The following is a 57671-nucleotide window of genomic DNA, read 5'->3' on the forward strand; positions in this document are numbered from 1 at the left end:
TGTTATTAGCATTCAACAAAAATACAACTTTATTCCCTGATTGTCAAATTTTTATACCATCATACTTTTTAAAACACGACCAAAAATGATATTATTCCCTTTGAACGTAATGTAACGAATCGTGTGGTTCGTTTTGGAGTTTGCTACTACATTAAATAACTAAATATAAGCTAATTATGAAAAATATATTCTGTGCATTATTTTTCTTTCCGTTTGTGCTAATTGCTCAACAAGATAACAGCACACTGCGTTGGGGAGTTGAAGGAGGTCTAAATTTATCCATTTTTCGTAGTCAGACAGAAAATTTCCACAGTAGCACTGGGGTCAAACCTGATATGTACATGGGTTTTTTCGCTATCAATCAATTTCTGGAGGAGACCGATCTAAAACTTAGTGCTTCTTATTCTCGACAGGGGAGTTATATTCAGGAACAAAATACTACTAAACACACTATAACAATTGATTATATATCTTTCGGGAACGTATGGAAAGTAGGAGTATGGCGTAGTATTTACTTAGATGTAGGCTTAGTTCTTGACGTAGTAATCAATAATCCGTCAGTTCCTTTTCTGAATAGTAGTAACCTAAAAGGAAAAATTGGAGGAACATTTTTCTTAACAGATAAAATAGCGTTAGAACTCAGCGTCAAAGAATCGTTTTCAGGTATCCATAACCATCTTATGAAACAAATTCCTCCTTTTGATGGTTATATGAGCAATAGAGTTTTTCAGTTTGGCTTGATCTATTTTTTCAAACCCTATGAGCAAAAAGCTATCTTTAAATAGGTTGTCTAGAAAGGAAATCTTAAAGAAAAAGTCTGGCTTAATAAGTTTTTAACCTCATAACAATAGGTATTTCAAATATTTTTATATCTTTGTAGTTTGTGTACAAATTAAGCATAGCGTATGGGACTTGTAAATGCGAAAGAGGTTGCCAAGGCACTCAACATTGATAAATATGGCTTTGTAGGTACTTTTGCAGGGTGGTTACTGATGAAAATCCTTCGGTTATCAAAACTGAATAGGATTTATGATCGTAATAAACATTTGCAAGGAATTGATTTTTTAAATCGGCTATTGGATGAATTTGAAGTTCAGTATGACATGCCAGATGAAGATTTGCAAAACATTCCTAAAGAAGGAGCTTTCATAACTATATCCAATCATCCGCTGGGAGCCATGGATGGAGTGTTGCTTTTGAAATTATTAGGAGAGAAACGCCCAGATTTTAAGGTAATGGCAAATTTTCTGTTGCAACGCATTGAACCTCTGTCAAACTATGTAATGCCTGTAAATCCGTTTGAAAATCGTAAAGATATAAAATCCAGTGTTTTAGGATTTAAACAATCGATTCAACATCTCAAAGAAGGAAAGCCTTTGGGTATATTTCCTGCTGGAGAAGTATCAACTCAAAAAGAAGGTAAATTTATCGTTGATAAACAGTGGGAAGAAGTAGCTATGCGTTTGGCAAAAAAAGCACAAGTACCTATCATACCGATTTATTTCCATGCAAAAAACAGTAAATTGTTTTATTCACTTGCCAAAATCAACGATTCGCTTCGTACGGCAAAACTTCCGTCTGAAATGTTGAGCCAACGAAAAAGACCTATTCACGTACGGATTGGGAAGCCTATATCGGTAAAGACTCAAAACGAGCATACTGATTTAGAATCTTATACTGATTTTTTGCGTAAAAAAACCTATCTATTGGCGAATACATTTGACAAAACTAAGAAAAAGAATCCGCTTACATCCGTATTAAATAAGTCCAATAAATCGGCAGAAGCCCCTGAAGAAATCATAGAGCCTATCGACATTCAATTAATTGAGAAAGAAATTTCTCTTATTACTGAAAAAGACCTACGACTTTTCAAGAGTAACAATTATGAGGTTTTTCTGGCTCCGTATGAAGATATTCCAAATATTATGACCGAAATTGGAAGGCTTCGCGAAGTTACCTTTCGAGAGGTTGGGGAAGGAACTAATGCATGTATTGACATCGACGATTTTGATGTTTACTATCACCATATGTTTTTATGGGATGCCGATGCTAAAAAAATTGCAGGAGCCTACCGAATGGGATTAGGTGCATACATATTCCCTAAATATGGCATTGATGGTTTTTACACTCATAATTTATTTCGTTTTGAACCTGAACTTTACGATATGATGAGTAAAACCATTGAAATGGGACGTGCTTTTGTCATTTCTGAATATCAACAGCGTCCGATGCCTTTGTTTTTACTGTGGAAAGGAATTGCTCACACAACACTCCGCTATCCTGAACACCACTATTTGTTAGGAGGAGTGAGTATCAGTAATCAGTTCTCAAATTTCTCAAAATCACTCATGATTGAGTTCATGAAATCGAATTACTACGACCCTTATATCGCTCAGTATGTACGACCTAAAAAAGAATTTAAGGTTAAACTCAAAGATGCTGATAAGGATTTTATTTTCGACGAAACCAAGGCAGACCTCAATAAGTTTGACAAAATTATTGATGAATTGGAGCCTGGAACATTGCGTTTGCCCGTACTTATCAAAAAATATATCAAACAAAATGCCCGTGTTGTAGCCTTCAACGTTGACCCAAAATTCAATAATGCCATAGACGGGCTAATGTATATCCGAATTGCAGATCTGCCTGAAAGCACCATGAAGCCTGTGATTGAAGAGTTTCAGATTGAAATTGAAGCAAAATTGAAAGAAAATATAACATAAAAAATTTAAAATGAGGGTTTTAAAGCACATTTTTACACTCTGTTTATCCTTTATCTCAATTGACAGTATCGCTCAATCTGAGAAGGAAATACTTGTCATTGAAAATAATATCTTAAAAAAATGTGATTGTGAAAAAATCCCTGCCAATGGACATGTAGTGATACCTTATTTCGTGAAAACCATTGCAAAAGAAGCTTTTAAAAGCTGTCACCGGTTAAAATCTATTGAAATTCCAAATACGGTTGAAATTGTTGAGGAAAGAGCTTTTTTTGATTGTTATAACCTAAATAAAATAGACTTATCTCGAGTTTTTGAAATCAAAAAAAGTGCTTTTGCATATTGCACCAATTTGACTGAAATTACCTTAGGGGATGGATTGAAGTCTATTGAAGATAATGCCTTTGAATCATGTTTCAAATTACAGAGTATCACACTTCCCAACTCATTGACCACTTTGGGAAACGAAGCTTTTTCGCAATGTAAGGAACTCGCAAATGTAACTCTTTCAGAAAATCTCATACACCTTCCTTTTAAGGTTTTTTACGAATGTAAAAGTCTAAAAATCATTGAAATACCTAAAAAAACACTCCACATTAGAGCCAGTGCATTTGCTTTTTGCGAATCGCTGACTTCAGTTTATTTTTTGGGGAATTTAGAAAGTATTGGTAATGATGCTTTTGAACATTGTGTGTCACTCAAAGAGATAGAACTCCCTGATTCTGTGGTACATCTCGGAGCAAGTGCTTTCTTCAATTGCTCGGCATTAGAGTGGATAGGATTACCTGCCTACCTTACTCAAATTAAAAATGACACTTTTTCAGGATGTAATAGCTTGAAAGAGATACATTTCCCTTCGGGTATAGAAAAAATAGGAATGCATGCTTTTCGGAATTGTAGTAATTTGATTTCCTTGGACTTGCCTATATCTCTAACAGATATTTTATTTGGTGCGTTTAATGAATGTACAAGTTTAAAAATTATAAAATTTGCTGAGAATGTGAATTATATAGGTATTTTTGCCTTTGCCAATTGTGTGAGTTTGGAAAAAGTAGAGCTACCCAAGTCTGTTGTAAAAATTGAAGATAGGGTTTTTTACGATTGTAAGAACTTAGCTTCCGTAAAACTATCGAGTCACACAAATAGCATCGGTGTTCAGGCGTTCAGTGGATGTGAAAAGCTAAAAAAAATAGATCTTCCTGCTACGTTAAACTACATAGGTGTGGAAGCTTTTCGCAATTGTAGTTCGTTGGAAGAAATTATCTGTCGAGCAAGTACGCCTCCACAGGTAAATCTATCGTTGGGATATAAGGGTGTAGTAATTGTTCCGAAAAAAAGTCAAGAAGCCTATCTACAAGATGATATTTGGAAGCAAATGATTATCAAATAGTTGGTCTTGATAAATCCCTTATACTTCATTATATGAATATGATTGGTGTGTAAAACCTATTTACAACGAAACAGAAATTCCCGCATAAGGCATAAATCCAGAAGCAAAAACACTTGAATCTTTATTGTAAAGTAAGTTATATCTCATCCCCAGTTCTGCATAGGCTTTTCCTCCTATCTGATGACGATATCCCACACTCACAAACAAGGCATTTTCACTCCTTTTAGCAATATTTTCTGTGATTTTCACTTTTGTCGAAGACATCAAATGTTGATAGGATGTTCCAAAAACAAATCCTTGATAAACATAACTTAAGTAAGGCCCCACACCAAGAGTCCGCATACTAACACTTTTAGTGTTACGAAACGTATAACTTACACTTGCGCCTAATTCTAAATTTTCGATAATTCTATAACCTACACGTGGGGCAATTTGAATATCTAATCTTTCAGAATCAATATTAGCTCCAATGTTTCCACCAATAATCCATTTTCCATCGGAATTGAAAGTTGATGAACTTGACTTTTGAGGAAGTAAAATATTCTGAGAATATCCCATTCCCATGATAAATATACCGAACAAGAAAAATATACTTCTCATAAAGCAAATGCTTTTAGGTTTAACAACACAAATGTATATATTTTTATTGAACAAAATATCATTTCAATAAATTTTTAACAATGGTATACAAAAATAAAAATTGCCTAAAAAATTGTTTTTAAGTTATAACAAATCTACATTCGTGATTTGTTGCTAAAATCAGCTGGTTGCAAAGCGACTATAAACCCTGAAGTTCATACTGATTATAGCGGATTTAATTCAAAACAATATCTTTTAGGCAATTTTACAGAAAACACTTATTGTTTACAAGTCAGAATAAGTATTTTTTCTTTTCAGCAAAAACTACTTTTTAGCTTTGAGATGTTTTTCTAAAAATTGATCTTGTTCCCAAAGGGTGTGCAATATGCTTTCTTTTGCTTGATATCCATGGCTTTCTAATGGCAGAAGTACCATACGTACTGGAGCTCCCAAGTTTTTAAGAGCTTGGAAATAACGTTCCGTTTGGAAAGTAAACGTTCCTGCATTGTTGTCTGCTGCACCATGAATTAACAAAAGAGGTTTTTTCATTTTGTGAGCGTTCATGAAGGGAGACATGGTGTTATAAACCTCAGGAGCATCCCAATAATTTCGTTGCTCTGATTGAAAACCAAAAGGAGTCAGCGTACGGTTATAGGCTCCGCTTCGAGCTATTCCACAAACGAACAAATCAGAGTGTGTGAGTAAATTAGCCGTCATAAACGCTCCGTAAGAGTGTCCTCCCACAGCGACTCTTTTTCTGTCGATATAACCTAATTTATCCAATGCATCAATAGCAGCTTCTCCATTGGCTACTAACTGCTCAATAAAGGTGTCATTAGGTTCTTGCTTATCTTCACCTACAATCGGGAAAGCAGCATCATCCAATACGGCATACCCCTTTGTGACCCAATATATAAAGGAACCATAGTAAGGATACGTAAACTCATTAGGGTTTGCCGTACTTTGCCCTGCCGTGTTTTTACTTTTGTATTCACGCGGATACGCCCAGATGAGTAAAGGCAATTTTTCTTTCTTTTTGAAATCATAATTTTTAGGAAGATACAATGTACCACTCAAAGCAACTCCGTCTTTGCGTGTGTAGTTAATAACTTCTTTATGAATTCCTTTCAAGGATTCAAACGGATTTTTGAAGAAAGTAAGCTGTGTAGTTTTCCCTTTTTTATAATTCTTTACGAAATAATTTGGGTAATCCGTTGCCGATTGTAAACTTACCAACATATCTCCTTTTTTGATGTCCAACACCTCAATAATATTCTCTTTTTGATTTTTTAGTTTCGAGGTATACAGTCGATTTTTTTTCAACGTTTTCAAATCTAATTCATCAAGGAAAGGAAATTGCCCCTCTTTGGTATGTCCTGCTCCTAACCAATAGGTTTTCCCATTTTGAATTTGAAGAACATATCTGTTCCATTGATTTTTAATAGTTTGAGGAGAACCCGGATCATTGTAAACATCCTGATAATTTCGATCAATAATAACCTTTTGTGTATTATTTTTTAAATTTAACAATATTGCTTTTTGGTTACGGGTATCGTACCAAAGTTCATACACTAAAGTATTTTCTTCATCGCCCCAAATAATGGAATTGAAACGCTGTTTTAGTTTTATCAAAGAAACAGGTGATTGATTGAAAGGAGCTTCCCACTGAAAAACTTCATCGCGGAACTCAGCCTTTTGGTTTTGGTCTCCTCCGTCCAGAGCCTCAACAAAAAACAGCGTGTGTGGCTTATCAGAACGCCAACTCATAGAACGTTTTCCTTTATGGGTCGACGAAAATCCTTTTGGCATATTTTCAATCAAAGGCAAACTATTTACCAGTGCAACTTCTTTTCCTTGAACATCATAAACTTTTGATTCTCTGGGGAAACGATTAAATGGCACAATGTATGAAAACGGTTTTTTAAGCTCGGTTATCATTAAATAGTTCCCATCGGGAGAGAAACTTTCTGAAAGATACATTCCTGCACCTTTAAAAAGGCTTTCTTTTCCATTTAAATCTATCTTTTTCAATTCCGAAGTAACCAAAACTTCAAAATTAAACTCATCAATTTTATTTTTCAACAAATCTTGATATGTTCTGTTTTGTGAAACTTGTCCGGTTCCCACTGATACAATAGGTCCTTTGGGAACGCTTTTAGCTTCGCTCTGTAATGCAGGACGGTTGGTTACCAAAGTTCTTACAAGTAAAAAAGAACCGTCGGACGACCATGTGTAAGGCATTCCGAAATTAGCATTTAGCAAGTTGCTACTCAATCGTTTTGCTGTAGCCGTTTCCAAGTCAAGTACCCACAACTCTAAACCTTTATCAGTTGTGTGTGTAAAGGACATTTTTTTCTCATCAGGAGAAAACCCTAAATAAGCGATTTTAGCGTTTTCAGGTAGATTTTTCACCTGTTGAGTTTGTTTGTTTCCTACTTTTTGTACTTTTAAATTATTGATGTAAGTCAGGCTACTTGAAGCATTTATATTTGGATTCATTCGTAGACCTCCTAAACGAATTTCCTCTTGATTAAGTTCCTCCAAGTTTCGGTAAGTAGACCGATAGCTAAAAACCATCCAAGTACGTTGGCTATTCATCATCACTGATGGAGCCCTTTCAAAATCAGCTAATTGCAAAATCTCCTCTGACGGTTTCTGATACGTCAGATTCTCTTGTGCTGTTAAATAACTCATTGATGAAACGAGTATAAGTGATAAAATTTTTCTCATATATTTAATTATTTTTCCAATTCTTTAAGATGTCCGCAGGAACGCCGTCTTTATGTAGCATAATAGCAGTAGTTTTGTAGGTTACAAATGCTTTGGTAACATACAAATATCCTTGATGGTCGTTGTTCACTCCCCATGAATTTTTTACGATGTAGTACTCCCTCCCGTTTTGATCTTTGGCAAGTCCAACGATGTGCATTGCGTGGTCGTCCGTAGTTTCGTAATTATCGAATGCTTTTTGACGCATTTCCGCAGTGATAGTTCTTTCCTGAGTTGGCGGAGCGTTAAACAACATTTTTTGTTCATCTAAAGTCATTTGATCCAAATCTTTTTCAGGAACAAAAGCTACACCATTTCTCCAACTGAAATAACGCTCACTCACATCCGATGCCCATGCTACAGTAAATCCTTTTTTTAAGGCGTTGTCTATAACTTTGACAAAATCAGTCATTTGAACGTTATAAGCCTGATCGAAGCTCCAGTTATCAGGCACAGCCATTAGCACATTTTTATATTTAGGTTGATCCTCATACGAAATCATCTCCACATAATGGTCAGGATTGATACCTACCACCTCTTTAGCAAAGGTCTGTGGGGTGTACTTCTTACCTGCATGTAAGAATGTTTCAGGAACCTGACCCAAATAAGCATCAATCGCTGCAGTAAAGGCTTTTTCCCAATTGGGTGTCAATTTTTTGATTTTTTCACGCTTAACGAGTCCCTCTAAAAATCCTTTGAGCACAGCCTGCATTTCGGAAAAGTCATTGCGTGAAGTTCCGTAGTTCAATCCTGAGTAAATATATTGAGGTACAGCTCCATATTTTGCATACATGTTGATGATGTCGTGCAATTCACCTCCGTCACCATAATCCAAATTACCATGAAAACGAACATATTGCTTTGCTTTTTCGATATACGTATTTCTTGCGGTATAAATTTCAGCCAAATCTACTGGCTTTTTACCCATACGACTCATTTCACTTTCTAAAAATGAAGCTCCAGCGTAGCTCCAACATGTACCGCTACTGCCTTGATCTTTCACTTCCATACGTTCTAAATTAATCACAGGTGTAAACTTAAATCCTGCATTTTCACTTTGATTCCCTGCCACGGCACGAATCAGATTGTCTTGTGCCGTTGCTCCAAAAAATGAACCCACAGCAAAAAATAACGCTATTTTTTTCATTTTGATTATATAATTTTAGATGATTATTTTTAACCCTACAAACGTAAGAGTTTATTTTGGAAAATCAAAGAATTTGAAAGAAATGATTACAAATAGTAATGGAATTTAAGCGTTTCGTTTCCATTGTATTGAAGGCTTAATAATCTCTCTTTACTATTGAGAATAGACACTTTAACACATCACATAGCGGACATTTTGTCAGTAATTTTGTTTTGGTATTTTTTTTGCCAAAGCAATTTTCGTAAGTCAAAAATCGTTTGATTTTTTGAGCTTTTTTAATCTTTTAATCATTAAATTATCTCATAAGAAATGAAAGGAAATATTAATGTTTCGGTGGAAAATATTTTTCCACTTATCAAGAAATTTTTATACAGCGACCACGAAATTTTTCTTCGGGAACTCATCTCTAACGCTACCGATGCTACGCTGAAATTAAAGCACTTAACCCAAATTGGCGAAGCAAAAGTGGAGTACGGAAATCCTATCATCGAAGTAAAGATTGATAAGGAAAATAAAACCTTACATATCATCGACCAAGGTATTGGGATGTCGGGCGAAGAGGTGGAAAAGTATATCAATCAGATTGCTTTTTCAGGAGCAGAAGAATTTTTAGAAAAATACAAAGATACTGCCAAAGATGCAGGTGTAATTGGGCATTTCGGGCTTGGGTTTTACTCTGCTTTTATGGTGGCAAACCAAGTGGAAATCATCACCAAATCGTACACTGACGCTCCTGCCGTTAAATGGACGTGTGATGGTTCTCCTGAATATACTCTTGAACCTGCCGAAAAGTCAGAAAGGGGTACGGAAATCATCTTACACATCTCCGAAGATTCTACCGAGTTTTTGGAAGAACATCGCATTGAGGAATTGCTACATAAGTACAACAAATTTATGCCAATTCCAATTAAATTCGGAACCAAACAAGAACCGCTTCCTCGTCCTGAAAATGCTGACGAAAATTACAAAACCGAATATCAAACGGTTGACAATATTGTAAATAACCCAAATCCGGCGTGGACAAAACAACCTGCTGATTTGCAAGACGAGGACTATAAAAACTTCTATCGTGAACTTTATCCGATGCAGTTTGACGACCCTTTGTTTCACATTCACCTCAACGTGGATTATCCGTTCAATTTAACGGGAATTTTGTATTTTCCAAAACTATCAATGGATATGCAAATCCAAAAAGACCGGATTCAGCTGTATCAAAATCAGGTTTTTGTAACGGATAATGTGGAGGGAATTGTTCCAGAATTTTTAACAATGCTTAAAGGGGTTATTGATTCGCCAGATATTCCGCTCAACGTCTCTCGTTCGTACTTACAAGCCGATGGCAACGTGAAAAAAATCGCAAATTATATTACCAGAAAGGTTTCCGACAAATTAAAATCGCTTTTCAATACAAATCGTGAGGATTTTCAATCAAAATGGAACGATATTAAGATAGTTTTGGAGTATGGAATGCTTTCCGAGCCGAAATTCTACGAAAAAGCAGGGGATTTTGTGCTTTATCCAACGGTAGATGACCAATATTATACGCTTTCGGAGCTTAAAGAAGCCTTAAAAGACCAACAAACCGACAAAGACGGAAAATTGGTGGTGCTTTACGCCCAAAATAAAGAGGTGCAACACGCAGCCATTGAGGAAGCTAAGGAAAAAGGATACCAAGTGTTGCTTTTGGATTCGCCTATTGTATCGCATTTAATTCAGAAGTTGGAACACGATAACGAAAACTTGACTTTTGCTCGAGTGGATTCGGCTCCGATTTCCAAACTGATTCAAAAAGAAGATACTACAATTTCCAAATTTTCGGAAGAAGAAAAAACATCGCTTAAAGAAAGTATCGAAAAAAGCATTCCGAGTGAAGGTTTTGTAGTGCAATTGGAAGATTTGGACAGCGATAGCACACCTTTTAGCATCAATCAGCCTGAATTTATGCGTCGTATGAAAGAAATGAGTGCTACGGGCGGTGGCGGAATGTTCGGAATGGGGAATTTCCCTGAAATGTATCATTTGGTGGTTAATACCAATTCGCCTTTAGCAACCTCGATACTAAATACAGCGGACGAAAACGAAAAACAAAGCCTCATCAAACAAGCTTTTGATTTAGCCCGACTTTCGCAAGGACTTTTGAAAGGAAAAGAACTTACCGATTTTATCAAACGCAATTTTCAGGAATTGAAATAATGTTGTTTTTTCCATAACTACTGAAAAGCGATGCACAAAAATAGTGTATCGCTTTTCTTTTTTTGCCCTACATAGGAGGCTCAAAAAAAATCTGTAAAAGAGCCAATTAGTATCAAAAGACACTTTCTATATTCATACTTTTACAAAGAAATTCACATATTTAAACAGAGAAAATCGTTTCCTCTACTTTCTAAGAAGAATATAGACTCAAGATAAGGAAGGGAAACTCTTTGTCTTTGAAAAACAAATTAGAAAACCACAAAAGTCTTTAAAATACTTTTCACATATCAATTTTAGGTATATTCCACCACATACTTTAGGTAGCACTTCATCTTATACAAAAAAGAATAACTTAGTTCCTAGAGGCATAACAACTGCAGCATTTTTGGTATAATATCTATTTTATATATGATAATCAATTAGATATAGCAACTTTACTTCATAAAAAAAGCGGATGCTAATCATCCGCCCATATCTCGTTCTACTTGCTTTATTTCTTTCAAAAATTCAATAATCTTATTTACTTCATCAATTTTATCAGCTTCAATCGGAATTTGAATTTTACTGTATTCCCACTTGATAACTAAGTTAATTTTAGTTTCACTAATTCCCTCAAAAGTAATTTCCAAAGATTCTTGTAGCTCTTTTAGTTTTTCTACAGGAACTTTAATTTCAATAGCATTCTCATTAGGATCGTAACTATAAGCTCCCCATGCATCTGCATCGTAGTTAAGCACTACTGTCCACTCTTTTTCCTCTGGAGTAATAAAAATGGCATATCGTCCCACCTTAGTGGCCTTTCCCCCAAAAAGTACATTCTGCTGAAAGGTAATATTGGTAGCCTCATTAGCTCCTACTCGCCATACTTTCCCGAACGGAACTAACTCCCCAAACACTTTACGCCCTCGAACGCTGGGGCGTCCATAATCCACAGAAATTTTGGTAACTGAAAATTGCTGGGAAACCACTTGACGCGGACTTGCCATGGGATACTTAAAATCTTGTGAGTATCCAAAAAAAACACTGAAAATCAGCGCTATTAACATCATTCTTTTCATCTCATTATGCATTAATTACTTTTTAACAAGCAAAATCTATTCCAAAGTAAGATTAATCAAGAAACCTCTTGACTTCAATCCATTTAAATTTTTCGTCCAAGGGCTGTCTGGTTTATGGTCAGGAACTAATTCGTTTCTAACTGAAAAAAGCCCTCTGATAGATGGGGATAGTCTGAAAAAAGGAGTATATATGTCCAATCCAAAACCAAGTTCATAGAAAAAAACGTTTGTTTTGGTTCGGAAAACCAAGTCATAATTATCAATCGTCAAATTTTGATTGCTACTCAGATTGATAGTCATAGACCCCCCTGCTGTGACATAAGGTTTAAAATTGTACCAACGTTCAGCACTAAATTTGACCAATAAAGGGATATAAATATACGTAGATTTTACATCTCGCAAATAGTCCCTCTTTTCGGTCATATTGTAAAAATAAATTTCTTTTCGGTTATAGACCAATCCTGGTTCAAGGCGCAGGTCAATATATTTCATCAATCGTGCAGAACCCGTTAGTCCTACGTTAAAACCGAACATTTTGTGGGTTTGAACTTCCAACAGCGAAGTGTTAGTGTACTGAAGATCTCTATAATCAAATTTTAAATCAAACATATTTCCCCCGAAATAATAGCCCCATTGCAAAGGTTTCTCATCAAAATTCTCCAAATTAGTCAACGGAGATTTGAGTTGTCCAAAGGCAATAAGAATATTAAAAAGGAAAAACAATAAGAAGATTCTCTTTTTCATATTATAAAATGCTATTTAGATTTATTCCCTACATAAATGGTAGCAACTCCACCGAGAGTTTTGGGGTAGTATTTTGTGTTAGCAAAACCGATTTTTTCCAAGATAGTTTTAAACTTTTTCCCATAAGGAAATGCAGAAGCGGATTTAGACAAATAGGTGTAGGCGGAACGATCTTTCGAGAAAACTTTTCCGATAAGAGGCATAACAAATTTAGTGTAAGCAAAATACCCTTGTCGGAACGGAAATTTCTCAGGAACAGAGGTTTCCAAAACAACCAAGCGTCCACCAGGACGAATTACGCGGAAAATTTCAGAAAGCCCTTTCTCTAAATTCTCAAAATTACGTACACCAAAAGCTACTGTTACAGCGTCAAAATAATTATCCGCAAAAGGTAAATTTTCACTATCTCCCAGAATCAACTCTACGCGATTGGATAACTGTTTTTTTGCAATTTTTTCACGTCCTACGGTGAGCATTCCTTCTGAAATATCTAGGCCTACAACTTTCACACCGTCAATCTCAGTTAAAGCAATTGCCAAGTCTCCTGTACCAGTTGCTACGTCCAATACTTTTTGAGGACGCAACTCAGCTACTTTTTCAACAACAAATTTCCGCCATTTGATGTCTGAACCCCAAGAAATCACACGGTTAAGACCATCGTAAGTTCCTGAAATAGAGTCAAACATCTGTGCCACTTGTTTCTTTTTCCCTTCGGTGGAATTTTTGTAAGGAGTAATTTTATCAGACATATATCATCTCTTTTTCAAAATAAATTGCAAAGATAAAGAAACTCCCTAAAAAACAATATGATAAATGTCTTTTTACGAAAATAATAACATTTAAACCAAAAAAATACTTCGCCAAAACACGACTTTTTAGCGAAGTACATTCTCATATTGCGTTCTAAATAAACAGTTTAAATATTTCTAACTGTTTTTAAATCAATTGTATACATCAGCAGTAGTTTTATTTTTGTAAAATCTTAAGTCTTTCTTGAGAGTTTTTACACTCCGATTTTAAAGATTTTTTCTATTCTTAAAAGCTAATCAACTTACTGAAATTAAATATTTTACTATTAAAATGTAACAGGTGCTATTTCCTGTTTTTAGAAATAAAAAGCTGAAGACTACTTTCTTTGGTAGATAGTGTTTTTGGCAATTTTCTTCCATTAAGCAGCATATAACAATGTGCCTTGGAATCAGGACTGATTATTTTGTAAAGATCAAAAATATCATTTGAGGATATAAAATTTGAATGAAAGGTGTGTTTCGGTTTTAACTCAAAAGCTTCTTTTCTGTTTTCAAGCAGGAATATTCTAAATCCATCTTCTTTTCTCACGTAGAATAACATTTTATCAACATCGGAATAGTCAATATTATCTGCATCTGATTTAGCGTAAATCACAATAGAAACCAAGTTGTCATTATTGATTTCGGACAAATCGGAATGGTTAAAAGTAATGGTGTCCGAAAGAATAAAATCGTGAAGGTTATCACAATATAAAGTGTTGAACGATAACAAAGAGAAATCACCAGAAACAGGGTAGCTAGTTATGTTTACCTTTTTCTGTAAAAGAGCTATTTCTTTTTTTTCGCCAGACTCGGTTGTTTGACGTTTCCGAGTTTCGTGGCAACCCATTAAGATAAATGTTGTTGCAACATAAAACAACATTTTTGTGTAAAATTTAGCTGTTTTCATGGTAACATTTTTTAATTAGGTTAATAAACTCATTTAAATTTCACTCGCAAGATACAAAAAAAAACGACATAAGCAAATATTTTCGCAAAAAAATAAGACTAAGTGTATGGAAACACTATTTTTTAGAGCTATTATAATTAAACCACGTAGAAACATAGTTTTTTTTCTATGTCTCTATGTGATTTTTAACTTGATTTGTGGGAAACTTTGTTTTTCTGTAAATATTTAAGATTGAAAAAGTGATTATCTCAACAAACGGTCAGGTTCTTTATTTTTATCAATTTTCAGATCCGAAAGCATACTGGCTTTAATTCCGATGAAGAAATACCACGAATTGTACTGACCTATAGGGGTAAACTGAAAACTCATTCTAAAGCTATTCAAATCACGTTCAAAACGGAATTGGGTGTATGTAATTCCCTTATTCACAAAATCATATCCACTTGAAATTCCCACTTGCAATTTGGGTGAAAGCTCCACATTTCCTGAAAACATAAGTGAGTTGTTAGAAATACGTCTTTCACGTGACATATTTGAATACGAAAGTGAATAAGCTATGTTCAAATCCCAAGGGATACGAGCATGATAAAATTTCGTTTTTTTATCCTCAGGTTCTTCTTTTTTTTCTTCCACTTGATTGTCGTTTACAGGTCGTGACGAACCAAACAAATCGTCGGAACGTCCTCCCGAAGCTCTGTTATCAGTTGTTTTTTTATCAGATTTATTTCTATTTGAAAATGAATAGTTTGTAGATATGTTTGCGTTAGTTAATCGGAAAAGACTTCCTCCATTGTTAATATTAAAAGTTTCCAATTGTCTTCCATTCGCATCAATAGCGTATGGATTGAATGTAGCTCCAAAATTTAATGGCAATTTTCCATTGAAAAGAGTTGTTCCTCCAGTCATGGTAACGGGACTAAATTGTTTTGTAATAACGTTATAGTTCGTATTGAAATTCAAACTATTGAGCAATGAAATCTTTTTAGGTTCAACCTCCGTACTATCTTTGGATCGCACTTTTGCTTCTAAAGTATTGCTTAACGATAACCCGATGGATTGCGATTCATTAAGTCCCGGCGTTCCGTAAATACCTCCTTCAAAACGAGTGTATTGAGAAACTTTGCCAAAAGCATCTGAAATATAATTTTCGTAGTACTGATCGAATGCAGGTGTATAACCATAGCTCATTGAAGGACGCATTACGTGTCGAATCGCTTGAATTTTTCTGTCTTTTTTAAACTGAAATGTACCATAGACCGTAGTACCCAAACTCGCTCCCATATTGTAGGTCAAAAAACGGTCAAAGCCATTAATGGTGTCCATACCACTCCTACCCGAAGCTGCGTTGAAATCTGTTCTGCGGATGGTTTTAAACTGCCAAGTTTCGTTCAAGGAGGAATTTAACCCTAAAGTTATATACTTAAACAACTTAGTGGTGGTACTCACTGGTATAGAATGTCTAAATCCGTTTTTAGCTTCACTGAACATTTGCTTTGAGAAAAACAAACTATCGGTTGTTGAAAAACGGTTATCTCCTTGGGAAGAGTATTGAAAATTTAAGTTTTTAAGCAATCCTTTTTTACTTTCACCTTGTTTAGCAAATGGATAAATACGTTCCATACTCAAACGAAGTGCGGGGAGGGTCATCTCAATACTTTGTGTATTCGTATTCTGAGAATGTGATGCCGTTAAGGACAGATTCATCGAGGGATAGGATGGAAATGTTTTTGAATAAGATACTGATGAGGATAAGGTATTATTCAACACATTAGGCGAATTAATCTGATTATATGAGTTTTGATAAAAACGACTACTTCCCAAGTTTACAGAAGCTGAAAAATTTGAGTTTGGATTCGATTTTGAATCTTTCGAATGCGTCCATTGGATGTTGTAAAACATTGAATTGCTGTAATCAGGCAAACCTCGAATACTGTATATCTGATTCTCATAACTGAAATTAAAGTTTCCAGAAAATTTGTAACGCTTCTTATACGTTGATTGAGCTTTGAACCCATAACTTCCATTGGTGAAATAATCTCCCGTTACAGCCAAATCAAAATAGTCACTAATGACAAAGTAATATCCTCCATTTTGAATGAAATAACCTCTGTTATTTGCCTCTCCGAAGGTTGGGAAAATAAGTCCCGATGAACGTCCCGATACCATTGGATAGTACGCAAATGGGATTGCTAAAGGTGTGGGAATATCTACTATGTACATATTACTCAACCCTGCAACCACTTTTTTTCCAGGGACAAATTTTGCTTTTCGTACTTTGATGTAGTAATCAGGATCATCCAAATCTTCTGCTGTGGTAATGATGGCATTTTGCATGAAGTAAGTAGAGTCATTCTCCTTTTTAATGATTTGACCTTTGATGTTATTTTCATCTTGTTTGGTGTATGCATTACGGATAATGGCTCGTTGGGTTTTATAGTTAAACCGAATGGAATCGGGTTCTATAATGTCATCACCTTGCTTAAAAACAGGATGTTGCACCAATTCTCCAACTGAATCCTTAATACGACCTGCGTATACCTCCGCCAAATCATATTTGATATTGGTTATCCCTGAAGTGATGTCAATATCGGTGTATTGCACTTGTGTTTCATTGTAAAGAATGATGCTATTTTTAGTCTTATTGAAAACAATACTATCCTTTGCTTTATATCTGACTACATCCTCTAAAATACTTTTAGATTTCTTTGACATACTGTCTTTTGACAGGGAATCCTTTGGCAGGGTATCTTTAGTTCGCTTTAGCGAATCCAACAAGATTCGTCTGTTTTGATTAGTAGTGTCTTTTAGAAGTCGGTTAGCTTTCTTGAGCGTGTCTATGATTGAAAACGTTTGGAAATAGGCGTAGCCCGTTTTCTTTGAAGCAAACGAGCTAGTGTACCAACAACATGTGCTGATAAACAACAAACTAATCAGTAAAACTATCTGCCGTCGACGTTTTTGCAAAGCAATACATTTTTAGGGGTCAAACTTACGGATTTTTTCCAAGATCTGAAAGAAAAATTTTAGAATTGCAAAATTAGTTAGTACTTTTGTACTTTGTCAAAATATTAATTCATTGTTTACTTTATGGAAAATTCTTTGTTTACTTTTTTACTGTTTTGCATTCCTGCATTAATTGTTGGCGGAATTGCGTATTACTTTTTCTACCTACATGTAAAAAACGAGGAAAAACGCCGTCTTTTCTTACTTCAAAAGGAAAATCAGAAAATTTCATTACCTTTACGACTACAAGCATATGAACGAATGACGTTGTTCTTGGAGCGTATAAGTCCGCAACAACTATTATTGCGAATACCAGCTCGAAATCTTCCGAAAAAAGAATATGAAACGCTATTGGTACATTCAATTGACGAAGAGTTTGAGCATAATTTAGCACAACAAATTTATCTCAGTGAAAATTTATGGAATATCATCCGTGCAGCAAAAATGGCTACTATTCAAATCATCCGTAAAGCTACACACGATGAAGAATTGGAGGACTCCAAAGCTATGACAGAATTTATTTTCAAAGAATTTATCAATAAGCCTACACCTTCGTCAAATGCGTTAAGTCATCTAAAAAACGAAGTGAGAGAAATTTTGTAGAATAATTCTCTCCCCATTAATCAATAAAGAAAAAGGCTGTCCGAAAAAGTGCATTTTAAAACAAGAACCATTTATAAATTATTAATTATCAGGTGTTTATTTTTTTTAAATAAAAATTAAACTTTTCCGATAGCCTTTTATTATTTCTAAACGTTACTTTTAACTTCAATCTAAACTTGTTTTAATGGAGGTTCCTTAGATTTTCTGCGTTTCAATAACACGAAAATTCCAATAATGATAAGAATCAGCAAAATTGCAATAACGGGTCGGTAGAAGAGCCAAGCCGTAGCGATAACAATCAAAGACCAAGCTATCCCAACAACACCTGCCACAACATAGACTCCTTTCTCAACAATATTTCCAAGAAACGGAACGACTTTAAACAGCATGGAAACAAATCCAAACATTGTCCTGATAGCTGTAATTATCAATATCACTCCCAACATACGAAGTCCCCACGTCATTTCTTCGTTGTCCGCATGAGCAGCTTCAAACATCTGCTGTGCTGAAACCTCTCCTTTTGCTACTTCCACAACAGTTCTGCCATTACTAGCTTTGTACATTTCAAATGAATTCCCTTTCACACTAGCCAACAACGAAATCACTGTAGGTTCCGTTTTTTCTACGGTAACTCTCACATCACCAACACCTGGTTTGTTGAACGACTTACCAATGTAAAGAACATTATCATTCACATGTGTCATTTTCGGTTTTTCTTGCTCTTCATCGTTGTCAGAAGGCTCTATTGATTTTCGAACTCGTTTTTTGGCAGACAATCTGACCTTTTCGGCCTCCTTTTCTAAAATTTCATTTTGTTCTTTTGAAAGATTTATCTTGGCAGGAGTATTATTTTGAATCAATTGTAGAATAAACTCAGGCAATTTGTAAGCTCCGAAATGAACGTTAGTGTTCAAAATCTCCTTATCGGGCAACTCTGCCAGGACAAAATTCTCATTCCGATACTCAGGATCGTGAAAATCCAGAGAATTTATTGGAGAACTCGACCATTCTTTTTTGTAGTGATATGTTGTTATTGTTTCCTCGCTCCCTCCCATATTCTGTACGGTCTCTGTCTCTGAGTGCTCTACCCATTGATAGTATTCCACCTTACGACTCAATCCAATAGCTAATTCTCTAACTCCTAACAGATCGTCGTAAATAGAATCTTGAGGAGAAGCGAATCCTGAGGCATGAATAAATTTACCTTCAAACTCTGGATTAATCGTATTAATATCCACAAGAGCAACCACTTCTGCAGCAGCTTCATTGAGGGCCTTTTTAGTTTTTACATAATTACCCTCATTCCAAAATAAAGTAAAAGTACCGGCAACAAGTAATACCAATCCTACGATAATGTTTTTTAAGGAATTACCCAAACGCCGCCCATAACCTGTCCTGGTCGTTTCTGTGTAAGCCATTTTAATTATATTTAAGTTGTTCTTTCTTATTATTTCTCCACAAAGGTAATTTAATTACATCGAAAGAACAACTTTCTTAACAATAAAAAGAATTTCTCCATCGTATTTCACAAAGGTAGCCTGTTTTCAGACCTCAGATGATGGGTGTTAAAATCTGTTTTCTACGGCGATATAGAGAATTTAATCGATCGAATGTCAAGCGTAACAGCAACTTTCAATCTGTCGCCTATTGATTTTGCTCAGTTCGACCTGTATAGCACAATCTACGTCAAGCAGTTAGGAAGCCTATTTATGCCTATATCAGTAACCTATACCGCAGGAGAATTTGCTACGGTGGAAATGCTTAGAATAAGCCCCGATGAAAAAAATAATTCAAATTACTTAAAAACATCTATTCTAAAAACCCACCAAAGCATAAAGGATAGCCAAAGTATGAAGAAAAAAATAAATAATATTACCATAATAGGCAATGAAAGGACTATCCAAGTCTCAAAGTCAATAAAGTATAACAGTGAAAACCAAAATACGGCAAAGAGTAATAACCAATGTCGCTTTTTCATAACATCAAATTTTTATACCACAAAGATACAAAAAAAATATGGCAATAAATAATAAATATTGTCGGCACAGCACAGGTACTGATGATGGTACAGGGTGTAATTCCATCCACTCCCATTAATGAGCATGATGTTTTTGAAGCTCTGAAAGAATGCGGTTTTCAGTACAAACTTGTAAGTTTTGAGCATATTACCGATGATAAAGAGGTTATTTTGTACGGTTATCGTTGGATGTTATGGAAAAAAGAAATAAATTTGTAAGGTAAAAGGTTGTTAGTTATGGATAACTCTAATGGTTTAGGTAGTTTTGTTTGGGGCATAATTGTTGTTTTTGTTGCTCTGCTCACAGGTATTGTATGGTATCTATTTCAATATTGGTATATTATTGTAGGAGCTATTATGTTGTGGGTTATTTACGTAATTATAGAATTTGAAGTTCGTAATCACAGAAAATTCAAGAGAGAACGTCAAAAACTTCTTGACAAGAAAAAATACACTCATTGACCTGTTTTTGGTTGTCCTTTCGTAAAATCGGATTGATTTGGAATTTTGCCATATCAATCCGATTTTTTATGGCACAAAATACCATTACCACAAAAGGCGCTTTAATTATTAACGACAAACAAAAAAGACTCCATTATAACGAAAATTAAATAATAAAAGATAAAGTAGTTTCTAAAAGTAAAATATGGAGACTTTACGTTTTACTTTCGTGTTTAAATAAAATCGAAAAAAATAACCCGCTGTAGAACAGCGAGTTATTTTAAAATCCGTGATCACGGCAGGATTCGAACCTGCGACCGTCTGCTTAGAAGGCAGATGCTCTATCCAGCTGAGCTACGTGACCGCTCTAACCAAAAAATATATTTCAAAAATGCTATGACATTAATGAAATATATTCTAAGCTGTCGGGGCGGCAGGATTCGAACCTGCGACCTCCTGGTCCCAAACCAGGCGCGATGACCGGACTACGCTACGCCCCGTAAAATTATTTAAAAATTGATGCGGAGAGACTGGGACTCGAACCCAGGCATCGGTTACCCGATGACAGATTAGCAATCTGCTCCGTTACCACTCCGGCACCTCTCCTCACTTATTGTTATGAACGTCTTTATTTCTGTTTTGCGAGTGCAAATATATAATCTTTTTTTTTTTTACGCAAATATATTTCAAACTTTTTTAAAAAAACATCTTACGTCATTGATTATCAAATGTAAAAAAATATACATGATAAAATGTCTTACAAGATGTTACTTTAAATATATTTTTTTATCTTTGTGAAAAATCACCTTAACAATGAAAAGAAAACTTTTTTTTATCTTTTTACTACATTTTTTCGCAATAAAGGCACAGGAATCAAATAACTCCGTCTCACTGTTGTTTATGGGCGACATCATGGGACACAGCCCTCAAATTGAAGGAGCGTATGACAACGAAAAAAAAGCATATGATTATATTCCTGTGTTTGAAAAAGTTAAACATATTTTTCAAAAGCACGATTTTGTTATCGGGAATTTAGAAGTTACTCTAGCTGGGAAACCTTTTAAAGGGTATCCACAATTTTCATCACCTGATGAACTCGCTGTAGCTTGTAAAGAAAGTGGTATCGGAGTATTGGTTACTGCAAACAATCACTCCTGTGACCGAGGTAAACAGGGGATTATTAGAACGTTGGACGTATTAGATTCTCTGCAAATTGCACACACGGGAACGTTTCGTAATCAAGAGGAGTTTGAAAAGAACAACCTGCTCGTACTGTCCAAAAACCACATCACCATAGGGATTCTGAACTATACATATGGCACTAACGGACTGCCAATTCCTAAGCCTACTGTCGTAAATTTGATTGATTTAGAAAAAATGAAAGTTGACATTCAAAAAGCTAAAGAACAGGTGTTGGATCAGCTAATTGTAGTGATCCATTGGGGAGTCGAATATCAACAAATTCAGCATAAAGAACAGGAAAAAATAGCTGATTTTTTGTTTAACAATGGTGTAGACATCATCATTGGTGGGCATCCACATGTGTTACAACCGATGCACTACTATCCAAAAAACGCATTACACAACGGGCGTTTACTCGTTTATTCCTTAGGAAATTTCGTGTCGAATCAGCGGAAACCAAATACTGACGGTGGAGCTATGTTTGAACTAACATTGCTCAAAGACGAACAAGGTACACATATCGTGGATTCAGGATATCACTTGGTATGGGTAAACCGAAGTCCAAAAGAAAATAAAAAGTATTTATACGAAGTCCTACCTTGTAGGGAATATGAAAACGCTAATTTCAAGGATTTAGATGTGAAAGCGATTGAATCTATGAAAACTTTTATCCAGAATTCAAGAGATTTATTCAAACGCAATACATTTATAGAAGAGAAATAAGAGAATAACTAAACAAGCGTTTTCCCTATTACCAAAGTAAATAAAGACAGAAAATGGCAGAGATTTATTTTGTATGATTCAGAATAGGTTTTTTATTAGAGTAAAAAAGGAAAAGAAATGACATAAGTACATATGAATCAATTATATACAAAAAAAAGTTTCAGATAACAATACTTTTAGGGTTGTTATCTGAAACTTCTGTTTTTGAAATATTTACTTACTTGGCTTCAGTTGAAGGAGTTGCGTTTGCCTTTTTTGACATTTCCAAGGAAATAGCGGAACGTTCAAATTTTATTTTTCCCGCCAAGGTTTCGATGACACAGCTATCATCGGTCAATTCAACGATTTTTCCGTGCATCCCTCCTTTGGTAACAACTTTATCGCCTTTTTTCATGTCTTGAATAAACTTTCTTTCTTGTTTTTGTCGGTTCATCTGTGGGCGAATCATCAAAAAATAGACAACCGCAAGCATCAGAACAGGAATTAATAAATTAGAAAAATTAGGATCCATTGTATATAAATTTTAAAATTATTACTTTTTCTTACAGAAGCCCTCTGCCAACCTTTTTCAACTCTTTTTTCTCGTCAAATTCTTTGGCTAAACTATCCAAAATACCATTGATAAAGACGTTGCTTTTATCTGTTGAGTATTCTTTAGCAATCTCAAGATACTCATTTAATGTTACTTTTACAGGGATTGTTGGGAATCTTAAAAATTCACAAATTGCCATTTTGATGATGATATTATCCAATTTGGCAACTCGCTCTTTATCCCAATTCTGAGTTTTATCATCAATGTAATTTTGGTATTTTTCATCATTCAACACTACTTTTTTCAATAAATCTTGAGCAAAAAGTTTATCCTCATCATTCTTATAAAGCTTCGGAACGAAATATTTTTCACTCTCATTCCCCTTAACTCCTTTCAATAATTTAAGAATAAAGGTATTAACTATTGGGAAATCGTCTGTCCATGTCAGGTTAAAATCATTGATATACTCATACAATTTATCCTCACAGGCGATTATCTCTTTAAATATATTGATTAAAAACTCCTTATCTTTATCGAAATTCGTGGTTTTCTCGGCCATGTACTCATTATAGCACTTACTTTCGAGAATCTTCTTGTAGATAATTTTAACGTATTCGGAATCTAAATCCCATCGATTCATACGAGCGTTATCAATAGTTTCATCCAACAATTCATTGCTCACAATCATTGTTAGTAGTCTATTATCAATAAACTTTCTATTTGGATTTTTCTCGGCGGCGGTTGCTAAATATTTTCTTTGAGCTATCTCAATCTGCTGAGATGCCATTTTGTGAAGTTCCTTAAACAGTGCAAAAGTCAGCAAATAAAGATTGTACATATCTTCGGTGCTACGCTGCAAAAACTTTACCTCTTTGTCTAAATTTTGGCTTTGACTTAGCTCCATCGCATAAATGGATTGCATTACTTTTACTCTGACATGTCTTCTTGTGAGCATAACTTTAAGAACTATGATAATGGTATTGTAAAATAAAAATATATATCGTTAAATCGGTGGCAAAAATAGGGTAAAAAAATGAAACTATCACAAAAAAAGGAAATTTAATCAGATCTTTTTAATGAAATTAAAAAACTACCCAAAAAAGAATGTCTTACAAAATTAATTCCTTAACGGAATTAAACACCCTTTCTTGGATAGTTTCAACAAATGTTTTTATAGGAAAAGCCTATTGTTGTACAGTTCCTTTGATTCGCAAAGCCACAACTGGTTTTGTTTTAGCGTTTGAAGTTATAGTAACTGTTTTGCTGATTGGGCCAACACGATTTGTGTCATATTTCACCTCAATTTTCCCTTTTTCTCCTGGCATAATTGGCTTTCCTTTAGGGAAAGAAGGGACTGTACATCCACAACTTGAAGTAGCGTTAGCAATCACTAAAGGAGCTTTTCCTGTATTTGTAAATTCAAAAACACGCACTCCGTCGCTTCCAGCTTTGATTGTTCCGTAATCAATTTCTTCCGCTGTGAAAGTGATTTCAGCTGTTGCCTCTTGTGCATAAGTTACAAGACCAAACGTAGCTACGAATAAAAATGTTAAAAACTTTTTCATGGTACAAAAAATTAAAATAATTAGTTATCTATATCATTGTTATCATCAATAAACATGCCAAGGTTTGTATTTTTCGGTTAAAAGTTTAATAAACCATAGTTAATAGAACGCTAAATATGACACCTAGAACACCTCAAACATATTTATTAAAAACGTGGGGCAAAGATAAAAATTTTCTTTAAATAAACAATTATGTTTTATATTTGCACTCAGATTTTGTAACACTCAATATTAACACTTAAAATAAAGAAAGTATCTTCATGGAAATCCCTTCAAAATATTTACCCAATTCGGTAGAAGCCAAATGGTACGAATACTGGATGAAACACAATTTCTTCCACTCAACTCCCGATGAAAGAACGCCTTACACCATTGTAATTCCCCCGCCAAACGTTACGGGAATTTTGCATATGGGGCATATGCTCAATAACACAATTCAAGATGTACTTATCCGCCGTGCAAGGCTAAAAGGCTTCAATGCTTGTTGGGTGCCGGGTACCGACCACGCTTCTATTGCCACCGAAGCCAAAGTAGTGGCAAAGCTCAAAGAACAAGGCATTGACAAAGCCAACCTTACACGTGAGGAATTCCTCAAACACGCTTGGGATTGGACGCATCAGTATGGTGGTGTTATCCTTGAGCAACTCAAAAAACTCGGCTGTTCGTGCGATTGGGACAGAACCAAATTCACCCTCGATGATGACCTTTATGCTTCAGTGATAAAGGTGTTTGTCGATTTATACAATAAAGGATACATCTATCGCGGATACCGAATGGTCAATTGGGACCCCGAAGCCAAAACCACACTTTCGGATGAAGAGGTTATTTATAAAGAACAGAACGGAAAACTTTTCTATCTGAAATACAAAATTGAAGGTTCAGAGGAATATCTTTTAGTAGCTACCACGCGTCCTGAAACAATTTTTGGAGATATTGCTGTTTGTATCAACCCCAACGATGAGCGTTACAAACATCTGAAAGGCAAAAAAGTAATTGTGCCAATTGTTAATCGTGTTGTGCCGATTATCGAAGACGAATACGTGGATATTGAGTTTGGAACAGGAGCTTTGAAAATCACTCCGGCTCACGACAAAAACGATTACGAAATCGGCGAACGCCACAAACTCGAAATCATCGACGCCTTTACCGACGATGCCAAACTGAATCATCACGGATTGCATTACGAAGGAAAAGACCGATTTGTGGTTCGCAAAGAGATAGTTAGAGAACTCGAAGCAAAAGATTTATTGCTGAAAACGGAAGATTACCTTAATAAAGTCGGCACATCGGAGCGTACAGGGGCTGTTATTGAACAACGCCCACTCGACCAATGGTTTTTGAAGATGGAAGATTTGGTAAAACCTGCTATCAGCGGAGTTTTGGAAAGTGAAGAAATCAATTTCTTCCCCAAAAGATATGAAAATACCTATCGCCATTGGATGGAAAATATCCGCGATTGGAACATTTCGCGTCAGCTTTGGTGGGGACAACAAATTCCGGCGTATTATTATGGTAGTGGAAAAGAAGATTTCGTAGTTGCCGAAACCAAAGAAAAAGCATTGGAATTGGCAAAAGCAAAATCTAATAACTATTCCCTAACCACTAATGACTTAAAACAGGACGAAGACGCTCTCGATACGTGGTTCTCTTCGTGGTTGTGGCCAATGAGCGTTTTTGGCGGAATTTTAGACCCTGAAAACGAAGAATACAATTATTATTACCCCACGAGCGACTTGGTTACAGCTCCTGACATCATTTTCTTCTGGGTGGCGAGAATGATTATGGCAGGGTACGAATTCAAAGGAAAAAAACCTTTTACCAATGTCTATTTCACTGGATTGGTTCGCGACAAACAGGGACGAAAAATGTCTAAATCATTGGGCAATTCGCCCGATGCGTTGAAATTGATTGATGACTTTGGTGCGGACGGTGTTCGTGTGGGGCTTTTATTATCGTCCGCAGCAGGAAATGACTTACTTTTCGATGAGGCACTTTGTCAGCAAGGTAGCGGATTTGCCAACAAGATTTGGAATGCCTTCCGACTCGTGAAAGGTTGGGAAATTTCGGAAGCTAATCAGCCTGAAAACAACCGAATTGCCATAGAATGGTACAGAAATAAGTTCCAAAAGGTACTTGCCGAAACCGAAGACGATTTTGCAAAATACAGAATTTCCGATGCCTTGATGAAAATTTACAAATTGGTGTGGGACGACTTCTGTTCGTGGCTTTTGGAGATGGTAAAACCTGCTTACGGACAGCCGATTGACCAAAAAACGTTTGCAGAAATTATCGCCATTTTTGAAGATAACCTCAAATTGTTGCATCCGTTTATGCCGTTTATCACGGAGGAAATCTGGCAACATATCACCGAGCGAAAACCTCAGGAGGCTCTGGTTGTGGCAAAATATCCTGAAATAACTTCATTCGATGAGCAGATTTTAGCCGAATTTGAAACCGCTGCCGAAGTAATTTCGGGCATCAGAACCGTTCGAAAAGAGAAAAACATTCCGTTTAAGGAAGAAATGCCTCTTTCGGTACTCAACAACGAACAAACGGCAACGACTTTCGATGTGATTATCACCAAATTAGGTAACTTGTCTGAACTGAAATATGTTAACCAAAAGGTAGAGGGGGCGATTTCGTTCCGAGTGAAGTCCAACGAGTATTTTATCCCGATGCAGGGCAACATCAATGTAGAGGAGGAAATCAAAAAACTCGAAGAGGAACTCAAATATACGCAAGGCTTTTTGGCTTCGGTGGAGAAAAAACTCTCCAACGAGAAATTTGTCAGCTCCGCTCCCGAAAAAGTGGTGGAAATGGAACGCAAAAAACAAGCCGACGCACTGGCGAAGATTGAAACGATTCAACAAAGCCTTAAAAACCTAAAAGGATAAGTAATAGGAAAAAGTATAAAGGATAAAGTTAAAAGAAAGGGCAGAAGTTTTTTTCGCCTTTTCTTTTAAATGTGATAAATAGTGTGTGAAAAATTGTATTTGGAGTTGAATATAGCGCTTGAATTTTCTGAAGTATAAATTTTTACTAAAAACATCATTTTTTAAAACTATTTATTATACTTTTGCAGTGTGACTTGGTTATTTCGATAAAAATGAATAGAATAGAAATAAAGGGATACAAATCCATAAAAGAATTAGATTTAGAATTAGCACCTTTGAATATTTTAATAGGTTCAAATGGAAGCGGTAAGTCTAATTTCCTGTCTTTTTTTACATTATTAGAAAATATTTATCGGAAAAATTTAGGGGGATATGTAGCTCTTAATGGTGGAGTGGATAAGTTCTTACACAAAGGAACCAAAATAACCCAAAGCATAGCGTGTCATCTTGAATTTGAAAGAAATGGATATTCTTTTAAGTTAGGTAATAATCAAGGGCAGTTTGTTTTCGAAGAAGAAGGTTTATGGTACGAAGGAAACCCTTATTACGATAATCCTATTGATATTTCAAACTTCAATTCAGAGTCTAATCTATATTTTAATACTTTACCAAGAGCAAAATATATACAAGAGTATCTTTTTGAAGTAAAAAAATATCACTTTCACGACACGGGAAAAAGCGCTCCATTTCATAAAGAATCCAATATTACTTCTGATTATTATTCCTTATATAGCGATGGAAGCAATTTAGCGGCTTTATTGTTTAAAATTAAAGAACTTAAACCTATTGTTTATAATAGAATTCTCAAAACGATAGAATCTATTGCTCCATATTTTTTGGACTTTCAATTGATTCCTAATGAAAGTGGAAATATTCGATTACTATGGAAAAATAAACACAGTGAGCAGACTTTTAGCTCCTACGATTTATCTGATGGAACACTTCGGTTTATTGCCTTGGCTACGCTTTTTCTTCAACCAAAACTTCCCGAAACGCTGATTATTGATGAACCAGAGTTGGGATTACATCCTTTTGCTATTGCAAAGTTAGCGGGGCTTGCAAAATCGGCTTCTCAAAAAGGATGTCAAGTAATTATGGCAACTCAATCTGTGGAACTTATCAATCATTTTAATGCTGAAGATATTATTGCTGTGGATAATAGAAACGGAGAAAGTGTATTTCAAAGGCTAAGTGGAGAAAAATTGTCTATTTGGTTAGATGATTACACCATTGGGGAAATGTGGAAACAAAACATTATAAACGCAGGGCAACCTTTTTAAGTAATTAATTATGATGAAGACAATAATAATTATTTGCGAGGGAGAAACCGAAGTTGAGTTTTGTCAATTACTTAATGAATTTTTAGGTTATGAAAATTACAGTATTTCACCTCGAGATTTGAAGGGTAATTGCCATTGGGAACGAATAAAAAACTTAGTCGAAAAATCATTAAAATCTCAAAAATCTGCTATTGTAACCACAATGATTGATTATTACGGTCGTAAGGCGAATACTTTTCCAGAACAATGGAAAGCTAATAGCATAAACGATATTCGCAAAAAAGTAGATTTTTTGGAACAAGCAATGAGAGATGATATTGATTCCTCATTTAAAGATAGGTTTATTCCTTATTTGCAATTACACGAATTTGAAGCAATGTTGTTTAATAATTATGAAGCTTTTGATAAAAACTTCGGTGATGAGGAATGCAAAAAAAATGAAATTCAAAAAATATTACAACAATTCCCAGACCCAGAAATGATTAATGATTCACCATTGACAAGTCCTTCACATAGATTAGAAAATACAATCATAGGTTATAATAAAATTACTTACGGAAATCTACTTGCTGAAATTATCGGATTGCGGAATATTTATTCAAAAAACCAACATTTTAGAGAGTGGGTTGATAAAATTAAGAGCAAGTAGCATCAAAATTACCACTCTTTTATGCAAGCCGTCGGAATGGGCAACGACCATCTGGTCGACTGTGATTTTCGCAACATATAAAAAGGGAAAAGATTACCTTTGTTTTATGGAAAATAAAATATATTGAAATGAACCATGTTATTATAAAATCAGAAGACTTAGTAACTTCACGAGAACAAACTCGTGCAGGATTTATTGCTTTTGCTTTGGAAAAAAACCGCCGCTCAACGCCAATAATTGAAAGTGCGAAATCTCTAAAAATTTTAGCTTCAAAAGCAAAGACAGCCAAAGATTTGTTGAATATATCAGAGATTAAACCTGCACTTCTTACTGCTGCGGGACTTTCTGATAAAGCTTTAAATTACTTTAATGAGGGAGATAAAGAGAAAGCAATTTTAGGATTAATTGAAAATTTTCTCGAACCTGTGGGAACATATTTTGTAGATGAAGTTGTTTATAGATATTTGCTGATCAGGGGCGATTCGTTGGGTGGATCAATGCGCAACATAGTTGGTGCATTAGCACAACAAAAACTTGTCAGAGCGCTTTTATCAAATCTATCTGTTTCTAATACAAATTATCAATGGCTCAACAACAAGAGTAAAAAATGGGAAAACAAACCGACAAATGATTTTTCTATTGAAGAGCAATTAAAAGCGTTATCGTGGAAGAATTCCACAGGAGCAAATCGAGTTTTGGCATTCAATTTGAATATACCGATTGTTAAAAACAATATTGATATTTGTTTGTTTAATGCTGATACTGAAATTTATGCAAATGGAGAAATCGTAAAAACACCCCACAGAATAGTAATGTTAGGCGAGTTAAAAGGCGGCATTGACCCTGCCGGAGCCGATGAGCATTGGAAAACAGGCAATACGGCATTAAATCGTATTCGCGAATCATTTGCCAAGCAAAATCTAAAAATTGAAACTTCGTTTGTTGCTGCAGCTATTGAGAAAAAAATGGCAACAGAAATTTTTACGCAGTTACAAAATAAAATACTTTCGAATGCAGCCAACCTGACCATTGATAAGCAGCTTGTCGGTTATTGTGATTGGATTTTAAAATTATAGGCTATGGAACAATTAAATTTATTTGAAATGCCGGCCGTAGCAGATAAATGGCAGGTACAGAATTTCTCAGCCGATAATTTCGGACAGCAATCAGCAAGAGAAAGTTTAGAAAAAAGACTTATTGAGATAACCGTTATTTCTAATAATTTTAATAGACAAAGTGTAAGTTATCAGTTAAGTAAAAATGATAGTCTGCACCGTTGGCTTAAGTACAAAGAGGGTTTTTCTGCCGATTTAGTCAGAAAACTTTTACAAGAATTTAAAATCAAAGCCGGCGATACAATTTTAGACCCTTTTGTTGGCTCAGGCACTACAAGTTTAGTTTGTAAAATGCAGGGAATAAACAGTATTGGTTTTGATATTCTGCCAATGTCTAAAATTGCTATAAAAGCAAAAGAATCTGTGTTTGATTATGATTTATTCGAATTAAAGAGACTCATTACTGAAATAGAAAAAACCGCTATTCCTGAAAGTTATAATAAACGAACACCTTATATTAATATTACTGATGGAGCATACCCCAACTCAACGGAAAAGGAAATATCTTTTTTTACAGAGTGGAACAGTCTTAGTAGCTATTCCAAAGTAGCAAAAAATCTGGTTACTCTTTCCATACTAAATTCATTAGAGAAAGTGAGTTATACAGCTAAAGACGGACAATTCTTACGTTGGGATTATCGCAGTAAAAAAATGCTCGAATCGGCAAAATACCGTAAGCAAAATGGGAAACCACCTTTAGTTATTCGGCTCGATAAAGGCAATTTGCCAACCTTACAACAATCTTTGTTGTACGAGTTAAACAATGTTTATAGCGATATTAGTAATATTCAGAAAACAGCTACTCCCCATAATGCCAGTTTGCATTTTTTTGAAAACAGTGCACTTCAAGAGTTACCAAAGTTAGAAAGTAACATATTAAATGGTGTAATTACTTCACCACCCTATTGTAATCGCTACGATTATACCCGTACTTATGCATTGGAATTGGTATATTTAGGAATTACAGATGAAAGAATGAAACAATTAAGACAGAAACTTTTATCTTGTACTGTTGAAAATAAATCCAAAATAGATGAGATAAAAGAGTATTATACTGCTTTGGGAAAAGAAAATGATTTTGATAAAATAATACAAATCATCCGAAGCAATAAAACATTATCGGAAATAAACAATTCTTTAACCAAAAGAAATAGCAACGGAGACATTAACAATAAAGGTGTTTTACGAATGGTGGACGGTTATTTTACCGAACTGTCTTTTATTTATGCCGAATTGTTTCGATTATGTAAATCGGGTGCGAAAGTAGCATTTGTTAATGATAATGTGCGTTATGGAGGTGAAGTAATCCCTGTAGATTTTATTTCAACTGAATTAGCGGAACAAATTGGCTTTAAACCTGTAAAAATATATTCATTAAAGCAGCAGAAAGGAAACAGTAGTCAGCAAATGGCAAAGTTTGGACGTATAGCTTTGAGAAAAAGTATTACAATATGGGAAAAACCGTAGTATGGAAGAATTCAACAAAATAAAATGCAAAAGTTTATCGATCACATACAATCAACCGTTCCCGACCGCCGGATAGAGAAATCGGATTTAGAGGAGTTTTGCATATCTAAATCTCTGAAAAAAGGCGATGTACTGCTGTCAATGGGAAACTCATTCCGTATCTCATCGCAATGAAAATCGCCAACCCTACGCAATATAGTTCACTTGCCAACGCTGTGGAACAAGTGATTGACACGACCAATACCACTATAAAACGAAGAAACAATCAGGGAAAAGGAGATAGTGAAACTAAGAAGTAAAAGGAAAAAGACAAGTTATCTCAGTGAAATAAATGCCTAAAAGGGAGAAAAATATATTTCGTAACTTTAGGCATTTTTCTTAAGCAACACGTTGTATAAATCTAAATTATGAAGCAGATGAAAAAACGGACTAATATAACAACTGTACTTCTTTGAGTGAAAAATGTTTTTCACCCTCTTCGGTTTCAACTACCAACTCTCCAGACGGCAATACCCTACGGATGATACCCGAAAAATCACTTCCCTGTTGCGGACGAAATGCCGAAACTTCGTTTAATCGAAACAAATGGCTTCTGTACGCTGGGTACAACTCCTGAAAAGAGAAGTCTATCTGAGAAAACGTTTGTTGTAAATTAACTACAATTTTATTTATAATTTCCTCTATATCAAAACTTTTACCTGTTTCATTTTTCAATGAACTAGCTTTCGGAAGTCCTTCAAAATTAGTTTGGTTCACATTCAATCCAATACCTATGATACTTTTTTCTATTTTACCACCACGTATGATGTTTTCAATAAGTACGCCTCCAATTTTGTATTTATTCGATAAAATATCATTCGGCCATTTGATGTGTAAATTCGGAACACCTAAAGATTTTAGTGTAGTTACAATGGCAATTGACGTAAGCATGTTCAAAACAAAATATCGTTCCAAATCGAAATTTTCATGTATGTATAACACGCTAAAGGTCAAATTCTTGTAGGGTTCAGCCATCCATTTGGCTCCATACTGCCCGACTCCCTGCGTTTGATTCGGAGTCCAAACAGTCAAAAAATTAGACAATCCCTCTCCCGAATTGACCATTTTTTTCAAGAAAACATTTGTCGAATCTACGGAAGCTAACTTGATAATCTTCATAGTAATACAACCAAAAAAAATCTTTGTAAGGAACTCTTACAAAGATTTTTAAGTAACTTAAAATTTAATTATTATGAGAAAAAGTTTTATTTATACATTACCTTATGTACTGCCTTCACCACATCGTTTGCATTCGGCAACCATTCTTTCAACAAAGCTGGTGAATAAGGGGCGGGAGCATCAGCCGTTGTGATTCGCTGAATAGGAGCGTCTAAGAAATCAAACACATTTTCTTGCACTTGGTAAGTAATTTCTGAAGCTACACTCGCGAAAGGCCAAGCTTCTTCCAAAATCACCAAGCGATTGGTTTTTTTCACAGAATTAAAGATAGCCTCTTTATCCATTGGACGTACGGTACGCAAATCAATAATTTCACATTCAATGCCTTCTTTTGCCAAAATATCGGCTGCAACAAACGCCTCTTTAATAATTTTCCCGAAAGAAACGATAGTTACATCTTTCCCTTCTCGTTTTACATCAGCAACACCTAATGGCAATACATACTCACCTTCAGGAACTTCACCTTTATCTCCGTACATTTGCTCTGACTCCATAAAAATCACTGGGTCGTTATCACGGATAGCAGCTTTCAACAAACCTTTGGCATCATAGGGCGTTGAAGGCACAACTACTTTCAGCCCTGGAGTGTTTGCAAACCAATTTTCAAACGCCTGTGAGTGCGTTGCTCCTAATTGTCCTGCAGAAGCCGTTGGCCCACGAAAAACAATCGGGATGTTGAATTGACCGCCCGACATCTGGCGCATTTTAGCAGCGTTATTGATAATTTGGTCTATAGCCACCAACGAGAAGTTAAAAGTCATAAACTCCACTATGGGTCTATTTCCATTCATGGCCGCTCCCACGGAAATCCCAGCAAAACCAGCCTCCGCAATTGGAGTATCAATAACACGCTTGGGGCCAAACTCATCTAACATTCCTTTTGATGCTTTATAAGCTCCATTATATTCGGCAACCTCTTCCCCCATTAAGTAAATTGATTCATCGCGACGCATTTCCTCGCTCATCGCCTCACAAATAGCTTCTCTGAATTGTATTGTTCTCATTTTTATATGAATATTTAACCATAGTTGTGAAAGGCACAAAAATAAACATATTTATTGAATTTTACATCGATGTTTATTTTTTTTTCGAATTTATATTTTTAATAAAAACGCCAATAATTGACTATCAACGATTTAAATATTTATTCATAATATTAATTTTGACGCTTAAGTCTTCTTTTTTTGAGGACAAAGTTTTCAAGCAGACAAACCTTATTTTCATGTAAAGAGGCACTCTATCAAAATGTGATGATTATCCCAAAAGTTTTATTATTTTTGTCAGCAAAATTAGAACCATTGTAATGAGCAAAAAAATACGGATAGGGAGTCGAGACAGCGAACTTGCTCTGTGGCAAGCACGTTTAGTAGAAAACAAACTAAACGCCTTAAACTATGAAACTGAGATTGTTGCTGTAAAATCAGAGGGAGATTTAATATTAGACAAACCTCTGTATGAAATGGGAATCACAGGTATTTTTACGAAAACCTTAGATATAGCTATGTTAAAAAAGCAGGTCGACATTGCAGTACATAGCATGAAAGATGTGCCGACCGCACTCCCCAAAGGAATTGTACAAAAAGCAGTATTGAAACGTGCTAATGTACATGATATTCTGGTTTTTAAAGAAAATACATTGTTTTTAGAAAATCCCGAAGCTACAATTGCCACGGGCAGTTTACGCCGTAAGGCACAGTGGTTACATCGCTTCCCTACACATGAAGTGGTAAACCTACGCGGAAATGTAAACACTCGGTTACAAAAATTGAATGACAACAATTGGAACGGAGCTATTTTTGCTTCTGCAGGATTGGAACGTATTGACAAAAAACCTGAAAATCACGTCGTTTTGGATTGGATGATTCCCGCCCCTGCACAAGGAGCTATGGTGGTAGTAGTCAACGAAGACGATTCTTTTTCATGCGAAGCAGTTGCCAAATTAAATGATCAAGAAACCGATATTTGCACTCACATCGAACGACAATTTTTACGTGTTTTAGAAGGCGGATGTACCGCTCCCATAGGAGCTTTTGCTCATTTTGAAGGAAACAAAATCATGTTTCAAGGAGCGTTGTTTTCATTGGACGGCAAACAAAAAATCAGCGTTTCAAAAGCCATATCAGAAACTGATTTCCATGAATTTGGAAAACAATGTGCTGAAGAAATACTCAGTAAAGGGGGAGCTGAGATAATAAAAAACATTACGCTAAAGAACAAGTAGAGCATTACAATCACGGAATATTAAACCTTACAAATGAAGAGATTTTTATATGCTATATGTTGTATGATTTTGATAAGTTGTCAAAATCAAAACAATGACTTACAAGGAATTGAAATCAAAGAAAGACACACGTTTTCTTTGGAAGGAAAAAGTGTCCGAGCTATGGTTCTCTTGGATAAAAATATTGGGTTTGCAGGTTCAGGGGGTGTGTTGGGTTTCATAAACACCCAAAACCTCACGATGGAAAAAACGGATTTTTTAGATGTAGAGTATCGTTCGGTAGCAGCTACAACAAATGATTTTTATATGCTTTCGGTAGGCAGCCCTGCAATGCTTTTCAGCACACAATCGGATGGCTTCAAAAAAATGTATGAAGAAACTCATGAGAAAGCTTTCTACGACAGTATGTTATTCCTTGACAATCAGTTTGGAATTGCGGTTGGTGACCCCACTGATGATTGCATGTCTGTACTCACAACCCACGATGGAGGAAAAACATGGCAAAAAAAATCATGTGATCAAGCTCCAAAATTAGCAGTAGGTGAGGCTTTATTTGCCGCAAGTAATTCCAATATCGCCAATGTGGAGAACCTGATTTGGGTAATTACCGGAGGTTCAAAGAGTCGTATATTTTCATCGGAAGACAAGGGAGTCACTTGGAAATCAACAAACCTGCCGATTGTACAGGGAACCCCCTCACAGGGAGCCTTTTCGGTAAGCTTTTACGACAAAAATAATGGAATTGTAATGGGAGGAGATTATAAAAATCCAACATTAAAAGCAAAAAGTGGAGCTATTACCACGGACGGCGGAAAAACGTGGCAAGTAATTGACGAAACTTCCTCTCCTGGGTACATAAGTTGTGTGCGATATATCCCAAACAGTGAAGGTAAGGGACTTGTAGCTACTTCATCCAGCAACGGAATTTGGTCGTCAGTCGATAGCGGGAAAACTTGGAAAAAAATATCAGAAAAAGGATATCACAGTCTGTTATTCGTTGATGAAAACACTTTGGTGGCTTCAGGGAATGAAGAAATCACCCTATTCAAGTACAAAAAATATTGAAAATAATTTGGCAGATTAAAAAAAAGTCCGTTAATTTGCACCCTGATTTTAATAGTAAGGACAATACAATAATAATAGAGAAAAATGGCAAGAGTTTGTGAACTAACAGGAAAAAAAGCATTGGTGGGGAATAATGTATCTCACGCAATGAACAAAACAAAACGTAAATTCAACGTAAATTTAAGAACAAAACGTTTTTACATTCCTGAAGAGGATCGTTGGATTACATTGAAAGTGTCAACATCTGCTATCAAAACCATCAACAAAAAAGGGATTTCAGCAGTTTTAAGAGAAGTAGAACGTAACGGATACATTTAATAGTGTGTCGTTTTAACATATAAAACATACAGTACAATGGCTAAAAAAGGTAATAGAATACAGGTAATTATGGAATGTACAGAGCATAAAGAGTCAGGTATGCCAGGTACGTCTCGTTACATTACAACAAAGAATAAGAAAAACACACCTGATAGATTAGAACTTAAAAAATTCAATCCTATCTTGAAAAGAGTAACTGTTCATAAAGAAATTAAATAATAAGGGGTTATGGCAAAGAAAACAGTAGCAACATTACAGGGAAAATCAAAAAAATTAACTAAAGCCATTAAAATGGTAAAATCTCCTAAGACAGGTGCTTACACTTTCGTTGAAAGCGTCATGGCTCCTGAGTTGGTTGACGATTTTTTAAAGAAAAAATAATTATTTTCTCTATTTATCATAATGAAAGCTGTCGTGAGACGGCTTTTTTTATTTTATATATTTGGTCATAATATAATACAGCAAACAAAACAACAGTAGTTCACAAAATTTGAAAACTGTAGGATTTGTAGAAAAAGTAAGTTATCAAGAATATATGTAAAACTAAAATATAATCCTTATTTTTGTCAGCAAAAACATACAGTAAGTAGATTAAAAATGAATGGAGTTGTTTATAAATCAACAGGTAGTTGGTATTCAGTGAAAGCAGAGGACGGTGTATTTTACCAATGTCGTATCAAAGGAAGATTCCGTATTAAAGATATCAAAAACACAAATCCCATCGCGGTTGGCGATGGCGTTAGTTTTGAACTTGAAAAATCGGGTAACGGCGTTATTTTCGATATCCATGAACGAAAAAACTACATCATCCGTAAATCTGTAAACCTGTCTAAACAAACACATATCATCGCATCCAATATTGATATTGCTTTTTTGGTGGTAACCCTAAATAATCCTCCTACTCTCACCGCTTTTATTGACCGATTTTTGGTTACAGCAGAAGCATATAGCATACGTACAATATTGCTATTCAATAAGATAGATACTTACACCCCAGAAGAACTTGACGAAATAAAATATTTAGCAGCCACTTACCGACAAATAGGCTATGAATGCCTTGGAATTTCGGCAATTACTCATAAAAACATCGACAAACTCAAGGAATTAATGCAAAATAATACCTGTGTGATTTCAGGGCATTCAGGGGTAGGAAAAAGTACACTCATCAATGCCATTGCACCCGAACTAAATTTGAAAACGGCAGCTCTTTCGGTGCAATTTCAGCAAGGACAACATACTACCACATTTGCTCAAATGTACGATTTGGATTTTGGAGGAAGAATCATTGACACTCCTGGCATCAAGGGATTTGGAATGGTTGATATTGAAAAAGAAGAACTTACAGATTATTTTCCTGAGTTTTTCAGATTAAAATCGGAATGCAAATTCAATAACTGTTTACATATTGATGAACCTAAATGTGCTGTGAAAACTGCTCTGGAAAATGACCTAATCTCATGGTCTCGCTACAAAAATTATCTACAGATACTCAAAGGAGAAGAAGAACACTATCGCACTGATGAGGGAGAGGAGGAGTCTTAACACTACCCTTTCTCCTACTCTTCTCTACTAAAAACCTTTTTATATCATACAGCTATTATTTTGCTTAATTTTCCTAAAAAAGTTGTGAAGCTTCATTATTTTTGGTAATTTCGGGCAAAATATTCTATCTTTTTTTGAAAAAAATATTATTATTTTTCACTCATAACACTGATAATCAGTATAGTAAAATTAGAAAATTATCAAAATACTTACTACTTTGTTTTCAAAAAGTCAAGGCAATTCAATATATAAAAGTTATGGTTTTAAAACGTATCCTATTTTCTGCAATATTTCTTTCAATATTTACATTGACATTTTTATATCTTAGTGACATTTTTTATAGTAGAACGTTAATTAGCCTGTTTATTATTGTTTATCTTGGGATATATTTGTATTTATGGTGGTTTAATAAGAGAAAAGAAATGTATATATCTCTAATAGCAATATTCTATCTATCTTGGTTGGCAACCAGATGAATGTTTCTCTGACTGTCTATTTTCTTATATCATCATACTTTTTACAGCACAGCCAAATTTTCTTATATGTTGGAGTAGACTTATCATAAAAAACTGAAAATAAGTCAGTTACATTTCCAAAAGTCGTATCGCAATACCATATTTTAACAATTTCTAACAAACAGTTCTCCATGCCATTGTGACTATTTGTTTCTATTTTTAAATAATTCACTATTACTCCTATACCTTTTCCCTTCCATTTTCCTCATCCTTTCGAACGAGGATGGAAACATTCACTTTAAATTGGTCACACAAAATTATCATATCTCTGTGAGCATCTAATATTGTGGTCTTAAATGAGTAAAAACTATTGAAAATCAAATATTTTTTTTGATTTCTCAGATACTAACGAGGTAATTTCACTTTGTATAAGGTATTTACATCTGTTTCTTTTAGGGATGTTGCAACCATCATTTTTTCATCGGGGGTTACAGCAAATGAAATAACGGGTATATTGAACTTAAATTGTTCCAATAAATTCCCTTCCCAATCAAACAGCATTAGCTCGGGGCGAAACTTATCCATGTGCTTCATCACATTTTCCTTAGTGCTATTCACCCAAAGCACGTAAATAAATGATTCTGTGCTATATACTTCTGCAAAATAAAGCCGTTTATCGTCAGTTTGTTCTATACTAACAGCCCCTTTATGAAGTACTTTCCCTTGAAAATCGTAGATTTTAAACTCTGGTTTATGTTGATAAAATTGTGCTACACGCTGGTTATTTTTATTCACACTCAAAATGGAGGATAGCAAATACGGCTCATGAATTTCCTCTGGTTTAGGACTTATTTTTTCGCCAAAATCAGTTATTTTTCCATCTTTAAAGTCATATTTATGAATATCTGATTGATTTTCTTTGTATGAATAGGGTAAGAAAATGAAACTATCATTGGAAAGTTTCTTGGCTTTATTGAAAACAGATTCCTCGGAAATTATGTGTTGCTTATCCTTTCCGACTGCGGTAGTATCACCCAACTGATAGGTTACAAAACTTCGCATGTCCAACATAGAAAACTCATTACCTTCAAGTTCAAAAGATTCTTGAATGACCATGTTCAAATCGTTAGGTCCTTGTCCTATATTTCCAAAAGAATAAAGATATTTTAATTCAGGTGAGAAAACATTAAACATTTGCTCATGAACATTATTGAAAACAATCACATACTTCTCATTGGCAATTACTTTGGAAGGTCGAAACAACTCTTTGGGCGTTTCGACAGATTCCATAATAAGAGGAGACGGAGATTTTGGTTCAATTTCGTTTTTTTGATTACTTGAGCAAGAAAAAAGAGCAAGTGTTACAAAGAGAATAGTATAAAATTTCATATTTAGTATATTTATGGGATACTCCCCGTTTAACCTATATTTTGTACAAATTATTTCGATATTTTATTTTATTGATTCTGTCAAACTCAATAATTATTATTTTAAGTGAAATCCATTAGAATTGTACATATCTAAAAAAGAGTGAATCAACTCTATTACCAAAGATAAAACAAGTCGATTCACCTTTGATGTGCCTTACTTTACTTTAATATGATTAAAATGACTTTTGATCAAGTCTCTAAGTTAGCTAATGCCAAATCACTAAGCGCTGCGTTACTATTATTCACACTTCTGCCTATTCCGTAGCACACAACCAAAGCTACAACTGCCAGAGGCAATTACGCTTAAAAAATTAATTTATAAACTTTCATTCGTGCTTGTTCATCTTCGTTTGAATTATCTACTTCTAAAAGATATGTATCACTTCCAAACAGAGCATACCTATACGTACCTCTATTTTTACTTTCTTTAATAGCCTTTATGTTTTCAACATTTGGACGTCTAAAATCACACAAATAGTATTTATCAAATCGTTGATCGGTTTCCATTTTCCTCTTTTGAAAATCGATAACATATTTACCTATTTCAGATTTGATATAAAAATTATTACCCACTTTTAAAAGATTGTCCACAATGCTATTCTCAGCCATGTAGGTTAAAACACCTTGGGGGTCTGTATTAAACATGGAATGTGCATCTTGAACTTTTTTTACAATAAATTCATCGTCTTCAAAAAAAGCATCCTTACTTAGAGAAAATGTTTTTAAATCTACGTGATAAAGAGATAATTCACTTGGTTTGGTAAAATAAATATTTCCTCCCTCTACAATCATGTTAGGTTTAGAAGCTACTGATAAAAGGAGTAAATCCTCATCAGTCAACTCTCCTTGAATAGATTTTATAATTTTATCTTCTTTTAGTGAATAAATTTCAATTATTGCATCTTTCTGTCCGTCACTTTTATAAAAACACACACTATTTTCATCTAAAAGTTTAAAGTTTTTTATAGCTTTTCTATAATTAAGATTTTCTCTAATAAATCTTCCTTTTCTGTCATATTCAATTAGTTTAAGAGTACTTGAACACCAAATATAAATAGACTCATTGTAAATATTTATTAACGTAGGGGTTACATACTCTCCAGGTCCTTGTCCCATTCTATTGAAAACATTTAGCTGTTCCCCTGTTACAGTGTACTCTATGATATTATTATCGGCAAGTACAAAAAAAGAAGAGTTGTCATAAAAGCTAAAATCCTTAATGTTACCTACCAAATTAATATTTTCTTGTAGGCTGCATACATGTTCTCTCGTATCCTTTTTTTCTTGTGTAATAACCGTGATTTTCTTATTTTTTTCTTGACAAGATAGAAGAACTAAGAGGAATAATGGAATTATGTGTCTCATAAAGTTTTTTTATGTAATTAATTTCACTTGGCTGTTCGTAACTATTTTATGTTTATCTTTCGCAATCGAAATCTATATGTGAATCAGATTAAAAAGCACAACAGATTGTAAATTAATAAGATATCGTGCTTTATTAAATTTATTTACTACTACATTTATAGCATCCTCCTGTCGTACAAGTCATTTTTGGAAAAGAAACATTCCCTCCTATTTCTACAGTTACATACCAAATAGGATCACTAAGTTTTGCTAATCCTCCACAACCCTCTTCATCAGTCAACGCTTCCAAATTAGCTAACGTCAAATCACTAAGCTCTGCGTTCCTATTATTCACACTTCTGCTTATTCCGTAGTCCGCAACCAAAGCTACAACTGCTATGGCAATTACGCCTTTTAAGAATTTGTTTAAGCAAAAGTAAACAACAAAACGAAATAAAACAAAAAAATGTAAATTTGTTTTGTTATTTTTTTTAAGAATACGCTCCATCTTTAGTTTTGCCCGTGTAAGAGTAATTAGATCCCCAAATGAACCACGCTTTTCACGCTATATACTATTCGGGTACTACCCTCCAATAACGCGAATCTGCAGAGTTTTCCAAATGGTCTCCTCCTATAAATTCACTCCGTCCGAAGGTTTCTAATTTTCAGATGGGAGTGAATTTACTTTTTAGGTTAAATCTAAGACATAAGTATATAGGTTTTTTTTCAAAAATTCTACACTTTCCATTATCCACATCTCTAAAAAGCATCAATAATTACACGAAATCCATAGTTTATTTTGGTATTAAATCATTATATTCAAAACAAAAACGACTGAAAATAAACAAATTAAGTATTTTAATATACTTTTATATTTCAGAATAATTATTAAATCAAAAAAAAACATTAAATTGCAACCCTTTTACGGTGCTTCCTATTTTTTGGGGATATATTTATGAAGATAAAAAAATACATATGGCTGTTTTTGGGTATTTTTATAGTTGTTTCCTGCGATTATTTCGTAAAGGAAAAACCCAAACACGCTATTGCTCGTGTAGGAGATGTATATCTCTATAAAGATGAGATAAAATCCATCATGCCAATAGATTATACTAAGGAAGACAGCATAAACATCGTCCAAAAATACATCAATAGTTGGGCAATAAAGGAATTGATGCTTTCCAATGCTGAACGTAATATTTCTGATGATGAAAAAGCAGATTTTGAACGTTTGGTAAATGATTATAGAGCGGATCTATATCTGAATTCATACAAACAAGGATTAATTAACAGCAGCATCGACACTTTAATCAAGGAGGAAGATTTACAATTTTTCTACGAAGCTAACAAGGAAACTTTTTTACTCAATGAATCTCTGATCAAGTTGCGTTATATACATTTATCATCGGCCGAAAAACAAAAAAGAGTATCTGCTTTAGAAGAAAAATTAAAGCGTTTTAACGCCGAAGACCGTCACGAACTGGATTCGATAGGTTTACAATTCAATTCAATATATTTAGGGGATTCGATCTGGGTAAAAACGGAAAGTGTAGTAAAAAAACTTCCTTTTTTAGAGGAAAAATTAAAAGAAAATAGAATTTTCTTCACCAACCATAAAGATTCTACGGGAGTATATCTGGTACAGGTACGCAATGTGCTACGAAAAAACGAACAGGCTCCAATGGAATATGTAAAACCAACATTACGCCAAATCATATTGAATCAGAGAAAATTAGAGTTCGTAAAAGAACTTGAAGCAGACATAATAAATAGAGGAATTAAGAAAAAACAATTTGAAATTATTTATGAATAGAAAAATCATAACCGCTATCGGAATGCTATTTTTTGCATGTGGACTTTTTGCTCAAAATGAAGAAATTACATCTTCTCAAAAGCGAATCAAGGTAGAAGGCGTTGCAGCTGTTGTGGGTGATTATTTGATTTTAGAATCGGACATAGACAAAGCTTTTGCTGAACTACAACAGCAGGAGGTGGACATCAAAAACATCACGCGTTGCGAATTGCTTGGCAAATTAATGGAGGATCGTTTGTTCGCTCACCAAGCTGTACAAGATAGTATTCCTATGACAGATTCCGAGGTTCGTGAATCTGTAAACAAACGTGTTGCCTTTTTGGTAGAACGTATCGGAAGCATGAAAAAACTATTGGAATTTTACAATAAGGACAATGAACAGGATATGCGTGAGGAGTTGTTCAATCTTTTTAAATTGAATATGTTGAGCCAACGCATGAAAGGTGAAGTCGTAAAAAATGTAGAGGTTACGCCAGAAGAAGTGCGTTTGTTTTTTAACGCCATCCCCGAAGAAGAACGTCCTATTTTCGGAACCGAATTGGAAATCGCTCAGATAGTCATCGACCCAGTGGCACCCAAATCCGAAGTGCAAAAAGTGATTGACCGATTAAACGAAATCAAAGCGGATGTGGAGCAAACAGGAAGTAGTTTTTCTATGAAAGCCATTCTCTACTCTCAAGACCGTGGAACAGGAGGAGAGATGCTGACTTTCAACCGAAATTCACCTTATGATAAAACTTTTAAAGATGTAGCATTTACACTGCAAGAAGGAGAAATTTCTAAACCTTTTGAATCAAGCTTTGGATGGCATATCATTGAAATGGTTCGGATTAGAGGGAAAGAAGTGAGCGTTCGCCACATTCTGTTAGTTCCTGATGTCCCAAGAACTGCCTTGGTAGAAGCGAAAGAAAAAATCGAAAAAATCAAAGAACGTATTGACAATAAAGAATTTACGTTTTCCGATGCTGCACGTAACTTTTCCGATGAAAAAGAGACCAAAGGCAATGGTGGACAATTAGTCAATCCTGATGACCTTTCTTCTCGTTTTGAGCTAACCCGTATGGAACCAGTACTTTACAATCGAGTTTCTAAATTAGGCGACAACGAGGTCTCCATCGCTTATTTGGACGAAGATGCTAATGGTAAAAAACGCTACAAAATATACCAAGTAACCAATCGCCATGAGGAGCATAAGGCTGATTTTGTGAAAGATTATGTAAAAATTCAAGACCTCACACTGAAAGAAAAACAGTTGAAAACCATCGCAAAATGGATAAATGAAAAAGTTGAAAAAACACATATCGTTGTAAAGGGAACATATAAGGATTGTAATTTTTCGAACAATTGGTTGAAGAAATAAAACAAAATTTCTGATATGTAACCTTGTTCCGTGATACTAAAATCGTACAGCAAAACCTACAAAATACTAAAAATGCAACTTTTTTATAATGCCAACATTGACGAAAATGACCATAACTTCTATTTTGACAAAGAAGAAAGTCAGCATATTGTCAAAGTATTACGTAAAAAAGAAGGCGATCAACTGTACATTACCAATGGAAAAGGATATCTATTTGAAGGAAAAATAACCCTTGCGACTACCAAACGTTGTGAGGGTAACATTTTGAATGTCAAATATAAAGAAAAACATTTCTACAATCTTCATTTAGTGGTTGCCCCCACAAAAATGAATGAACGCTACGAATGGTTTTTAGAAAAGGCCGTAGAAATTGGCGTAGATGAAATTACACCCGTCATCTGTCAGCATTCCGAACGAACTGTTGTAAAAACAGAACGCCTTGAAAAGATCATTCTCTCGGCAATGAAACAATCATTGCAATTTCACCTACCGAAGCTCAATGAACCAATCAGTGCATTGGATTTTTTTCATAGATACAAAGATGAGAAAAGTTCTAAATATATTGCCCATTGTCAAGAAGAGAAAAAAGTATTATTCTCGAAAATACTCCACCCTTTTCCGCAAAAATTAATCGTGCTGATAGGCCCTGAAGGCGATTTTTCTAACGAAGAAATTAAAACAGCATTCAGCACTGGTTTTCAGGCTATTTCATTGGGTGAAAACCGATTACGAACTGAAACAGCAGCTATTGTAGCGTGTAATGTCGTTGCTACAATGGCAACACTTTAAAATAGAAAATCACTAAATAAAAAATAATATGAACTCAAAAATGATTGCTAACGGAATATTAAGAGCTGTGGGAATAATGGTTTTAGTAGTTTTATCTCTTTATGCTCTTTCCCTTTTGAAATCGATTCTGATTTACATAGTCTTAGCATTGATAATCACACTTTTAGGAAAACCATTCGTTTTCTTTTTTCACAGACGACTAAAAATCAGAAGCAAAAGCGTTTGTGTAATCCTAACGATGACCATATTCATCATCTTAAGTTTGGGGGTTTTCAGTTTGTTCATTCCTTTGCTAATTTCACAAGGTAAAAATCTTTCGGGACTTAACATTGACCTACTCCGTACAAATTTGGATAATCTTTTACTGCATTTTTTTAAATTGACAGGAGTGAGCAAGGACGAAGAAGAAACTCTACTCAGCGTATCAGATGCTTTAAATTTCATTGACATTCCAAACCTTATAAACTCGTTTATCTCATTCATAGGAAGTTTTGGCGCAGGACTATTTTCTGTACTTTTCATTACGTTTTTCTTCATGAAAGACAACACTTCACTAATGAAGTCAACGCTGTCGTTATTACCGAATTCGCAAGTAAAAAGAACACGCACATCAATTGTAAAAATCAACAGCTTACTTTCACGCTACTTTGCAGGGCTGATTCTACAACTGACTATTTTGTTTGTTATTTACACCATCGTATTACTTATTTTTGGAGTACAAAACCCTTTCATCATCGCGTTTTTATGTGCTTTATTAAATTTGATACCCTACATCGGGCCTATTATAGCCTTTGTACTAATGGCTTTACTGACGATGAGTAGCAATATCGACAATGATTTTATGTCGGTTACCTTGCCAACTACGATTTATGTTCTGATAGGTTTCCTCATTGGACAGTTCATCGATAATGTGTTCTCACAACCGCTTATTTTTTCTAACTCTGTAAAATCAAGTCCATTAGAAATTTTCTTAATAATTTTGATATGCGGTACACTTTTCGGGGTTATAGGCATGGTAATTGCCATTCCTGCCTACACTGTATTGAAAGTCATCCTGAAAGAATTCTTACCTAACAACAAAATAGTCAAAATTCTTACAAAAAATTTTTAAAGAAAGCTGCCACGTTTTAATTGGAGAAATAAATCAATTTTCGGCGATATATCGTCAATAGTTTTGATTTGGATACAAAACCAATATAGGCACCTTCTTTCACCACGGGTAAATTCCACGCTCCTGTGTCTTGGAATTTCTGCATGATGTCAGGCATTTTATCTACTCCTAAACAGATGATTGCCGGAGGTTGATGCATGAGATCACCCACTTTTATTTGATCATATAACGCTTGGTTAAACATCATCTGACGTATATCGTCTAAAAGGATAATACCTTCAAAACTCTGATTTTGAGCATTTACCACAGGAAATATATTCCGATTAGATTTTGTAATAGCCTTTTCAATCAATTCTCCCAAGTTCATCTGTGCGGTTACGGGAATAAAGTTTTTCTCAATCACTGCATCAATATCCATCAGAGTGAGTACCTTATGATCCTTATCATGGGTGATTAGGTTTCCTTCTTGTGCCAAACGTTTTGTATAAAGTGAATGCTTTAAATAGTATTTCGACAAGGCAAAGGATACGGAAGCTACAATCATCAATGGTACAAAAAGCGTATGTCCTCCTGTAAGTTCTGCAATGAGAAAAATGGCTGTAAGCGGTGCGTGTAACACCCCTGCCACCAAACCTGCCATCGCTACGAGCGTAAAACTGGCTAACGGAACGGAATGCCCCAAAAACGGTAATTGATTAATGGTTCGTGCTACTAAATTACCCAATATTCCTCCTGTGAAAAGAGCTGGAGCGAACACTCCTCCCACCCCTCCTGCTCCAACGGTAGTTGCCATAGCAACCACTTTGAAGAGAACAAGCCCTAACATTAAAGCAATAATAGACCAAGGATTATCTACCTCCCAATTAAATGCATTTTGCAACACCTCTTTCGGGTTGCCACTAATGAGTTTATTCATAACCTCAAACCCTTCTCCGTAAAGGGGCGGAATGAAAAAAACTACCAATCCTATCATCAACCCACCAAAAAACAAACGTTTGATTAGACTATCAATTTCTTCAAAATAAGCGGTTATTCGTTGAAAAATTGTACAGAAATAAATAGACACTGCTCCAGTCAAAATCCCCAAAACAATGTAATAAGGTACATCTGCCAGAGTAAATTCTCCATCTAAATTAATAGGCATCAGAATTTCATTTCCAAGAAAAAAATAAGATGTAAGCACCGCTAACAATGAAGATGCCATCAGAGGCAAGAGTGACATCAAAGTCAATTCCAAACTAAATACTTCAATAGCAAATACGATAGCTGCCACTGGAGCCTTGAACATTGCAGCCATGGTAGCTGAACAGGCACAGGCTATAAGCAAAGTTCTATCAGATTGGTTTACGTGAAACAATCTGCTCAAATAGGAACTAAATCCAGCTCCTGAAATGACCATAGGGCCTTCCAATCCCACCGAACCTCCGAAACCCACTGTAAAAGGGGCTGTAACGAGACTTCCATACGTATGATAGGTAGGAATAATGCCTTTGAGTTTAGACATGGCGTAAAGGGTATAAGGAATGCCAGGCTCTAAACGTTTTCTAATGACGTACCTCAGTATAAAATACACGATTAAAAAACCTATGGTGGGAAAAACGAAATAAAAAGCTCGGTGATAAGAAGCTACCAATCCATTTTGCAACACAAATTGAATTAAAAGAGTTACTTTTTTTATGAATACAGCAAAAACCCCCGAAACAACACCAATAACAGCACACAAAATGAGAATAAATTGACGATTGGTAAGATTTTTTGCCTTCCAAAATAAAAATCTAACAAATAAACTTCTCTTTTTTAATCCCATTGGTCAGTTAATTAAGTGTCGGTTGCTTAAATCAAAAAACATAAAATACTCATCATCAACAACATAAAACTCATTTTTTCGATAAGGTAAAGTATTTTTCTGATTGTATAATTATTATATATTCATTACCTGGTTGACTCTCTTATTTGTAGTGATGTTTTTATAATTTCTGTTCTGAAATTACGGTCTTGATTAGTATTTTCGATACTTTCAACGAGTAATTCCATTGCTTTTTTACCAATTTCAGCCCCATGTTGATCAATAGCAGTAAGTTTCGGATACGAATATTTCGCCAAAGAACCATCGGCAAAAGTAATAATTCCTAATTCTTGCGGAATTTTAATATTTCGATCGTGAGCTTCACGTACTGCCCTAACTGCCAAAAACTCATTATTACACAACAATGCATCAAATTTACATTTGTCAAAAAATTCAGAAATGATTGTATCGGAATGTACATCTTCAACCGCTAAGATTAAACTTTCATCTATCGGAATTTGAGCATCCGAGAGCGCGTTTTTATATCCTTGTGTACGTAAATTTGCTACGCTGATGTAATTAGGAACAGTCAGTAGCGCTATACGATGGTATCCCGCCTGAATTAAATGATTCACAGCCCTATATGAGGCCATTGCATCATCTACAATTACCTTGTCGCAATAAATATCTTGAGCCACTCGATCAATAAGCACCAAGGAAAGTTCTTGATTTAAAATTTCACGCAAATGATGATAATCCTTTTTAGCTTCACTGCCTTTGGAAAGAGCCACTATAAATCCATCAATACCCGTTTGCATTAATGTTTCGATATTTTTAACCTCTTGCTCAAACAATTCATTTGAAAAACATGTTACAATATTGTAACCTTTCTCTTCAGCTACACTAGCTATACCACTCACAACAGTTGAAAAAAAATCATGTGCAATCTCAGGAATGATTACACCTACCGTTTTGGATTTTTTATTTTTTAAACTCAGTGCTATCGAATTAGGTCGGTAGTTATGTAACTTTGCAAAAGCCTTGATTCTTTCAGTAATCTCTTTACTAATCTCTCCACTGTCGTTAAGAGCCTTAGAAACTGTTGAAATACTAACATTCAATTCTCTGGCGATATCCTTTATACTTATTTTCTTTTTCATTATTCTTCCTATCCAATTTTCCGAGTAAAAATAGACATATTTTCTCAAAAACCAAAACTTTTATAAAATTTAAAATCCTCGCCATCCAATGACAGCGAGGATTTATTATTTTGAAAAAAATCAAATCGTGAAAGACCTATCCACCGAAGTCGTCGAAGCGGATGTTTTCATCAGGCAGACCGAAGTCTTGTCCCATTTTTTGTACCGCTTTGTTCATCATTGGAGGTCCACAGAAGTACAGTTCAATATCTTCTGGTGCTTCGTGTTTGCTCAAATATTGGTCAATAACCGCATTGTGAACAAATCCCGTAAATCCGTCTCCTTCCGTATCGTTAATGTCTTTCTTAACTTTCCAATTATCCTCTGGAAGTGGCTCAGACAACACGATGAAGAACTTAAAGTTCGGGAACTCACGCTCTAATTCCCAGAAATGCTCCAAGTAGAACAACTCTCGTTTAGAACGTCCTCCGTACCAATACGTTACTTTACGTCCTGTTTTCAACGTTTTGAATAAGTGATATAGGTGCGAACGCATCGGTGCCATACCTGCTCCACCTCCTACGTACAACATTTCGGCATTCGATTCGTTGATAAAGAATTCCCCGTAAGGACCCGAAATAACCACTTTATCACCTTTCTTACGAGAGAAAATGTACGAAGAAGCCACCCCTGGATTTACGTTCATCCAACCGTTTTTGGCTCTGTCCCAAGGCGGAGTCGCAATACGAACGTTCAACATAATTTCGCGTCCTTCAGCAGGATACGAAGCCATTGAGTAAGCACGTTCTACGGTTTCGCCATTTTTCATCACCAAAGGCCAAAGGTTGAATTTGTCCCATTCCATTTTGAATTTTTCAGGTTCTCCTGGGTGTTCTGCAGGGTGGGCAGTGATGTCAATATCAGAATATTTAATCTCACAAGGTGGAATTTCAATCTGAATGTATCCCCCCGGTTTGTAGTCCATATCCTCAGGAATTTCAACTACAAATTCTTTGATGAACGAAGCTACGTTGTAGTTACGAACCACGACCGCTTCCCATTTCTTGATACCAAAGATCTCCTCAGGAATTGAAATTTCCATATCCTGTTTTACCTTCACCTGACAAGCCAAACGAGCTCCTTCTTTTAGTTCTTTTTTGGTAAAGTGAGGCGTTTCTGTCGGAAGAGCCTCTCCTCCTCCTGAAAGCACGTGGCATTCACATTGGATACAAGAGCCTCCGCCCCCACAAGCTGAAGGCAAAAATATTTTCTGATTTCCTAATGTAGAAAGCAACGACCCTCCCGAAGGCACTTCAATTACTTTCTCGCCATTAATCTTGATTTTTACGGGTCCTGATGGAGCTAACTTCTGTTTTACGACCAACAAAAGTGCCACCAAAAGCAATGTTATCACCAGTAAAGCGATAACCGTTACTGCTACTGTTACAAATATACTACTTGATAATACCATTACTTAATTTCTTTTGTGTTATTGGCTAATTTTTCAGTTTTATCAACTTTTTGCTCGATAACTGCCTTTTTATCCTCGTCAGATTTTTTCTCTCCCCCTGTAAGCATTCCTCCGAAACTCATAAAGCCGATAGCCATAAGCCCCGTAATGATAAAGGTAATTCCCAATCCGCGAAGTGCAGGTGGCACGTTCGAATAACGGATTTTCTCACGAATGGCAGCAATGGCAACAATTGCCAAAAACCAACCAATCCCTGATGCCAATCCGTAAGTAGCCGCCAAACCAATGGTAGGTATTTCACGCGATTGCATAAAGAGTGAACCTCCCAAAATCGCACAGTTTACAGCAATAAGTGGTAAGAAAATCCCCAATGAATTGTACAAAGCAGGAGCAAATTTTTCAACAATGATTTCTACTAACTGAACCATTGTAGCTACCGTTGCGATGAACAAAATGTAGGTCAAGAAACTTAAATCATAACTTGCGTACTCCTCGCCCAACCAAGCCAAAGCTCCTTCTTTGAGGAGATATTCGTTTAGTAGCCAGTTCATCGGAACAGTTACAGCCAATACGAAAATAACCGCTGCTCCCAAACCAACCGCCGTAGATACTTTCTTAGATACCGCAAGGTACGAACACATACCCAAAAAGGTAGCAAATACCATATTATCTACGAATATCGACTTAAAAATCAGTTCTATATATTCCATTTTCTAATTTTTATTTAGTTACTAATTATTCCTCAATTAAGGATTTGTTACGTGTACGCTGAATCCAAATCACAATTCCGTAAGTGATAAGTGCCATCGGAGCTAATAACATAAATCCGTTATTTTCGTATCCTAATGCATACAAACCTGTCTTTTTGATAGGGTCGCCCAATACTTGGAATCCAAGTAGCGTTCCCGAACCTAAAAGCTCACGGAAGAAAGCTACGATAACAAGAGCCAACGCATATCCACCTGCATTTCCGATACCATCTAAGAACGATTTCCAAGGGGTATTTCCCAAAGCGAAAGCCTCAAAGCGTCCCATAATGATACAGTTTGTAATGATAAGCCCCACGAATACAGACAGTTGTTTACTCAACTCATACGAAAAGGCTTTTAGCACTTGATCAACAATGATTACCAACGCCGCAACCACCAACAATTGCACGATAATACGAATTTTACCAGGAATAACATTTCTAATCAAAGAAATTACTACGTTCCCCACACTAAGTACAAATATTACGGACAATCCCATAACGATAGCTGCTTTAAGCTGTGCCGTAATCGCCAATGCGGAACAAATCCCCAGTACTTGTACGGTAATTGGGTTGTTATCCCATAGCGGGTCTGTAACCAATTTTACGTCTTTTTTTGATAGTCCCATAATATTAGTTTTTTAAGTTTTTAATATAATCAACATAAGCACCAACGCCTGTTTTTACCATCTCATTTACTCCGTTTACGGTGAGGGTTGCACCAGCAATAGCATCTACTTTTCCGTCTTCTTTGCGTTTGTTTTCAGGGTCTCCGTTTGATTTTGAACCCTCTACACTTTGGAAGTTACCCGAAGCGTCCAACAAATGCTCTCCAATGAAATCGTCCATAAAGAAACGTTCTTTGATGTTTGACCCCAAACCAGCAGTTTCGCCTTTGTGGTCAAAGAAAACTCCCTGAACGATAAGATCTTTATCTACAGCCACATATCCCCAAATAGCGTCCCAAAGACCTTTTCCAAAAACAGGAATGATGTAGAATGTTTTGCTATCTTTCTCTCCAACGAAAAGAGGTAATCCCTTCTCAGCTGTCCATTTTGGGTCTTCAATCAAATCGGCTTCAACAGCTTGATTTCCTTTGATGAAATATTGCCCTTTGATGTATTTTTTGAACTCGGCAGTAACCTCGTTTGTCGGAACAAAAGTTACATCTCCTTCACCCAAATTCGTATTCTGATTACGGTTTACGCCCATTGCGTAAAGTACGTTTTGTTGCTTTTCGAACTTTCTGTTCTCGCTGATTTTATCGCTCAACGCCGAAGAAACTCCCGCAAGCAACGCTCCTACGATAATTACCATTATGATGGCAAAAATCACTGTATATGAATTACTTTCAGTTCTATTTGACATATCTATGCAGTTTTAGCTTTTAGACGTTTTTTTCTTCTTGCCACATTTGCCTGAACCACGTAATGGTCGATCGTTGGAGCAAACACGTTCATCAATAAAATTGCCAACATAACTCCTTCAGGATAAGCAGGATTGAAGCAACGAATCATTATCGAGATGAAACCTGCCAAAAATCCGTAGATGTATTTTCCTGTATTGGTTTGTGATGCTGTAACAGGGTCAGTTGCCATAAACACCGTACCGAAAGCAAAACCTCCAACAAGTAAATGTTGCCAAGCCGGTAAGCTCCACAAAGTGAAGAATTTAGTTTCCTCCATTGCAGGTGCAAAAGCATTGAAGATATACCCCATTGCCAAACCTCCAAGAACCATACTCAACATAATTCTCCAACTTCCTATTTTAGTGAAGATTAAGAACAATCCTGCCAAAATAATCAATAAAGTTGATGTCTCACCGATAGAGCCCGGTGTGAATCCGAAGAACATATCCGATACAGAAAATTTATCTGCAATGTTATGTTGTTGAGCCAAATGTCCAAGAATAGTTTCTCCTGAAATAGCGTCTAAATTCGCTCCTTTGGCGATTTCACCTGCTCTTTCAGTAGCTCCGTGTACCCAAATTTTGTCCCCACTCATCGAAGTTGGATAAGCGAAGAATAAGAAGGCACGGATAGTCAAAGCCGGATTCAAGATGTTCATTCCTGTTCCTCCGAAAACTTCTTTTCCGATAATTACCCCAAAGGCAACGGCAACGGCAAGCATCCAAAGTGGTAAATCCACAGGAACAATAAGCGGAACAAGCATTCCTGTTACCAAATATCCTTCCTCTACTTCATGTCCGCGAAGTGTTGCGAATATAAATTCAATTCCCAAACCAACGGCATAGGAAACCACCACAAGCGGAAGCACTTTCATTGCCCCCAATGAGAAGTTTTTCCAAGTCCAAAAATCAGGACTGAAAAATGACAATCCTGCTGCGTGAGCAAACTCTCCCGTAGCAGCATAATGCTGATAACCTGCGTTAAAAATACCGAAAATTAAACACGGAATTAGCGCCATAATTACAGTATTCATCGTACGTTTCAGGTCATCGGCCGCCTTAATGTGCGTACCCCCGTGGGTCGTTTCATTAGGCATATAAAGGAATGTGTGCAAAGCGTTGAAAGTTGTTTCAAGCTTCGTTCCTTTATATTTTTCTTTTAACGTATGTAATTTACTTTTTAAGCTCATTTTTAAAAAGAATGATTGTTATATTTTATTATTTTCTGCAAGAGGTAAATCAAAAAAAATTTACGCTCTAACTCTTAATTTCAGTGCATCGTACGCTGTTTTGTCGATACGCATATACTGAATAAGGTTTTTGGTTTCAAATTTGATTTTGCCTTTATCGTCTTGTTGTGCCTTATTATTAATTACCGACACGTAATAAACACCTTCCAAGGCATATAAAACAAAAAAACTATGACTTTGCTTTTTATCAGACAAGGTTAATTCGGAGATTCGCTCATAATCACCTGATTCTAAATCACTTTTAAACGATTCTTGATCTTCAATGTAAGATAACAACGGAAGTTTTTCTTCCTTAAACCATTTGTCAGCAACTTCGCTAAAAGGTCGTTTCGCTTGGTTTTTAGTTCCCAAGAAAGCTGCGTAGAAAATCACTATAATCTCGGCTACCCATACTATCGAAAGAAAAATACCATTAACTGTCGAACCTTTCACTCCCCAAGTTCCTACGGAATTGATTTCGGCTATCAATGAAAACAAATCAGAAGGATTCAGTAACAAATGAAATAATTCTCCAAAATTGACGTTGCTGATTGCCACCCCAATACGATTATTCCCAATAGTATCGGTCGTATTCAATGCCAAATCTGCCCAAACTATCCATTGAGCATAATAAGCTACCAAAGCACCCAATAGAGTAAAGATAACCCCTAAGGCATAGTTACGAACCTTCCCTAATTTGATAACTAAATTTGCAATCACCCCAGCAATAGCAAATCCGAACATAATGGTAATCAACACATTAATATAAACCAACGGAATATACCAAGTTGCGTAAGCGTAGATACCTCCCAACAACGGAAGTACGAACAACGATACCAATAAAAAATAAACAAACGCAACGGGAGAATACTTCCCAGAAGGCTGATAATACTTTGTCATAATGTTTTTCAAATTAAAAATCAAACACCTATCCCAACTCCTGCATCATTAAATCCAAACCTTCACGGATAATCTTCTGATGGGGTTGTTTTGAAACACAAACAAATTCAGTAAGTGCAAAATCTTCAGGAGCAACTTCATACGCACCCAAGTTTTCCAACTCATCTAAATCTTTGTACAAACACGCTTTCAAAAGTTGCATCGGATAGATATCCAACGGAAATACCTCTTCGTACATTCCCGTCATTACAAATGCACGATGTTCACCATTGGTATTGGTGTTCAAATTGTACTTTTTCTTAGGATTTAGCCAAGAAAAAGTCATTGCACGAGTTGTTGAAATTTTATTGAAAACAGGTTTGTTCCAACCAAAGAACTCATAATCATCACCTTCTGGAATTGCTGTAACTTGGTCGTCGTAGTATCCTAAAAATCCGTCTTCTGACACCTTTTTACCTGTCAATACGTCACCACTGATTACACGCGTCCCACTTGATTTAACATTTCCATTCACTACGCTACTTACCTGAGCTCCTGCCACTACGGAAACGTACTGTGGTTTTTCAACACAAGACCCCGTTAGAGCTAAAGTACGTGTAATGTTGAAATGCCCCGATAAGAAAAGTTCGCCAATAACTACCAAATCTTGCGGAGTCACTACCCAAACCACTTCCCCTTTGTTAATTGGGTCAATTTCAGCAATTTGCGTACTGACATTTCCAGCTGGATGTGGCCCTGATACGTTGTGAAGCACAATGTCTTTGAAGTTACGGAAAGGAGACAAAGAACTGTCTTTAAACACCGAAACATGTACTTTTCCAGTGGTCAGTTTCGCCAATGCAGAAAGAGCTACTTGCAACTGAACCTCTTTTCCTTTCAAGGCGTAGTCATAGTCGGGAGCAAGCGGATTAGTTTTACAAGCTGAAACAAAGATAGCCTTTGGTTTGTCATCAGGATTGGCAATGACGTCGTAAGGACGCTGTTTGATAAACGGCCAACACCCCGAAGCTAACAAATGCTCTTTGATTTGTTCTGCTGACAACTCTTGTACGTTCTTTTTTCCAAAATCTTTGAACTCTTGTCCGTTGGCCTCGATACGAATTTCCAAAATCCGACGTCTTTCCCCACGAACAATTTCTGTCACCTTACCACTGACTGGCGAAGGGAACAAAATACGCTCATCACTTTTCGAATGAAAAAGAGCCTCGCCTGCTTTCACTTCACTACCCTCTCTTACAATAAGTTTAGGGATGATTCTATGAAAATCATCGGGTTTTATACCATACGTTTTAGCCAGCGGAAGTTGCTTTATTGCCTTATCAGCCTCCCCTTCTAAGCGAATGTCTAACCCTTTTCGAATGCGGATGTCGTTTGACATATCTGTAAAATTGTTAGTTAGTTTTATTAAAATTCGGCACAAATATACTACAATATATTTATTTATGTAGCAAAACGGAAAGAAATTTTAATTTATCATACGTTTTATTCTTTTTCTATTTGTGTGATAATGAGAAATAATCAATACTAAAAAAATAAATTTATAAATAATCTAAATAAATATTGTGTATTAATTTTAGATGACTTACATTTGCCCAGTTTTTTAATTAAACCAAATAAACTAATATTATATGAGAAAAAACAATTCTATCAGCTTAGCAAAAAATATTTTGATAGGCTCAATGAGTAGCTTTCTTTTATTAAATGCCGAAAACAAACTCTACGCATATTCAGAAAAGCTCAATTCAAAATCAATTCAAACAGCTCAATTTCAAATTGAAGGACAGGTAACAAACGACAAAGGAGAGGCTATGGCTGGGGTTAGCATCTTCATCAAAGGAAACCCACACAAAGGGACGCTCAGTGATAGCAACGGACATTTTTCACTAACAATTTCTCCCAATGAAATTTTGGTTTTTAAACACTTAGGATACCAAACAAAAGAGGTTTCGGTTGGAAACAATTCTTCTTTGAATATTGTGTTACTTCTTGAAACAGAGCAACTAAGCGAAGTAACCGTTACATCTACTGGGACAAAACGAAACATAAAAGATTTTACGGGTACAGTGAATGTTGTTTCTGCCAGTCAAATAAAGGAACTTGCCATTCCATCGGTAGGAGATGCTGTGCGTTTTATCCCAGGAGCTAATTATCAAGATGAAGATGGAAGGGGATTGCGTCCAAGCATTGGGCTTCGGGGATTAGACCCTTCTCGAAGTACAAGCACATTGGTTCTTGTTGATGGAAAGATTCCTATTGGACAAAGCTATACCGATATGGCTACTTATTATATGATGCCTGTGGGTGCGATAGAAAGTGTAGAAGTTATCAAAGGAGCATCTCCTGTTCTTTATGGTAGTGGTAGCATTGGTGGAGTTCTAAATATAATCACCAAAAAAGGTGGGCAAACTCCCAAAAGTTCTGTAAACTTACAATATGGCAATGGTAATGCTATCAATATTGGAGCAGAGACCTCAGGAAGCGTTTCGGATATGACCTACTACGCTGGATATCACAGAAAACAAGGAGATGGACTTCGAACATCAAGAAGCAAATTTG

General features: G+C 35.6%; 53 protein-coding genes, 3 tRNA genes and 1 pseudogene (1 of these 57 running past the window's edge). 28 read left to right on the top strand and 29 right to left on the bottom strand.

All coding sequences use genetic code 11. The features are described from left to right. Positions 1-176: 176 nt before the first annotated feature. The 3 genes from CCAND38_RS01830 to CCAND38_RS01840 all read left to right on the top strand — a co-directional run bounded on the left by CCAND38_RS01830 (position 177) and on the right by CCAND38_RS01840 (position 4110). Positions 177-785, top strand: coding sequence for a hypothetical protein (locus tag CCAND38_RS01830; protein WP_042343394.1), 609 nt, complete (start codon positions 177-179; stop codon positions 783-785). Positions 786-905: 120 nt separating this feature from the next. After that, positions 906-2723, top strand: coding sequence for a GNAT family N-acyltransferase (locus tag CCAND38_RS01835; RefSeq protein WP_042343395.1), 1818 nt, complete (start codon positions 906-908; stop codon positions 2721-2723). 10 nt (positions 2724-2733) lie between these two features. Further along, the gene (locus CCAND38_RS01840; protein ID WP_042343398.1) at positions 2734-4110 is read left to right on the top strand and encodes a leucine-rich repeat domain-containing protein; all 1377 of its coding nucleotides are present in this window, start codon (positions 2734-2736) and stop codon (positions 4108-4110) included. Between the two features lie 60 nt (positions 4111-4170). Here the strand turns inward: CCAND38_RS01840 and CCAND38_RS01845 are convergent, their stop codons facing one another. The 3 genes from CCAND38_RS01845 to CCAND38_RS01855 form a co-directional block, all read right to left on the bottom strand. Further along, positions 4171-4710 carry a hypothetical protein gene (locus CCAND38_RS01845; RefSeq protein ID WP_064504530.1) on the bottom strand — a complete coding sequence of 180 codons (540 nt, stop codon included), beginning with the start codon at positions 4708-4710 and terminating at the stop codon, positions 4171-4173. 303 nt (positions 4711-5013) lie between these two features. After that, positions 5014-7419, bottom strand: a complete 2406-nt coding sequence (locus CCAND38_RS01850) for a S9 family peptidase (RefSeq protein WP_042343400.1) — start codon at positions 7417-7419, stop codon at positions 5014-5016. A 4-nt stretch (positions 7420-7423) separates the two neighbouring features. Next, complete coding sequence (locus CCAND38_RS01855) at positions 7424-8605, bottom strand: C1 family peptidase (RefSeq protein ID WP_042343401.1); 1182 nt, start codon at positions 8603-8605, stop codon at positions 7424-7426. Between the two features lie 309 nt (positions 8606-8914). Between CCAND38_RS01855 and htpG the strand changes: the two genes are divergently transcribed. Further along, positions 8915-10798, top strand: coding sequence for a molecular chaperone HtpG (gene htpG / locus CCAND38_RS01860; protein ID WP_042343402.1), 1884 nt, complete (start codon positions 8915-8917; stop codon positions 10796-10798). A 461-nt stretch (positions 10799-11259) separates the two neighbouring features. Here the strand turns inward: htpG and CCAND38_RS01865 are convergent, their stop codons facing one another. From CCAND38_RS01865 to CCAND38_RS01885, 5 genes are all read right to left on the bottom strand, one after another. Then, the gene (locus tag CCAND38_RS01865) at positions 11260-11856 is read right to left on the bottom strand and encodes a DUF2911 domain-containing protein (RefSeq protein ID WP_392448439.1); all 597 of its coding nucleotides are present in this window, start codon (positions 11854-11856) and stop codon (positions 11260-11262) included. A gap of 36 nt (positions 11857-11892) precedes the next feature. Further along, complete coding sequence (porT, locus tag CCAND38_RS01870; RefSeq protein WP_042010191.1) at positions 11893-12600, bottom strand: type IX secretion/gliding motility protein PorT/SprT; 708 nt, start codon at positions 12598-12600, stop codon at positions 11893-11895. 11 nt (positions 12601-12611) lie between these two features. Further along, positions 12612-13349: a bifunctional demethylmenaquinone methyltransferase/2-methoxy-6-polyprenyl-1,4-benzoquinol methylase UbiE gene (ubiE, locus tag CCAND38_RS01875; RefSeq protein ID WP_042343405.1), complete on the bottom strand. Its 738-nt coding sequence runs from the start codon at positions 13347-13349 to the stop codon at positions 12612-12614. Between the two features lie 343 nt (positions 13350-13692). Continuing rightward, positions 13693-14298, bottom strand: a complete 606-nt coding sequence (locus tag CCAND38_RS01880) for a hypothetical protein (RefSeq protein ID WP_042343407.1) — start codon at positions 14296-14298, stop codon at positions 13693-13695. Positions 14299-14541: 243 nt separating this feature from the next. Next, the gene (locus tag CCAND38_RS01885) at positions 14542-17076 is read right to left on the bottom strand and encodes a putative LPS assembly protein LptD (protein WP_369801120.1); all 2535 of its coding nucleotides are present in this window, start codon (positions 17074-17076) and stop codon (positions 14542-14544) included. A gap of 309 nt (positions 17077-17385) precedes the next feature. Between CCAND38_RS01885 and CCAND38_RS01890 the strand changes: the two genes are divergently transcribed. Then, complete coding sequence (locus CCAND38_RS01890; protein ID WP_042010187.1) at positions 17386-17904, top strand: DUF7935 family protein; 519 nt, start codon at positions 17386-17388, stop codon at positions 17902-17904. 170 nt (positions 17905-18074) lie between these two features. Here the strand turns inward: CCAND38_RS01890 and CCAND38_RS01895 are convergent, their stop codons facing one another. Next, entirely contained in the window at positions 18075-19322 is a 1248-nt protein-coding gene (locus CCAND38_RS01895; RefSeq protein WP_042343411.1) for a TMEM43 family protein, read from the bottom strand. A 192-nt stretch (positions 19323-19514) separates the two neighbouring features. Between CCAND38_RS01895 and CCAND38_RS01900 the strand changes: the two genes are divergently transcribed. The 3 genes from CCAND38_RS01900 to CCAND38_RS01905 are packed head-to-tail and all read left to right on the top strand — an operon-like array spanning position 19515 to position 20383. Next, positions 19515-19934, top strand: a complete 420-nt coding sequence (locus tag CCAND38_RS01900; protein WP_156129748.1) for a hypothetical protein — start codon at positions 19515-19517, stop codon at positions 19932-19934. A gap of 29 nt (positions 19935-19963) precedes the next feature. Beyond that, a complete protein-coding gene (locus CCAND38_RS11590; RefSeq protein ID WP_156129749.1) occupies positions 19964-20140 on the top strand; it encodes a hypothetical protein in 177 nt (58 codons plus the stop codon). An 18-nt stretch (positions 20141-20158) separates the two neighbouring features. After that, on the top strand, positions 20159-20383 hold the full coding sequence (locus CCAND38_RS01905; RefSeq protein ID WP_042343417.1) for a hypothetical protein: 225 nt from the start codon (positions 20159-20161) through the stop codon (positions 20381-20383). A 269-nt stretch (positions 20384-20652) separates the two neighbouring features. On the opposite strand, the gene CCAND38_RS01910 is transcribed toward CCAND38_RS01905, so the two are convergent. The 3 genes from CCAND38_RS01910 to CCAND38_RS01920 form a co-directional block, all read right to left on the bottom strand. Further along, positions 20653-20726: transfer RNA gene (locus tag CCAND38_RS01910), tRNA-Arg, on the bottom strand. Between the two features lie 61 nt (positions 20727-20787). After that, positions 20788-20862: transfer RNA gene (locus CCAND38_RS01915), tRNA-Pro, on the bottom strand. Between the two features lie 22 nt (positions 20863-20884). Beyond that, positions 20885-20968, bottom strand: a tRNA-Ser gene (locus CCAND38_RS01920). Positions 20969-21175: 207 nt separating this feature from the next. Between CCAND38_RS01920 and CCAND38_RS01925 the strand changes: the two genes are divergently transcribed. Further along, positions 21176-22267 (top strand): CapA family protein, encoded by a 1092-nt coding sequence (locus tag CCAND38_RS01925; RefSeq protein ID WP_042343420.1) that lies wholly within the window; start codon positions 21176-21178, stop codon positions 22265-22267. 217 nt (positions 22268-22484) lie between these two features. Here the strand turns inward: CCAND38_RS01925 and yajC are convergent, their stop codons facing one another. The 3 genes from yajC to CCAND38_RS01940 all read right to left on the bottom strand — a co-directional run bounded on the left by yajC (position 22485) and on the right by CCAND38_RS01940 (position 24364). After that, positions 22485-22778 (bottom strand): preprotein translocase subunit YajC, encoded by a 294-nt coding sequence (yajC, locus tag CCAND38_RS01930; RefSeq protein WP_042007899.1) that lies wholly within the window; start codon positions 22776-22778, stop codon positions 22485-22487. Positions 22779-22809: 31 nt separating this feature from the next. Further along, positions 22810-23754 (bottom strand): transcription antitermination factor NusB, encoded by a 945-nt coding sequence (gene nusB, locus CCAND38_RS01935; RefSeq protein WP_042007896.1) that lies wholly within the window; start codon positions 23752-23754, stop codon positions 22810-22812. A gap of 229 nt (positions 23755-23983) precedes the next feature. Continuing rightward, positions 23984-24364 carry a DUF1573 domain-containing protein gene (locus CCAND38_RS01940; protein WP_042007894.1) on the bottom strand — a complete coding sequence of 127 codons (381 nt, stop codon included), beginning with the start codon at positions 24362-24364 and terminating at the stop codon, positions 23984-23986. A 260-nt stretch (positions 24365-24624) separates the two neighbouring features. On the opposite strand from CCAND38_RS01940, the gene CCAND38_RS01945 reads away from it, so the two are divergent. The 8 genes and pseudogenes from CCAND38_RS01945 to CCAND38_RS12125 all read left to right on the top strand — a co-directional run bounded on the left by CCAND38_RS01945 (position 24625) and on the right by CCAND38_RS12125 (position 32068). Beyond that, the gene (locus CCAND38_RS01945) at positions 24625-27258 is read left to right on the top strand and encodes a valine--tRNA ligase (RefSeq protein WP_042343423.1); all 2634 of its coding nucleotides are present in this window, start codon (positions 24625-24627) and stop codon (positions 27256-27258) included. Positions 27259-27470: 212 nt separating this feature from the next. Continuing rightward, positions 27471-28538 carry an AAA family ATPase gene (locus CCAND38_RS01950; RefSeq protein WP_042343426.1) on the top strand — a complete coding sequence of 356 codons (1068 nt, stop codon included), beginning with the start codon at positions 27471-27473 and terminating at the stop codon, positions 28536-28538. A 13-nt stretch (positions 28539-28551) separates the two neighbouring features. After that, on the top strand, positions 28552-29187 hold the full coding sequence (locus tag CCAND38_RS01955) for a DUF4276 family protein (protein WP_042343429.1): 636 nt from the start codon (positions 28552-28554) through the stop codon (positions 29185-29187). A 12-nt stretch (positions 29188-29199) separates the two neighbouring features. After that, positions 29200-29268, top strand: a pseudogene (locus tag CCAND38_RS12170) (hypothetical protein); the annotation flags it as partial. 47 nt (positions 29269-29315) lie between these two features. Continuing rightward, positions 29316-30263, top strand: a complete 948-nt coding sequence (locus CCAND38_RS01960) for an AvaI/BsoBI family type II restriction endonuclease (RefSeq protein ID WP_042343433.1) — start codon at positions 29316-29318, stop codon at positions 30261-30263. Positions 30264-30266: 3 nt separating this feature from the next. Beyond that, complete coding sequence (locus CCAND38_RS01965) at positions 30267-31769, top strand: DNA methyltransferase (RefSeq protein ID WP_042343435.1); 1503 nt, start codon at positions 30267-30269, stop codon at positions 31767-31769. 24 nt (positions 31770-31793) lie between these two features. Next, positions 31794-31943, top strand: a complete 150-nt coding sequence (locus CCAND38_RS11595) for a hypothetical protein (RefSeq protein ID WP_156129750.1) — start codon at positions 31794-31796, stop codon at positions 31941-31943. Then, positions 31940-32068, top strand: a complete 129-nt coding sequence (locus tag CCAND38_RS12125) for a hypothetical protein (protein ID WP_262481998.1) — start codon at positions 31940-31942, stop codon at positions 32066-32068. The genes CCAND38_RS11595 and CCAND38_RS12125 overlap by 4 nt, the downstream gene beginning before the upstream one ends. Positions 32069-32198: 130 nt before the next feature. On the opposite strand, the gene CCAND38_RS01970 is transcribed toward CCAND38_RS12125, so the two are convergent. Together CCAND38_RS01970 and CCAND38_RS01975 are read right to left on the bottom strand one after the other, a co-directional pair. Then, positions 32199-32927 carry a biotin--[acetyl-CoA-carboxylase] ligase gene (locus CCAND38_RS01970; RefSeq protein ID WP_042007885.1) on the bottom strand — a complete coding sequence of 243 codons (729 nt, stop codon included), beginning with the start codon at positions 32925-32927 and terminating at the stop codon, positions 32199-32201. An 86-nt stretch (positions 32928-33013) separates the two neighbouring features. Beyond that, positions 33014-33991, bottom strand: a complete 978-nt coding sequence (locus CCAND38_RS01975; RefSeq protein WP_042007884.1) for a pyruvate dehydrogenase complex E1 component subunit beta — start codon at positions 33989-33991, stop codon at positions 33014-33016. A 299-nt stretch (positions 33992-34290) separates the two neighbouring features. Here CCAND38_RS01975 and hemC point away from each other — a divergent pair, with 299 nt between their 5' ends. The 6 genes from hemC (at position 34291) to rsgA (ending at position 38133) form a co-directional block, all read left to right on the top strand. After that, positions 34291-35208: a hydroxymethylbilane synthase gene (gene hemC / locus CCAND38_RS01980; protein WP_042343436.1), complete on the top strand. Its 918-nt coding sequence runs from the start codon at positions 34291-34293 to the stop codon at positions 35206-35208. A 33-nt stretch (positions 35209-35241) separates the two neighbouring features. After that, complete coding sequence (locus CCAND38_RS01985; RefSeq protein WP_042343437.1) at positions 35242-36273, top strand: VPS10 domain-containing protein; 1032 nt, start codon at positions 35242-35244, stop codon at positions 36271-36273. An 84-nt stretch (positions 36274-36357) separates the two neighbouring features. Further along, positions 36358-36591, top strand: a complete 234-nt coding sequence (rpmB, locus tag CCAND38_RS01990; protein ID WP_042007881.1) for a 50S ribosomal protein L28 — start codon at positions 36358-36360, stop codon at positions 36589-36591. Positions 36592-36627: 36 nt separating this feature from the next. Further along, the gene (gene rpmG, locus CCAND38_RS01995) at positions 36628-36810 is read left to right on the top strand and encodes a 50S ribosomal protein L33 (RefSeq protein ID WP_042007879.1); all 183 of its coding nucleotides are present in this window, start codon (positions 36628-36630) and stop codon (positions 36808-36810) included. Between the two features lie 9 nt (positions 36811-36819). After that, positions 36820-36972 (top strand): DUF4295 domain-containing protein, encoded by a 153-nt coding sequence (locus tag CCAND38_RS11430; protein WP_064504531.1) that lies wholly within the window; start codon positions 36820-36822, stop codon positions 36970-36972. 216 nt (positions 36973-37188) lie between these two features. Then, positions 37189-38133, top strand: a complete 945-nt coding sequence (gene rsgA, locus CCAND38_RS02000; RefSeq protein ID WP_042343438.1) for a ribosome small subunit-dependent GTPase A — start codon at positions 37189-37191, stop codon at positions 38131-38133. Between the two features lie 860 nt (positions 38134-38993). On the opposite strand, the gene CCAND38_RS02005 is transcribed toward rsgA, so the two are convergent. The 3 genes from CCAND38_RS02005 to CCAND38_RS02015 all read right to left on the bottom strand — a co-directional run bounded on the left by CCAND38_RS02005 (position 38994) and on the right by CCAND38_RS02015 (position 41870). Further along, on the bottom strand, positions 38994-39977 hold the full coding sequence (locus CCAND38_RS02005) for a BF3164 family lipoprotein (RefSeq protein ID WP_042343440.1): 984 nt from the start codon (positions 39975-39977) through the stop codon (positions 38994-38996). A gap of 344 nt (positions 39978-40321) precedes the next feature. Continuing rightward, positions 40322-41383, bottom strand: a complete 1062-nt coding sequence (locus CCAND38_RS02010; RefSeq protein WP_042343441.1) for a 6-bladed beta-propeller — start codon at positions 41381-41383, stop codon at positions 40322-40324. A gap of 139 nt (positions 41384-41522) precedes the next feature. Then, positions 41523-41870 (bottom strand): NVEALA domain-containing protein, encoded by a 348-nt coding sequence (locus CCAND38_RS02015; RefSeq protein ID WP_042343442.1) that lies wholly within the window; start codon positions 41868-41870, stop codon positions 41523-41525. Positions 41871-42317: 447 nt separating this feature from the next. On the opposite strand from CCAND38_RS02015, the gene CCAND38_RS02020 reads away from it, so the two are divergent. The 4 genes from CCAND38_RS02020 (at position 42318) to CCAND38_RS02035 (ending at position 46435) form a co-directional block, all read left to right on the top strand. Beyond that, positions 42318-43175 (top strand): hypothetical protein, encoded by an 858-nt coding sequence (locus tag CCAND38_RS02020; RefSeq protein WP_042343445.1) that lies wholly within the window; start codon positions 42318-42320, stop codon positions 43173-43175. Continuing rightward, positions 43168-44535 carry a peptidylprolyl isomerase gene (locus tag CCAND38_RS02025; protein ID WP_042343446.1) on the top strand — a complete coding sequence of 456 codons (1368 nt, stop codon included), beginning with the start codon at positions 43168-43170 and terminating at the stop codon, positions 44533-44535. Before CCAND38_RS02020 ends, CCAND38_RS02025 begins: the two co-directional genes overlap by 8 nt. 72 nt (positions 44536-44607) lie before the next feature. Further along, positions 44608-45324 (top strand): 16S rRNA (uracil(1498)-N(3))-methyltransferase, encoded by a 717-nt coding sequence (locus CCAND38_RS02030; protein WP_042343449.1) that lies wholly within the window; start codon positions 44608-44610, stop codon positions 45322-45324. A gap of 28 nt (positions 45325-45352) precedes the next feature. Beyond that, on the top strand, positions 45353-46435 hold the full coding sequence (locus tag CCAND38_RS02035; RefSeq protein ID WP_042007866.1) for an AI-2E family transporter: 1083 nt from the start codon (positions 45353-45355) through the stop codon (positions 46433-46435). A gap of 16 nt (positions 46436-46451) precedes the next feature. Here the strand turns inward: CCAND38_RS02035 and CCAND38_RS02040 are convergent, their stop codons facing one another. From CCAND38_RS02040 to CCAND38_RS02080, 9 genes are all read right to left on the bottom strand, one after another. After that, the gene (locus CCAND38_RS02040) at positions 46452-48242 is read right to left on the bottom strand and encodes a chloride channel protein (RefSeq protein WP_042343451.1); all 1791 of its coding nucleotides are present in this window, start codon (positions 48240-48242) and stop codon (positions 46452-46454) included. A gap of 125 nt (positions 48243-48367) precedes the next feature. Further along, positions 48368-49381, bottom strand: coding sequence for a LacI family DNA-binding transcriptional regulator (locus CCAND38_RS02045; protein ID WP_042343453.1), 1014 nt, complete (start codon positions 49379-49381; stop codon positions 48368-48370). Positions 49382-49517: 136 nt separating this feature from the next. Further along, positions 49518-50831, bottom strand: a complete 1314-nt coding sequence (nqrF, locus tag CCAND38_RS02050; RefSeq protein WP_041985188.1) for an NADH:ubiquinone reductase (Na(+)-transporting) subunit F — start codon at positions 50829-50831, stop codon at positions 49518-49520. Beyond that, positions 50831-51541 (bottom strand): NADH:ubiquinone reductase (Na(+)-transporting) subunit E, encoded by a 711-nt coding sequence (gene nqrE, locus CCAND38_RS02055; RefSeq protein WP_081461653.1) that lies wholly within the window; start codon positions 51539-51541, stop codon positions 50831-50833. The genes nqrF and nqrE overlap by 1 nt, the downstream gene beginning before the upstream one ends. 25 nt (positions 51542-51566) lie before the next feature. Beyond that, the gene (locus CCAND38_RS02060) at positions 51567-52208 is read right to left on the bottom strand and encodes an NADH:ubiquinone reductase (Na(+)-transporting) subunit D (RefSeq protein ID WP_013996999.1); all 642 of its coding nucleotides are present in this window, start codon (positions 52206-52208) and stop codon (positions 51567-51569) included. A gap of 4 nt (positions 52209-52212) precedes the next feature. Next, positions 52213-52947 (bottom strand): Na(+)-translocating NADH-quinone reductase subunit C, encoded by a 735-nt coding sequence (locus CCAND38_RS02065; protein ID WP_042007862.1) that lies wholly within the window; start codon positions 52945-52947, stop codon positions 52213-52215. Positions 52948-52949: 2 nt separating this feature from the next. Continuing rightward, the gene (locus tag CCAND38_RS02070) at positions 52950-54176 is read right to left on the bottom strand and encodes an NADH:ubiquinone reductase (Na(+)-transporting) subunit B (RefSeq protein ID WP_042343455.1); all 1227 of its coding nucleotides are present in this window, start codon (positions 54174-54176) and stop codon (positions 52950-52952) included. 60 nt (positions 54177-54236) lie between these two features. Further along, the gene (locus CCAND38_RS02075) at positions 54237-55115 is read right to left on the bottom strand and encodes a hypothetical protein (protein ID WP_041913559.1); all 879 of its coding nucleotides are present in this window, start codon (positions 55113-55115) and stop codon (positions 54237-54239) included. A gap of 28 nt (positions 55116-55143) precedes the next feature. Beyond that, positions 55144-56493 (bottom strand): Na(+)-translocating NADH-quinone reductase subunit A, encoded by a 1350-nt coding sequence (locus CCAND38_RS02080; RefSeq protein WP_042343458.1) that lies wholly within the window; start codon positions 56491-56493, stop codon positions 55144-55146. Positions 56494-56743: 250 nt separating this feature from the next. On the opposite strand from CCAND38_RS02080, the gene CCAND38_RS02085 reads away from it, so the two are divergent. Further along, positions 56744-57671, top strand: partial view of a TonB-dependent receptor gene (locus tag CCAND38_RS02085; protein WP_052458082.1) — the start only. Its footprint extends 1367 nt past the window's final position; 928 of the gene's 2295 nt are visible here — the first part of the coding sequence; its start codon is at positions 56744-56746; its stop codon lies beyond the right edge, outside the window.

This window comes from Capnocytophaga canis (assembly GCF_000827555.1).
Taxonomy (GTDB): Bacteria; Bacteroidota; Bacteroidia; order Flavobacteriales; family Flavobacteriaceae; genus Capnocytophaga; species Capnocytophaga canis.

Excerpts from the sequence above, each read along its gene's own strand:
- CCAND38_RS01850 (WP_042343400.1), bottom strand. The coding sequence starts at position 7,419 with ATGAGAAAAATTTTATCACTTATACTCGTTTCATCAATGAGTTATTTA.
- rpmG (WP_042007879.1), top strand. The coding sequence starts at position 36,628 with ATGGCTAAAAAAGGTAATAGAATACAGGTAATTATGGAATGTACAGAG.
- CCAND38_RS01865 (WP_392448439.1), bottom strand. The coding sequence starts at position 11,856 with ATGAAAAGAATGATGTTAATAGCGCTGATTTTCAGTGTTTTTTTTGGA.
- CCAND38_RS01830 (WP_042343394.1), top strand. The coding sequence starts at position 177 with ATGAAAAATATATTCTGTGCATTATTTTTCTTTCCGTTTGTGCTAATT.
- CCAND38_RS02075 (WP_041913559.1), bottom strand. The coding sequence starts at position 55,115 with ATGACAAAGTATTATCAGCCTTCTGGGAAGTATTCTCCCGTTGCGTTT.
- CCAND38_RS02005 (WP_042343440.1), bottom strand. The coding sequence starts at position 39,977 with ATGAAATTTTATACTATTCTCTTTGTAACACTTGCTCTTTTTTCTTGC.
- CCAND38_RS02040 (WP_042343451.1), bottom strand. The coding sequence starts at position 48,242 with ATGGGATTAAAAAAGAGAAGTTTATTTGTTAGATTTTTATTTTGGAAG.
- CCAND38_RS11430 (WP_064504531.1), top strand. The coding sequence starts at position 36,820 with ATGGCAAAGAAAACAGTAGCAACATTACAGGGAAAATCAAAAAAATTA.
- CCAND38_RS01845 (WP_064504530.1), bottom strand. The coding sequence starts at position 4,710 with ATGAGAAGTATATTTTTCTTGTTCGGTATATTTATCATGGGAATGGGA.
- CCAND38_RS02065 (WP_042007862.1), bottom strand. The coding sequence starts at position 52,947 with ATGTCAAATAGAACTGAAAGTAATTCATATACAGTGATTTTTGCCATC.
- CCAND38_RS01950 (WP_042343426.1), top strand. The coding sequence starts at position 27,471 with ATGAATAGAATAGAAATAAAGGGATACAAATCCATAAAAGAATTAGAT.
- CCAND38_RS01905 (WP_042343417.1), top strand. The coding sequence starts at position 20,159 with ATGGATAACTCTAATGGTTTAGGTAGTTTTGTTTGGGGCATAATTGTT.
- nqrF (WP_041985188.1), bottom strand. The coding sequence starts at position 50,831 with ATGGTATTATCAAGTAGTATATTTGTAACAGTAGCAGTAACGGTTATC.
- ubiE (WP_042343405.1), bottom strand. The coding sequence starts at position 13,349 with ATGTCTGATAAAATTACTCCTTACAAAAATTCCACCGAAGGGAAAAAG.
- CCAND38_RS01890 (WP_042010187.1), top strand. The coding sequence starts at position 17,386 with ATGGAAAATTCTTTGTTTACTTTTTTACTGTTTTGCATTCCTGCATTA.
- yajC (WP_042007899.1), bottom strand. The coding sequence starts at position 22,778 with ATGGATCCTAATTTTTCTAATTTATTAATTCCTGTTCTGATGCTTGCG.
- CCAND38_RS02070 (WP_042343455.1), bottom strand. The coding sequence starts at position 54,176 with ATGAGCTTAAAAAGTAAATTACATACGTTAAAAGAAAAATATAAAGGA.
- CCAND38_RS02030 (WP_042343449.1), top strand. The coding sequence starts at position 44,608 with ATGCAACTTTTTTATAATGCCAACATTGACGAAAATGACCATAACTTC.
- rpmB (WP_042007881.1), top strand. The coding sequence starts at position 36,358 with ATGGCAAGAGTTTGTGAACTAACAGGAAAAAAAGCATTGGTGGGGAAT.
- CCAND38_RS01895 (WP_042343411.1), bottom strand. The coding sequence starts at position 19,322 with ATGGCTTACACAGAAACGACCAGGACAGGTTATGGGCGGCGTTTGGGT.
- CCAND38_RS01855 (WP_042343401.1), bottom strand. The coding sequence starts at position 8,605 with ATGAAAAAAATAGCGTTATTTTTTGCTGTGGGTTCATTTTTTGGAGCA.
- CCAND38_RS01965 (WP_042343435.1), top strand. The coding sequence starts at position 30,267 with ATGGAACAATTAAATTTATTTGAAATGCCGGCCGTAGCAGATAAATGG.
- CCAND38_RS01985 (WP_042343437.1), top strand. The coding sequence starts at position 35,242 with ATGAAGAGATTTTTATATGCTATATGTTGTATGATTTTGATAAGTTGT.
- CCAND38_RS01945 (WP_042343423.1), top strand. The coding sequence starts at position 24,625 with ATGGAAATCCCTTCAAAATATTTACCCAATTCGGTAGAAGCCAAATGG.
- hemC (WP_042343436.1), top strand. The coding sequence starts at position 34,291 with ATGAGCAAAAAAATACGGATAGGGAGTCGAGACAGCGAACTTGCTCTG.
- CCAND38_RS01835 (WP_042343395.1), top strand. The coding sequence starts at position 906 with ATGGGACTTGTAAATGCGAAAGAGGTTGCCAAGGCACTCAACATTGAT.
- CCAND38_RS12125 (WP_262481998.1), top strand. The coding sequence starts at position 31,940 with ATGAAAATCGCCAACCCTACGCAATATAGTTCACTTGCCAACGCTGTG.
- CCAND38_RS02060 (WP_013996999.1), bottom strand. The coding sequence starts at position 52,208 with ATGGGACTATCAAAAAAAGACGTAAAATTGGTTACAGACCCGCTATGG.
- CCAND38_RS01900 (WP_156129748.1), top strand. The coding sequence starts at position 19,515 with ATGTCAAGCGTAACAGCAACTTTCAATCTGTCGCCTATTGATTTTGCT.
- CCAND38_RS02035 (WP_042007866.1), top strand. The coding sequence starts at position 45,353 with ATGAACTCAAAAATGATTGCTAACGGAATATTAAGAGCTGTGGGAATA.
- porT (WP_042010191.1), bottom strand. The coding sequence starts at position 12,600 with ATGAAAAAGAGAATCTTCTTATTGTTTTTCCTTTTTAATATTCTTATT.
- CCAND38_RS01975 (WP_042007884.1), bottom strand. The coding sequence starts at position 33,991 with ATGAGAACAATACAATTCAGAGAAGCTATTTGTGAGGCGATGAGCGAG.
- CCAND38_RS02015 (WP_042343442.1), bottom strand. The coding sequence starts at position 41,870 with ATGGAGCGTATTCTTAAAAAAAATAACAAAACAAATTTACATTTTTTT.
- CCAND38_RS01940 (WP_042007894.1), bottom strand. The coding sequence starts at position 24,364 with ATGAAAAAGTTTTTAACATTTTTATTCGTAGCTACGTTTGGTCTTGTA.
- CCAND38_RS02025 (WP_042343446.1), top strand. The coding sequence starts at position 43,168 with ATGAATAGAAAAATCATAACCGCTATCGGAATGCTATTTTTTGCATGT.
- nusB (WP_042007896.1), bottom strand. The coding sequence starts at position 23,754 with ATGCTCACAAGAAGACATGTCAGAGTAAAAGTAATGCAATCCATTTAT.
- CCAND38_RS11590 (WP_156129749.1), top strand. The coding sequence starts at position 19,964 with ATGATGGTACAGGGTGTAATTCCATCCACTCCCATTAATGAGCATGAT.
- CCAND38_RS01970 (WP_042007885.1), bottom strand. The coding sequence starts at position 32,927 with ATGAAGATTATCAAGTTAGCTTCCGTAGATTCGACAAATGTTTTCTTG.
- nqrE (WP_081461653.1), bottom strand. The coding sequence starts at position 51,541 with ATGGAATATATAGAACTGATTTTTAAGTCGATATTCGTAGATAATATG.
- rsgA (WP_042343438.1), top strand. The coding sequence starts at position 37,189 with ATGAATGGAGTTGTTTATAAATCAACAGGTAGTTGGTATTCAGTGAAA.
- CCAND38_RS01925 (WP_042343420.1), top strand. The coding sequence starts at position 21,176 with ATGAAAAGAAAACTTTTTTTTATCTTTTTACTACATTTTTTCGCAATA.
- CCAND38_RS01840 (WP_042343398.1), top strand. The coding sequence starts at position 2,734 with ATGAGGGTTTTAAAGCACATTTTTACACTCTGTTTATCCTTTATCTCA.
- CCAND38_RS02020 (WP_042343445.1), top strand. The coding sequence starts at position 42,318 with ATGAAGATAAAAAAATACATATGGCTGTTTTTGGGTATTTTTATAGTT.
- CCAND38_RS02045 (WP_042343453.1), bottom strand. The coding sequence starts at position 49,381 with ATGAAAAAGAAAATAAGTATAAAGGATATCGCCAGAGAATTGAATGTT.
- CCAND38_RS01955 (WP_042343429.1), top strand. The coding sequence starts at position 28,552 with ATGAAGACAATAATAATTATTTGCGAGGGAGAAACCGAAGTTGAGTTT.
- CCAND38_RS01960 (WP_042343433.1), top strand. The coding sequence starts at position 29,316 with ATGAACCATGTTATTATAAAATCAGAAGACTTAGTAACTTCACGAGAA.
- CCAND38_RS02010 (WP_042343441.1), bottom strand. The coding sequence starts at position 41,383 with ATGAGACACATAATTCCATTATTCCTCTTAGTTCTTCTATCTTGTCAA.
- CCAND38_RS02080 (WP_042343458.1), bottom strand. The coding sequence starts at position 56,493 with ATGTCAAACGACATCCGCATTCGAAAAGGGTTAGACATTCGCTTAGAA.
- CCAND38_RS01880 (WP_042343407.1), bottom strand. The coding sequence starts at position 14,298 with ATGAAAACAGCTAAATTTTACACAAAAATGTTGTTTTATGTTGCAACA.
- CCAND38_RS11595 (WP_156129750.1), top strand. The coding sequence starts at position 31,794 with ATGCAAAAGTTTATCGATCACATACAATCAACCGTTCCCGACCGCCGG.
- htpG (WP_042343402.1), top strand. The coding sequence starts at position 8,915 with ATGAAAGGAAATATTAATGTTTCGGTGGAAAATATTTTTCCACTTATC.